Source organism: Actinoallomurus spadix, assembly GCF_024055725.1.
GTDB classification, from domain to species: domain Bacteria; phylum Actinomycetota; class Actinomycetes; order Streptosporangiales; family Streptosporangiaceae; genus Actinoallomurus; species Actinoallomurus spadix.
On the sequence record NZ_JAMXMX010000014.1, the window covers coordinates 111,987 to 169,178 of the forward strand.

The window sequence follows — 57,192 nt, forward strand, 5'->3', positions numbered from 1 at the left end:
TGCGGATGCCGCAGGCCGTCTCACCGGCCGCACTGTTCCGGCGCTGAGACCACCGGCTCCGCGCTACGGTCCTCCGACGGCCGCCGGCCCTTCTGGGCGCCGGCGGCCGTCGGCTCGTCAGCGGGCCCGGTGGCCGCGCTCCGGCCGGGAGGCGCCGACCGGCCGCCGCCGGGAGCCGGACCGCATGACCCGGCGTTCGTCCTCGTCGATTCCGCCCCAGACGCCGTGTCCTTGGCCGGTCTCCAGGGCGTATCGCAGGCAGTCCTGCCGTACCGGGCATCGTCCGCAGACGGCCCGCGCCTCGGCGACCTGGGCCGGCGTCAGGCTCCCGCTCCCGATGGGGAAGAAGACCTCCGGGTCGACCTTCTGGCATTCAGCGCGGTTCATCCACGAAACGTCGAAAAGCATGAGGAATCCCAACGATGTGTTTGGGGCGTATCGGTGTTCAGGGAGGTGATCAGCGGTCGCGGTCGCCGCTCGACTGAGACCGCCCTACTTCCCGCCCGATTCGGGGCCATGCACGGGAGCACGAAGGGTAAGGCATCTGTAGCCGATGGGTAAGCGATTGACGCCGATCCGGCAGGGGGAGGTACGGCCGGAGACGACCCGGCCGGAGGGGGACGGCGGTGGACCGCGATGACCAGGGACGACGTTCGGCACGGTGGCCGGTGCGGCGTCGTCCGCCGACGCGCTGGGCCGAGCAGGAGCCGACCGTCGGGCAGGCCGACGCGGCGGTGATCGGAGCGGCACTGAAACGAGCGCGGGAGCGCCCCTCCGGGAACTGGTTCGCCGTCGCCCCGAGCGGTGACGTACGGGCGGACCGGCCGCTGGGCCTGCGCGTCCTCGGCCGGGAACTGGTCGCCTGGCGCGACCGGGCCGGAACCGCGGTGGCCGGGCCCGGTGCCTGCCCGCACCTCGGCGCGCCGCTGGCGCGCGGCCGGATCGTCTGCGGAGACCTGGTGTGCCGGTGGCACGGCCTGCGGCTCGCGCCGGACGGCGGGGCGGGCTGGCGGCCGCTACCCTGCCACGACGACGGCGTCCTGACGTGGGTCCGGCTCGACCAGGCCGGTGAGGACCCGTCGCCCCGGCCGGTGCTGCCCGCCCGCCCGCGGCCGGCCCGCAGCCTGCACGCGGTGATCCGGGCGGTGGGCGTGTGCGAGCCGGAGGACGTGGTCGCCAACCGGCTCGACCCGTGGCACGGCGCCTGGTTCCACCCGTACTCCTTCGCCCGTCTCCGCGTGGCGCACGCCCCGCCCGCCGGCGCCGAAAACGCCGACGACCGGTTCCTGGTGGAGGTCACGTACCGCCTCGGTCCGCGCCTGGGGGTGCCGGTGCTGGCGGAGTTCACCTCCCCCGAGCCCCGGACGGTCGTGATGCGCATCGTCGAGGGTGAGGGCGCTGGCAGCGTGGTCGAGACGCACGCCACCCCCCTCGGCCCCGGGCGGGACGGCCGCCCGCGCACCGCGGTGATCGAGGCGACGATCGCTACCTCCGAGCGCCCCGGGTTCGCGGTCGCGCGGCTCGCGGCGCCGGTCGTACGGCCGCTGATGCGGCGCGCGGCCGCGCGGTTGTGGCGCGACGACCTCGCCTACGCCGAACGCCGCTACGCCCTGCGCGCCGAGGGTCCCTGACCGTCCGCCGGCACCAGGCCGGCCAGGCGGCGCAGCACGGCCACGCGCCCGCGCAGCGGAACGGTGGTCAGCGGATGGCCCGCCAGGCCCCAGCGGGTCAGCAGCAGGTTCGCGGCGTGCCAGCCCGTGGTGGCCGCCCGTTCCATCAGCGCGACGGGGAGATCGACGCGGACGCCGTCACCGGCCAGGACCAGCCCGGGGACCGGCCCGTCCACGGCCGGCCGCCGCGCGAACGTGCCGGGCGCGAAGAGCGGGCAGTCCCGCCGCCACTCGCTCAGGTCCGCGACGATCCGGGCACCCTCCGTCTCCGGGTAGACCTCGTGCAGGCGGCGCAGCAGGCGCGCCGAGGCCGGGCCGCGCGCGCCCGGCACCGCGTACGCGTGCAGTTCGACGACCGACCCGCCCGTCACGCGGGCCCAGGCCGCGGCCTCCTCGTCGTAACGGTCCAGCACGCTGACGTTGTCCAGCGGCGGGAGGCCACCGGTGGCCAGGAACGCCGGCCGGTCCGCCGCGACGGGCCGGTCGAGCCACAGGCGGCGCACGAGGTACGGCGGCGCGGTCTCCTGGGCTGCGACGCGCCCCCGCCACTCCGGGTCACCCAGCCCGGGAGACGCGGCGACGAGGTCGCGCAGGCCGGGCACGTCCAGGGCCAGCACGACCGCGTCGGCGGGGCGGCCGCCGCGCCGGGTCTGCACGGTGAACCCGTGCGGCCGGGGCCGGACGGCCTCGACCGGCGTGCCGGTGCGCACGTCCGCGCCCAGGTCCGCCAGATGACGGCCGGCCGCCGCCCACAGGTCCCCGAGCGGGCGGCGGGGCACGTCGAACAGCAGGCCCTCGGCCGAGCCGAGGAAGTACAGGTGGAACATGACCGCCAGTTCGGCGGCGGACAGCCGGTCCGGCGGGGCGAAGAAGCTGCGCGAGAACACGTCGAACGCCAGGTGCCGGGCGGCGGCCGGGAAGCGCAACCGGGCCAGGAACGCGGCGGCGTCCAGGTGGTCGAGCCGCCGGTACGTGCCGGGGACGGTGACGTTCATGAGCGGGAGGGCCGCCCGGGCGTTGAGGCGCAGCAGGTCCCGGGCCGTGAAGGTCGGGCTGCGCAGAGCGAAGGCGAGGGCGTTCCAGGGCGGGACGGCGGGCAGGTCGCGGAACGTGTCGGTGCGCCCGGCCGCGTCGACGAGCGGGTAGTCCGGCAGCGCCGTCAGCCCGCCGAGGTCCGGATCGGTCCGGCGCAGCAGGGCGCGGAGGTTGTAGTACTGGCGGAAGAACGCGTGGAAGCCCCGGCTCATGCCCACCCGCTCACCGCCGGGCAGCGTCGCGGTCCAGCCGCCCGCCCGCCCGCCGAGATGGTCCGCACGCTCGTACAGCTCGACGGCGATGCCGCGCTCGGCGAGCGCCGTCGCGGCGGTCAGACCGGCGATCCCGCCGCCGACGACGACGGCGCGCGGCCGCTCGGCGAGCGCACCGGCGTGCAGGCGGCCGGGCGGCGCCGGATGGCGCACCCGCCGGCGATCACGGCTCACGCGCCCTCCTCCGCCGGAGGGGTGACCATCCGCGCACCGCGTGCGCTCACGGGGCCGCCGCGCGGAAGGTGTGGACGATGCCGCGCTGCCAGCCGCCGGCCGTACGGGTCCGGACGCCGGTGAAGCCGGCGGCGCGCAGCCGGCCGGCCAGCGCCCGCGGGGAGTCGAAGTCCAGCGCGCTGCGCCACAGGTAGCGGTACAAACCCGCGTCCCCCGTCAGCAGCCGGCCCGCCGGGATGATCACGCCCCAGCAGACGGCGTGCCACACCAGCCGCGCGACCGGCCCGTCGCGCAGCGCGTAGTCGTGGACGACGAGGACACCGCCGGGGCGCAGCAGCGACCGCAACAACGCCGGCGCCTCGTCGCGGGCGGGGAGGTTGCGGAGGAGGTAGGCGGCGAAGACGCCGTCGAACGGCCCGCCGAGGTCCCCGGCGGACAGATCCTGGACCCGGCCCTCGGTGAACCGTACGGTGGCGGGCCAGGGCTTGGCGCGGGCCCGGGCGAGCATCCCGGCGGACGCGTCGACGCCGGTGATCTCGGCATGGGGGGCGGTGGCGAGCAGCGCGGCGGTGGAGGCGCCGGTGCCGCAGCCCGCGTCGAGCAGCCGGGCCCCCGCGCCGCCCTCGGGCAGGGCGAACGCGCGGGCGGCGCGGCGCAGGGCGGCGTGGTAGCCGGGGTTCGCGCCGACGAGCCGGTCGTACGCCGCAGCGTGCCGGTCGAACGCGGCGGGGACGTCGCCCCGGAGCAGCCGCGCGCCGCTCACCGGCCCGCCGTCCCGTCCGGCCGCTGCCGCTCCCAGGCGAGGAGGGTCGCGGTGACCAGGGCGAACCCGAACAGGAAGTCCTCGACGGGAATGTCGAATGGGAAGCGCAGCCCGGTGATCCCGCCTGGGGCGTAGCCGACGACGGGCGACGGCAGCCGCGTCAGCCTGCCGTCGACGGCGACCTGGAAACCGAAGACGATCAGCATCGTCAGCCAGTACGCCGGGCGGCGGAGCAGCCCGGTCCGCAGCCACCAGCGTTCGAGGGCGACGACGACGGCCACCGACAGCAGGGCCGGCACCGTGTACCCCAGCCCGTTCATGGGACCTCCTACAGTCATCGCCGCCGCTCCGTTCGCGCCCGGGCCGGCACCCGCGGGAGCATGCGCCGTACGGTCTCCAGGGTCAGCACCGCGCACACGGGCACGACGAGGAAGAACAGCGCCTCCTCCAGCGGTACCGACAGCGGCAGGGTGACGCCGACGAGGTAGCGGGGGTCGTACCACCAGACGCCGGCCGCGATCGCGACCGCGTCCCAGGCGAGGAAGACGGCCGCCACGGGCAGCACGGCCCGTGCGAGCCGGGCGGGGCGCCGGTACACCCGGCTGCCGGACAGTTCCAGGGGCAGCGTGACCGCCAGACAGCCGGCCAGTAGGAGCAGATAGCGCAGATGGTCCACCTCACCTCCTCCGGGCGGGCTGTGTGTGCACCGCCCGCGTCCACAGGGTGCGGCCGAACGCCGATCCGGCCAGGGCGAGCCGCCGGCCGGTGCTGACGCTGACCCGGCCGGCGAAGACGTTGTGACCGCGGTCCTCGATCCGGTCGAGGATGCGGGAGTACAGGGCGTACGCGGTGGCGATGCAGGGCCGCGAGGCGGGGTCGAGCAGCGCGATCCCCGGGCGGGCCAGCCGGTAGACGGCCCGGGTGCGGCCGATCTGGTCCGCCAGCGCGTGCCGGACGCGCGGTTCGACGCGTCCGGTCCGCCGGCACCAGGCCAGCAGGTCGCGGTCGACGCCGTAGGCCGCGAGCTCGTCGGCGGGCAGGTACACCCGGCCGCGGTCGAGGTCCTCGCCGACGTCGCGCAGGAAGTTGGTCAGCTGGAACGCCCGTCCGAGGGCCGTGGCGTGCGGTACGGCCCCGGCCGGGTCGCCGACCGTGCCGAGTACGGGCAGCATCTGCAGGCCGATGACCTCGGCGGATCCGTACATGTAGTCGCGCAGGGCGGCCCGGGTCGGGTAGCCGGTGACGGTGAGGTCCATCCGCATGGAGCGCAGGAACGCGGTGAACAGCGCGCCGGCGATGCCGAACCGGCCCGCCGTGTCGACGACGGCGGCCAGGACGGGGTGGTCGCTGCGGCCGGTGCGCAGGCCCGCGGTGAGCGCGGCGGCGACGTCGTCCAGCAGCGCGGCGATCCGGTCGGGTCCGTGTCCGGGACCGGGCTCGTCGACCAGGTCGTCCGTGTGGCGGGCGAACCCGTACAGGGCGTGGACCGCCGGTCGCCGGGACGGTGGGAGCAGCCGTGTCGCGAGGAAGTACGTCCGGCCGTGGCGCGCGTTGAGCGCCCGGCACCGGCGGTACGAGGCGCGCAGCAGCGGGTCGGTGATCCCGGCGGCGTCCAGCTCACGGCGCGCCGCCGCCTCCCCCGCCTCCCGGGGTCCGGCCCGGCCCGTCATCGCGGGCCGCTCGCGGGGGTGAGCCGGCCTGCCGGGTCCGCGATGAGCACGCGCCGGCCCCGGGGCACGCCGGTGATGCGGTCGGCCGCGAGCCGGCCGGACATGAGGGCAGTGGGGATGCCCACGCCGGGCACGGTGCCGCAGCCGGCCAGGACGGCGTTCTCCACCGCGCGCGGGACGTTGGCGGGCCGGAACGGCCCGGTCTGCCGCAGCGTGTGCGACAGGCTGAAGGGCGTGCCCGCGGTGAGGCCCAGGCGTTCCCAGTCGGCGGGGGTGTCCAGGTGGAGCGTCTCCACGGTGCTCGGCGCGAAGCCGAGCCGGCCCGCCGCGGTGTCGAGCATCCGGCGGGCGTAGGCGGGACCGGCGCGATCCCAGTCGTCCGGCCGGTCGGCGAGGTTCGGGACGGGGGCCAGGAGGGACAGCAGTTGCCGTCCGGGCGGGGCGAGGGAGCGGTCGGTCGCGGTCGGCCGGGTCAGCAGGAGCGACGGGTCGCGCATCAGCCGGCCATCGAGGACAAGGTCGTCGAACACGCTCTCCCACGCCTGCCCGAACAGGAGGTTGTGGTGCAGGGTCCCCTCCCACACGGTGGGCGCGGACAGGTGCAGGACGACCGCCGAGGGCGCCAGTTGGAGCGGCACGACGCGGTACGGCGAGCAGCCGAGCAGGCGGTACGCGACCGGCAGCTCGCAGCTGAGGACGACCGCGTCGCACCCGATCCGGTCCCCGTCCTCGGTGTGGACCGCGGCGACGCGGCGGCCCCGGCGCTCCAGCGACGCGACGGTCGCGCCGTAGCGGAACGTGACGCCGGCGTCCGCGGCCGCGGCCGCCAGGGCGTCCGGCAGCGCGCGCATCCCGCCGTACGGAAAGTAGACGCCGCCGATCGTGTCCATGTACGCGATCACGGCGTACAGCGCGAGGGCGGTGCGGGGCGCGACGCCGGCGTACAGCGCCTGGAAGGTGAAGACCCGCCGCAGCCGCTCATCGCGGATGAAGCGGCGGACCGCGCGCTCCCACTGGCCGAACCCGCCCAGGACCGTCAGCCGCGCCAGCTGTGGCCCCAGCAGGCGGAGCGGCGAGTCGAAGTTGGTGCCGATGAAGTGCGCGAACTCCGCCTCGTACAGCCGGAGCAGCCACTGCCGCAGCCGCCGGTAGCCGGCCGCCTCCCCCGGCCCCGCGAAGGCGCGGATCTCCTCGGCCATCGCCTCCGGGTCGGCGCGGACGTCGAGGACGCTCCCGTCCGCGAAGTGGGCGCGGTAGGCGGGGTCCAGCCGCACCATCCGCAGCCGGTCCGCCATCGACTCGCCGACCGCCGCGAAGGTGTCCTCGACGACGCCGGGCATGGTCAGCACCGTCGGCCCGGTGTCCAGGAGGTGGCCGGCGACGTCGCGGCGCCCGGCCCGGCCGCCGGGCCCGGCGAGGCGTTCGACGACGGTGACCTCACGGCCGCGCCCCGCGAGGTGCAGCGCGGCGGACAGACCTGCGAGCCCCGCCCCGATCACGACGATCCGGTCGGTGCTTCCCGCGACGGTGCGCATGCCCCTCGGGTACCCGCACAGCCGCTCCCCAAGCACCTCCGGATCCCTATCACCGCAGGTCAGGGCGGTAATGCGCGGATTGACGCGGAAAATCCCGCGGCCGGTCTCAGGTCGCCTTGGCGAGGGCCTGGTCGAGGTCGGCCCACAGATCGTCGGGGTGCTCGATGCCGACGGCGAGCCGGATCGTGCCGGCGCCGATGCCCGCCGCCCGCAGCTGCTCGTCGCCGAGCATCCGGTGGGAGGTGCTGGCCGGGTGCAGGACGTAGGTCTTCACTCCCCCGAACGAGGGCGTGAGGGCCGCCAGGCGGACCGCTCCGGCGAAGGCCGCCCCGGCCTGGCGCCCACCGGCCAGGTCGAAGGACAGCACGCCGCCCTGGCCGTCGGGCATCAGGCGGACCGCGACCTCGTGGTCCGGGTGGTCCGGCAGGCCGGGGTAGCGGACGGCCGCCACTGCGGGATGACCCGCCAGCCGCCCGGCCAGGTCGAGGGCGTTGTCGCAGTGCCGCCGCATCCGCAGGGCCAGGGTCTGCATCCCCCGTACGGTGAGCCAGGACGCGAACGGGTCGGCGGACGCGCCGAGTTCGGCCGCGTAGTGCCAGACCTTCCGGCGCAGCTCCTCGGTGGCGAACACCGCGACGCCACCGAGCACGTCCGAGTGCCCGCCGAGGTACTTCGTGGCCGAGTGGACGACGACGTCCGCGCCGTGGGCGATCGGGCGGCACAGGATCGGGCTGGCGAAGGTGTTGTCGACCACGCTGAGCACGCCCGCGTCCTTCGCCACCGCGATGAGGGCGGGCAGGTCGACGACCTGGGTGGTCGGGTTGGCGATCGTCTCCAGGTAGAGCACGCGCGTGTTCGGGCGCAGCGCGGCGCGGGCCTCCTCCGGGTCGGTGCCGGAGACGTAGGTCACCTCGACGCCCCACCGTTCGGCGAGGTCGTCGAGCATCCCGATCGTGGCGCCGTAGAGGCAGTCCTGGGCGACGACGTGATCGCCGGTGCGCAGGACCGCGAGCAGTACCGCGTTGATGGCGCCCATCCCGGACGCCGCGGCGAGCCCCGCGACCCCGCCCTCGAGATCGGCCACCGCCTCCTCCAGCGTCCGGACGGTCGGATTGCCGAGCCGGCTGTAGAAGAACGCGCCGTCGGGCCCGCCGAACGCCTCGGCCATCACGTCGGCGTCGTCGAAGGCGAACAGGTGCCCCTGGTAGATCGGCACGCCGACCGGGCGGCTGCCCGCCACCTCGACGACGGGCGGGTGGACGGTCCGGGTCTCGGCGTGCGGTCTGTCCTGCGGTGAGGTCATGCGTCCCATCCTCGACCCGGGACCGCCCGATGGCCAAAACGCCGCTCCGCAGGTTATTTGTCGTCTGTGGACGACAAATATGCTGGGCCTGACCCCCGACCGAGGACGTCCATGGACATCGCGCAGCAGCCTCTGCCCGCCTACTACCGCCTGAAGCGGCGCCTTCTCGCCGACATCGAGAGCGGTCACTACGGCGTGGACGGCAGGCTGCCCACCGAGCACGCCCTGTGCGCGGCGTACGGCCTGAGCCGCACGCCGGTCGCGCGGGCGCTGTCGGAACTGGCGGCCGAGGGGGTCGTCGTGCGGCACCGCCGCCGCGGCACGTTCGTGAACCCGGAGTGGATGCGAGCGCTGCGCGCCGCTCCGGAGGTCTCGGTGATGACCTGCGACCAGGCCTGGGAGGACCAGCTTCGGGAGGCCGCCGGCAACGACCTGCGGCTGTCGATCACGTCGGCGCCGCTGAGCGAGCTGCGGACGCTGTTCCGCCGGGCGATCGCCGAAGGACGCGGCCCGGACCTGGCGCTGGTCGACTCCGTCTGGGTCGCGGAGTTCGCCGAGTCCCACATGCTCACGCCGATCGGCGAGCTCGATCCCGAGTGGGTCGCGGCCGAGCACGACGCCGACTTCCTGCCGCCGTTCGCCGACGCGTACCGCCTGGACGGCGACGGCATCGTGGCCGTCCAGGCCCAGGCGGACGTCACCGGCCTGTGGTACCGCCGGGAGGCCCTGGACGCCGTGGGCGCCTCCCCGCCCGCCACGTGGCGCGAACTGCGCGCCCTGGGCCGTACGCTCGCGGCCGGTCTCCCCCGCGACCGGCACGCCCTGGTGATGCCCGGCGGCCCGGCCGCGACGGAGACGGCGACGTACGCGCTGGTCGGCCTGCTCGCCGCGAACGGCGCGACGATCTTCACCGCCGACGCGGTGACGCTCGACTCTCCCGCCACCGTGGAGACGCTGCGGTTCCTGCGCCGGCTCGTCGACGACGGGGTCCTGCCCGCCGAGGTGGTGACCTACGACCGGCACCGGGCGGCCCGGCTGCTGGCGGCCGGGCGCGCGGACCTGTTCGTGGGCGCGAGCTACCACGCCGAGCTGATCGCCGCCGAGACCGGCACCACGCTGCCCGAGGTCGGCGAGCGGTTCGGGTTCGTCCCGCTGCCGGCGGGCCCGCACGGGCCGCCGTCGATCCTGTGCGGCGGAATGGTCTACTGCATCCCCCGCCAGGCCCGGAACCCGCGGCTGGGGATGCGGCTGCTGCGCTCGGCGACGGCGCCGAAGCGCCTGGCGGACCTGTGCGCGGAGACCGGCCAGCTCCCGCCGCGCCGCAGCGTGCTGGACGCCATGGCGCCGGTCTCGCCGTTCCACGCCCAGACGGCGGCGCTGCTGGAGCACGCGGTCATGCGGCCGTCGGCGCCGGTGTACGCCCTGGTCTCCGCGCAGCTCCAGACGCTGCTGGAGGGGGTGCTGACCCGGCGGTGGAGCCCGGCGGCGGGCGTCGCCCTGGCCGCCGACCGGATCAGCGCGATCACCGGCCTCCCCGTCGTCCGCGCCTGACCGCTCGTTTCGTTCCCGCCCGACCGGCGGACGTAACGCGTTCGTAACCCATTCGCCCGTCCCTCTTGACGTGGAACGCTCCAGCTTCCACATTTGCCACAGCACAGTGGCAAATCCCCCTGGAGGGAGCGCACATGCGTCGGAAATCAGCCCTCGTGATGACGGCGGTCATGGTCGCGGCGACGGCGAGCGCCTGTGGCGGCGGGTCCTCGGACAGCAAAACGATCAAGGTCGCGTACCAGAAGTTCGGCAACTTCATCGGCGCCGACGAGCTGTTCAAGAAGATCAAGCCCGTCTTCGAACAGCAGAATCCCGGTCTCAAGCTCAAGCTCATCCCCATCGAAGCCGACGAGAACTCCTACTACACGAAGCTCAACCTCATGCGACGGTCGCCGAAGACCGCCCCGGACGTCGCCTACGAGGACACGTTCTTCGTGAACTCCGACGCCGAGGCGCGCTTCCTGCGGCCGCTCGACGACGACCTCAAGTCCTGGCCGGACTGGTCGCAGTTCGTCGACGCCGCCAAGGCCGCCGGGCAGGCGGCCGACGGCCACACGTACGGCATTCCCATGGGCACCGACACCCGCGGCCTCTGGTACAACAAGCAGATCTTCGCCAAGGCCGGGCTCCCGCAGAACTGGCAGCCGAAGACCTGGAACGACGTCCTGGCCGCCGCCCGCCAGATCAAGTCCAAGGTCCCCGGCGTGATCCCGCTCAACGTCTACGCGGGCAAGGGCGTCGGCGAGGCGTCCTCCATGCAGGGCTTCGAGATGCTGCTGTACGGCACGGGCGACAAGCTGTACGACGACCAGACGAAGAAGTGGGTCGCGCCGAGCCGGGGCATGGGCGCCGCCTTCGACTTCCTCAAGACCGTCTACTCCTCCGGGCTCGGTCCCACCCAGCAGCAGGCCCTCGACCCGCACTGGAGCGACAACGTCGCCGGGCAGGAACTGCCGAAGGGCAAGCTCGCAATCGCCCTCGACGGCTCGTGGCTGCCGCAGGCGTGGATCCCCGGCGGGGCGAACGCCTGGCCGCAGTGGTCCAGCGTCCTCGGCACCGCGGCCATGCCCACCCAGAACGGCCAGGCCCCCGGCAAGGTGTCGCTGTCCGGCGGCTGGCTGCTGTCGGTCGGCGCCCGTACCAAGAACCCCTCGGCCGCCTGGAAGCTCGTCCAGCTCGCCATGAACAAGGAGAACTCCCTGTTCTTCTACGTCAAGGCGACGCAGGTGTCGGTGCGCAAGGACGTCGTCGCGGACCCGAAGTACCTTGAGGGGAATCCGACCCAGCGGTTCTGGACCGACCTGGTGTCCGTCACCCAGTACCGCCCCGCGTACAACGTCTACCCGCAGATCTCCAACCAGCTCCAGGCCGCCAGCGAGGCGGTCGTGACCGGCCAGTCCTCGCCCCGGTCGGCGATGAACGACTTCGCCGGCCAGGTGAAGCAGATCGCCGGGCCGGACAAGGTGGAGGCGAGGTCCTGATGGCCCGTACGCGCTCCACCCGAGGGGTGACGCCCTGATGGTGGCCGTGGGCCTGCCCGAGCGCACCGTGACCCGCCGCCCGCCCGCCCGGCGCGGGCGGCGGGCCGCCGGGCGGGTGCTGCCGCTGGTGCCCGCCTTCGGCCTGCTCGCGCTGTTCTTCGTCGGGCCGATCCTGTGGTGCGTCTACGCGTCGTTCACCGACATCTCCCTGACCGGCGCGGGCGCCAGCAGCCCCCACCTGGTCGGCCTGCGCAACTACCGGCAGATGTTCTCCGACCCGGCGTTCGCCAAGTCCCTGTGGCTCACGGTCGTGTTCGTCATCGGCTCGGCCGTCATCGGGCAGAACGTCGGCGGCCTCGCCCTCGCCCTGCTCATGAACGGCCGGCACCGGATCGTCCGCGCGGTCGTCGGCGGCATCGTCGTCGGCGCGTGGGTGCTGCCGGAGCTGGTCGCGGGGTTCATGTGGTACGCGTTCCTGTCCGACCACGGCACCTTCAACGCCATCCTGCGCGCGGTCGGCCTGCACGGCGGGAGCTGGTTGTACAGCAGCCCGCTCGCCGCCGTGACGATCGCGAACGTGTGGCGCGGCACGGCGTTCTCGATGCTCGTCTACTCGGCCGCGCTGTCGAACGTCCCGGACGAGCTCCTGGAGGCCGCCTCGGTGGACGGCGCGTCGGGCTGGGCGCGGCTGCGGCACGTCACGCTGCCGCTGATCCGGCGGGCGATGCTGACCAACCTGATGACGATCACGCTGCAGACCCTGGCGGTCTTCACACTGATCTTCGTCATGACGGGCGGCGGTCCCGGCACCAAGAGCCAGACCTTGCCGATCTTCATGTACCAGGAGGCGTTCAAGTTCTACCACCTGGGCTACGGCGCGGCCCTCGCCATCGTCCTGCTGGCCGTGGGCGCGGTGTTCTCGCTCGTGTACCTGCGGGCCATGCGGAAGGAGGTGTGACGTGGCCCTCGCCTCCCCCACCGCCCCGAGGCGGCGTACGGCCGCGGTCGCCGCCTACGCCGAGCTGGCCATCGTGGCGCTGGCCTTCCTCGCGCCGTTCGGCTGGCTGTTCCTCGCGTCGCTCTCCACGAGCCCGACGCTGGACACCTCGATCCCCGACGAGCCGACGCTGCGCAACTTCGCCGACGTCCTCACCGGGGACAACCTGCACTCGCTGGCCAACAGCCTCGTGCTGTCGCTGGGCTCGGCGCTGCTCACGCTGCTGCTCGCCGCGCCGGCGGCGTACCCGCTGTCGCGCTACGGCCGCAGGTTCGGCCGGCCGATCCTGCTCGGCCTGCTGTTCGCCACCGGCCTGCCCGTCACCGCGATCATGGTCCCGGTGTACGGGCTGTTCGTCCAGCTCGACCTGCTCGACTCCGTCCCCGCCACCGTCCTGTTCCTCACCGCCACCGGACTGCCGATGGCGATCTGGATGATGAAGAACTTCATGGACGAGGTGCCGATCTCCCTGGAGGAGGCGGCCTGGGTGGACGGCGCGAACGGCCTGCGGGCCCTGGTGCGGATCGTGCTGCCGCTCATGGTCCCGGGCACGACCGTGGTGTTCACGTTCACCTTCGCCCTCACCTGGGGGAACTTCTTCGTCCCGTTCATCCTGCTGATCGATCCGGGCAAACAGCCGGCCTCGGTCGCGATCTACCAGTACTTCGGCATCAACGGCATGGCCTCCTACGGCCTGCTGGCCGCCTTCTCGATCCTGTACTCGCTGCCCGTCGTCCTGCTCTACGCCGTCGCCCAGCGCACACTGGGCAACGCGTTCGCGATGCAGGGCGCCGTCAAGGGCTGAGCCGGAGGAACGCCTTCATGCGCATCGCCGCCATCGAGCCGACCGACCTGTTCGCCGGCTCGACGTCGCATCCCCGACAGATCGTCCGCGTGACGCTGACCGGGACCGACTTCCCCCTGACCGAGATCCGGGTCTCGCTCACCGGCCCCGCCGTGAGCACCCCCGAACCCACCGTCGTCACCCGCCTGAACCCCGGTGAGACCCTGGTCGCCGAGGTCGGCGTGCGCCTCGCCGAGCCCGTCACCGAGGGCGCCGTCCGCCGCGTCACCGCCGTCGCCGAGACGGCGGGCCAGGACCGCGCGACCCTCGACGGCGAGATCGTCGCCGCCGTCACCGGCTGGACGATGTGGATGGTCTCCCACTTCCACTACGACCCGGTGTGGTGGAACACCCAGGCCGGGTTCACCGAGACCTGGTACGACCTGCCCGCCGCCGAGGAACGCCGGCCGGCGTTCGTCAAGACCGCGCTCGACCTCGTCCGCGCCCACCTGGACGCGGCCCGGCGCGACGAGGACTACAAGTTCGTGCTGGCCGAGGTCGACTACCTCAAGCCGTACTGGGATGTGCATCCGGAGGACCGCGCGGACCTGCGGCGATTCCTGGCCGAGGACCGGATCGAGATCGTCGGCGGGAACTACAACGAGCCGAACACCAACCTCACCCACCCCGAGTCCACCATCCGCAACGCCGTCTACGGCATCGGCCACCAGCGCGACGTCGCCGGCGGCGACCCGCGCTCGGCGTGGATGCTCGACGTGTTCGGCCACGACCCGGCCTATCCGGGGCTGATGGCCGACGCCGGGCTCACCTCCTCCGCCTGGGCGCGCGGCCCCTTCCACATGTGGGGCCCGAACCGCCACGTCGGCGACAACGAGCGCATGCAGTTCCCCGCCGAGTTCGAGTGGATCTCCCCGAGCGGCCGGGGCCTGCTGACCGCGTACATGGCCAACCACTACAGCGCGGGCTGGGTGATGGAGGAGCAGGCCCGCACGCTGGAGGAGGCCACGGAGCTCGCCTACACCCAGTTCGGCGAGCTGCGCCCGGTCGCGGCGACCCGCAACGTCATGCTGCCCGTCGGCGGCGACCACGTGATCCCGTCCCGGTGGAGCACCGAGGTGCAGCGGGACTGGAACAAGCGCTACGTCTGGCCGCGCTTCGTCGTCGGCCTGCCGAAGGAGTTCTTCGCCGCCGTCCGCGCGGAACTCGGCGAACGCCGCGCCGTGCCGATGCCGCAGACCCGCGACATGAACCCGGTCTACACCGGCAAGGACGTCTCTTACATCGACACGAAGCAGGCGCAGCGGGCCGCCGAGGTCGCGGTGCTCGACGCCGAGCGCCTCGCCACGCTCGCCGCGCTCACCGGCGCGGCCTACCCGGCCGAGGCGGTGGACAAGGCGTGGCGGCTGCTGGCGTACGGCGCCCACCACGACGCGATCACCGGCAGCGAGTCCGACCAGGTGTACGTCGACCTGCTCGGCGGCTGGCGCGAGGCGTACGAACTGGGCGACACCGTCCGCGCCGCCGCCCTCGACCACCTCGCCGCGCGGGCCGACACGACGGGCCCGGGCCGTCCGGTGATCGTGGCGAACACGCTGTCCTGGGCGCGCGACGGGATCACCACCGTCCGGCTGACCTTCGACGAGCCGCGCCCCGGGCTGCGCCTCGTCGACGACGCGGGCGAGCCGGTGCCCTGCCTCGCCGAAGGCGTACGGACCGCCGGGAACAGCGGCGTCGCGGAGGTCACGCTCACCTTCCTCGCCCGCGCGGTGCCCTCGCTCGGCTACCGGATCTACCACGTCGCCGACGCCGAAGATCTACCTTCGGGCTGGACGCCCGCCGAGGGCGCCGAGGCGCGGAACGCCGCGTTCGCGGTGACCGCCGACCCTGCCCGGGGCGGCGCCCTGACCTCCATCCGCGACCTGCGGACGGGCGACGAGCTGATCCGGCCGGGCGGTCTGGGCGGCGAGCTGTACCTCCAGGAGGAGCACCCCACGCACCCGACCTGGGGCGAGGGCCCCTGGCACCTGCTGCCCGCCGGCCCCGGCCACGGCACCGGCGCCCGCCCCGCCTCCGTACGGATCGAGGAGTGCCCGATCGGCCGCCGGATCGTCACCGAGACGACCCTGGACGGCCTGACGATCACCGGTGAGGTCCTGCTGTGGGACGGCGTCGACCGGGTGGACTTCCGCACCCACGTCGGCGGCTCGATCGGCCAGGACCACCTGCTGCGCGTGGGCTTCGACCTGGACGTCCCCGGTGGCCGGCCCGTCTCCGAGGTGGGGTTCGCCGCGATCGGCCGCCCGTTCGGATTCCCGGACGCCGACACGGCCGAGAGCCTGTGGACCCTCGACAACCCGGCGCACACCTGGACCGCGCTCAGCGCGACCGTGCGGATCGCGCTGACCGGGGACGACGGCTCCCGGCAGGAACACGCGGTCGGCGTCGCGGAGGTGATCGGCACCGACGAGGGCGAGCCCGCGCGAACGGTCCTGGCCGCGCTGGCCGCGCAGGGTGTCACCGCGACGTTCGGCCGCCCGGACGGCCCCCGCTACGGCGCGCTCGACGTCGACTCCAACCTCCCCGACACCCGCATCGTCCTCGGCGGCCCCGAGGACAACGCCTTCGCCGCGGAGGTCCTCGCCGCCGCCGACCCGGCGTACACGGCGGCGCTGGCCGAGCACGGCCGGGTCTTCGTGCCCGCCGCCCGCCCGCTCGCCGAGGTCTGGGTCCCGGACGCCGACGTGCGCGGCGCCCGCGACCTGCCCGTCCTGATCGTCACCGGGAACGTCGCGGACCTGTGCGCCGACCTCGGCGACGCGACCATCGACGTACGGCGCCCGGCCGGGCTCGCCGGAAGCGACGCGCCGTACACCGGCCGGTCGGTCGCGCTGCTCAACGCCGGCCTGCCCGGCACGGTCACCACCCCGGACGGCCGGGTGTACCTCAACCTGATGCGCGCCTGCAGCACCTGGCCGAGCGGCGTGTGGATCGACGGCCCGCTGCGCACCGCCCCCGACGGGTCGAGCCTGTCGTGGCAGCACTGGAACCACACCTTCGGCTACTCCCTGACGGCCGGCGCGGGCGACTGGCGGGCCGCGGGCTTCGTCCGGGCGGGCCAGGAGTACAACCACGCCGTCCTGACCCGGCCCGCCACCGCGCATCCCGGAGAGCCCGCGCCCCGCGACGGCCTGGTCACGGTCGAGCCGGAGAACGTCCTGCTGTCCGCGCTCAAACCGGCCGGCAACCCCCTCGCCGCCGCCCGGCCGGACCGGACCGACCCCGCCGACGGCGTCACGGTCCGCGTGTACGAGTCGGCCGGCCGCCCCGCGACGGCCCGGATCGGCCTGTTCACCGGCGTCTCCGGCGCCTCCCCCACCGACCTCCTGGAGTCCGGGGACGAGGCGGCCCCGGTGGACGGGACGGCCGAGGTTCCGCTGGGCGCCGCCGACGTCGCCACCGTCCGCCTCCGCCCGGCGTCGGGCGCGGGCGGCCCGTCACCGCTCGGGCCGGGCGCGGAACCGGGCCGGCCGCCGCTGGGGCCTGGCGCGGAGCCGGTCCAGCCGGTGTTCGGCCGCTACTGGCTGCACAACAAGGGCCCCGCTCCCCTGGGCGGCCTCCCCACCGCCGTTCACCTGTCCCCGCAGCGGCTCGCCCTCGCCGGCGCCGAGCGGATCCGCCTCACGGTGGCCGCCTCGGGCCGGGAGGCCACGGGCCGCGTCGAACTCGACGTGCCGGAGGGGCTGACCGTCACCGCCCCGGCCCTGGAGTACCGGCTCGCGCCCGGCGGGTTCGCCGAGTACGAGCTGACCGTCGACGCGCCGGGAGCGGCCGCGGGCACCTACTTCGTGGCCGCCCGCATCCGCGACGACCTCGGACAGGTCATCGAGGACGTCGTCACGGTCCAGGTCGGCGCCGAGACCGCGGAGGACCCCCTGAACGTCGAGCTCGCCTCACCCCCTCTGCGGCTCCAGGCGGGCGACGACGGCGAGATCGTCGTGCGGCTGCGCAACTCCGCCGCCGCGCCCGTCCGCGGTGAGGCCCAGCTGATCAGCCCGTACGGCACCTGGGGCACGGCGCCGGACGTCCTGATCGCCCCGTGGACGGCGGGGTTCGAGGTCGCCCCGGGCGCCGAGACGGTCGTTCCGTTCCGCGTGCATGCGCCCCGGACGGCGAGACCGGGATCGTGGTGGGCCCTCGTCCGCGTGACGTACTTCGGCCGCCTCGCCTACACGGAAACGGTCGCCGTGGAGGTCACCTCCTGATCCACGCCGAGGGTTCTGGTGGTCCCGGCCACCAGAACCCTCGACACTGACGCGGCGACCCGCGCAGTGCCGGCGTGCGCACGGCACTAGAGGTCAGGGCAGGCCGTCCCGGTCCAGGGACAGATCGCCGGGTCGAAGTCCTTGTTCACGAGCTCGTTGACGAACCTCCGGTCGTCGGCGAAGTCCTGCGCCGGGTGTTCTACCTCGCCGCCTTGTCCAGCCTCAAACCCGGTGGCCCCAGCCGGGCCTACTACCAGCGCAAACGATCCGAAGGCCGCAAACACCAGCAAGCCTTGATGGCTCTGGCCCGCCGCCTGGTCAACGTCTTGTGGGCCCTGCTGCGCGACAAACGCTGCTACACCCCCTCCCCACCCGTCACTCAGGCGGCTTGACTCGATCATTGAGACTCCTTTCCGCGCTGCGACGGCGGACGTCGAAGCGCAGGTCGAAGGGGTTGAGCGTGCGCGGCAGCGGCCGGTCGGGCGTGATCGGCCGCCGGGACGCCAGGCGGAGGTCGTCGTCGGTCGCCACGACGCCATGTCCCCGCTGACGCGGCGATAAACCCCCAGGTACGGCGGGGAATGTGATCAGTACCCGAAGATCACCCGATTTGACGAAACCCTTGCGTTCGGCCGGAGTTGCCGTTGTTACAGCGGGCAAATGGCGAAATAGGGCTTGATTAGTCCCGAAAGAAAAGGTGGTGTCACATGTCCACTCGTCCCATGGCCGGCATGGAGGAGCATCCCGACATAGCCGCGCTTCGCGCACGTTATGATCGCGTCGCCGAGACGACGTCCGCCCACACCCTCGACGGCCTGACCTTCCTGAGCGGCCTGTACCTGGCCCTCTCGCCGTGGATCGTCGGCTTCCACCGGCGTACGACGTCGCTGACCATCAACGACCTCATCACCGGCATCGCCATCTCGCTCCTGGCGCTCGCGTTCGCGTCGGCGTACGGGCGTACCCACGGCCTCAGCTGGCTCCTCCCGATCCTCGGCGTCTGGACGATCATCGCGCCGTGGGTGGTCCGCGGAGCCCGTCCCTCGACGGGGAGCATCGTCAGTCACGTGATCATCGGCGCCCTGATCACTCTGTTCGGGCTGGGCGCGGCCGCGATCGGGATGATGACCAAGAAGCACCGGTCGGAGATGCAGGGAGGCATGTCCGGCGGCAGGAACGTCCCGCGTCGTGGGATGACGTGAGCGAGCCCGTCCGTCTCGTACGGAAACACGGGGAGGAGGCCCGGCGATGCCTGAGTCAGGCCACCCGATCGAAGGCGAGCACAAGTACGAACAGCATGTGACCTCGCCCGAGCAACACGAGGAACGGCCCGGGAAGAGCCTGGTGACCACTGACCACGAGGTGATCCGCCAGTGGGCCGAGACGCGGGGTGCCCACCCCGCGACGCCGCCCGGGAGTGAGTACGAGGGCAGGCCGGGACGCCTGCTGCTCGACTTCCCGGGCTACGGAGGACAGGATCTGCAGGAGATCTCCTGGGACGACTGGTTCGAGACGTTCGACGAACGCAGACTGAACTTCATCTACCAGGAGCACAAGGCGGACGGCTCGACGAGCACCTTTTTCCGCCTGGAGAATCCGAACCGCGACGACGACTCCTGACCGCGGCGCGCCGGCGCGCGGGCGCTCCCGGCCCCACCGGGCGCCACGCGCGGCGCGGCAGTGATGATCACCGATCCGGGCCGTCGACGGCGCGGGTGATGGCGGACTCGACGGCGGCGACACGGTCGGCGAGGAGGCCGAGAGCGCCGACCGCCCGCGTCATCGGGTCGTCCTCGGCGCCGCCCAGCGCCTGGGCGCGCCGGTAGGCGGCCTTGACCGCCGTCCAGCGCTCGGCCCGTTCGGGGGTGAGCGTGCCGCGCAGCTCGGCCAGCTTGAGCAGGTTCGCCTCGGCGCCGGAGGCCAGGGTCTGGGCCTCGCCGAGATAGTGGTCGTCGATGACCGCCTCCAACTCGGCCTCGTTCATCACGGGCACGATCCGCTCGGCCAGCTTGTTCATGTCCCGGTACGAGCCCTGGAGCTGGAACCGCGGCTCGGTGCGGGAGGCGTCCGCCTGGGCGGCCGAGGCGATGTAGGCCCGGTTGGCGGCCAGCACGATCTCCCGGGCCCGCAGCAGCCGGCGCAGCACCGCGGTGATCTGCTCGACCTCCGGCCCGGAGTACGGGTGCGCGAGCCGGTCCGGGGACACCGTCGTGTCGCCCTGCGCGAGCCGTACGAACAGCTCGACGTCGGCCCGCTCCCGCGTGGACAGCGGCGCGAGCACGGGGTTGGAGGTCAGGGCGTTCTCCAGGTAGCTCAGCGCGAACAGGTCCTCCCGGCCGGACAGCACGTCGCCGAGGTTCCACACGTCGGCGCGGTTGGCGAGCATGTCGGGGATGCGGAAGCGCTGCCCGGACTCGGTGTACGGGTTGCCGGCCATGCACACCGCGAACCGCTTGCCGCGCAGGTCGTACGTCCGGGTGCGGCCGTCCCAGACGCCCTCGACGCGGCGCTGCGCGTCGCACAGCGAGATGAACTTCTGCAGCAGCTCCGGCGAGGTGTGCTGGATGTCGTCGAGGTACAGCAGCACGTTGTTGCCCATCTCCAGGGCGAAGTTGATCTTTTCGACCTCCTGGCGGGCGGTCGCGTCCGGGGCGTCGGCGGGGTCGAGCGAGGTGACCGACGTGCCGAGGGCCGGGCCGTTGACCTTGACGAACATCAGGCCGAGCCGGCCCGCGACGTACTCCATGAGCGTCGTCTTGCCGTAGCCGGGCGGGGAGATGAGCAGCAGCAGGCCCATCTGGTCGGTGCGCTTGGCGTCGCCGGCCGCGCCGAGCTGCTTGGCGAGGTTGTCGCCGATGAGCGGCAGGTACACCTCGTCCAGCAGCCGGTTGCGCACGAAGGAGCTGAGCACGCGCGGCCGGTACTCCTCCAGCCGCAGCCGGTCGCGTTCGGCCGCGACCAGTTCGCCGCGCAGCCGCTGGTACGCCCGGTAGGCGGGGACGCGTTCGGCGCGGAACCGGCGGATCCGGGCGACGCTCTCGTCGAGCCGCAGCTCCAGACGGCGGCCGGTGATCCGCGGGTGGGCGCCGAGCAGTCCCTCGACGGTCACGGCCAGCGGCGCCGCCGTGTCGTAGCGGTCCAGCGGGCCGCACAGCTCGATCGCGACCGCCTCGGCGAGGTCGTCGGCCGGGCCGCCGGTGGTGGCGAGGTACGAGCCGAGCCACGCCTCGATGAGCTGGTGCCGGGCGGCCAGACCCCCCTCCTCCAGAGCGGCCAGGTCGTCGCGGTACCCCGGTGAGCCGCCGAGTGCGGCGCGGAAGCCGTCGAGCAGCGACCGCGCGCCGGCCCCGGTGACGAAGCCCGCGGGCTCGGCGGCGAGCTCCTCGAAGAGGTACTCCCCGATCAGCTCCCCCGTGTCGTCGGGCGGCAGGATGCGGGTGGCCGCGCCGGGGCCGTGCAGGGCGTTGCCGGTGAGGAAGGCGAGCGCGGCGGCGGTCAGCTCGGCGCGCAGCGCCCCCGCGGCCGGGGACTCGCCGAACGCCGCGCGGGCGCGGGCCAGTGACGCCGCCCGGGTCGTCCAGGCGCGGCGCGCGGCCTCCGCGGCGCCGTGCGCCCAGAACAGCTGCGCGGCGGCGCGGGCGGCCGGCGGGTAGCGCAGCAGGCCGGCCTCCGCGTCCAGCCGCAGCAGCGCCTCCAGGATCAGGGCGGCGTCGTGGTCGTGCACGCCGCGCTCGTACCCCTCGTCGTAGCGGGCCTCGGCGGCCGTACGGGCGAGGGCGGGCAGCCCGCCGTCCTCGGCCGCGCGGCGCAGGACGCCCGCGGGCGTCCCGGCGAGGATCTCCGCCGCGAGGTACTCGGCGCGGTAGACCTCGGGCGTCTCGGAGACGAGCGTCTGCTCCCAGTACGGCCGGGTCGCCGCGAACGCCGGGTCGCGGACCGGCGACCGGTAGTCCGTCGCGGTCACGGCGTACGCCATGCCGCCGTCGTGCGGGACGAGGGTCAGGTCGACCGGCTGGGTGTTGACCGCGAACCGGTGCGCGCCGAGCCGGATGCTCTCGCCGCCGTCCTCGTACAGGTCCTCGCGGTCGCGCAGCGCCCGGCCGGCCTCCTGCCGGGCGGTCTTGAGCAGGCCGTCGAGCTCTTCGGCGCGTACGGCGTCCCCGGCGGCGCGCAGCTGCCCGACGACCGAGCGGACCTTGTCCACCATCGGGTCGGCGGCGAAGTAGGCGTTGATCTCGTCCAGCGAGCCGAGCGCGGCGGCCCGGCGGCGTACGCCGGTCAGGATGCGGGTGGCGGACTCGGCGAGCCGGTCGGCGCGGCGGGCGCGTTCGTCCAGCAGCGTCTGCTTGCGCGCGGAGAACGCCTCGTAGACCTCCTCACGCTTGGCGGTCAGCTCGGCGACGAAGTCGTCGAACTCGGCGAACCGCGACTCGAGGGTCTCCAGCTGCAGCATGACGCGGCCGAGCTGGTCGTCGCAGGCGTCGGGCGTGTCGGCCATCGCGAGCGCGCCGGTCACGGCCTGCCCGAGCAGCGCGAACTCGGCGGCGTACGCCGCGCGGCCCTCGGCGTCCAGGAGCTCGCGGCGGCGGGCGTCGAGCGTCGCCTGCGCCCGGTTGATCCCGGCGAGCACCTCGCCGACCCGTTCAAGGATCGAGGTGCGCACGGTCGCGTCACCGATGTCGAGGGTGCCGACGACGTCGGTGACGACCTCCAGGCCCTCGTACTGCCCGGCGAGCCGCTCGCGGATCGGGGCGGCCTCGGCCGTGGTGGAGATCTCCTCGATGGCGCCGAGCAGCCGGTCGATCTCCTCGTGGTAGGCGGCGAACGCCACGGACTCGCGCAGGAACTCGACGGCGCGGCGGCCGGTCGAGGTGAGTTCGCCGCTCAGCCGCCCGGCCAGCTCGTCGATCTTCGCTAGGTCGGCGTACCGCATGTCGCGGAGCGTGACGAGGCGGCCCTGCGCGCGGCGCAGCTCCGTCAGCCGGGTCACCCAGCCGTCGGCGCTGTCCGGGGAGTCGCCGCGGGTCAGCCGGATCAGCGTGGTGATCTTCTCGTCGGTCTCGGCGAGCGCGGCGGCGGCCTGGGCGGTGAGCCGCTGGACCGTCTCGAACTCCTCCAGGACCTGCCCCGCCGTCGCCCGTACGCCGGCGAGCGGGACGCGCAGGTCACCGAGCTCGGGGTCGGCGAGCCAGTGGTAGGTGTCGAAGGCGCGCTCACACCCGGCGATCAGCGCCTCGAACACCCCGGCCGACGGGGTCGTCTCCTCGACCATGCGGGCCACCGACAGGCAGTCGGAGATGCCCCGGACCAGGTCGGCGTTGCCGACCCGCTCCAGCGGCCCCGTCCCGGCGGGCTGCGCCGCGGCGTACGCGTCCGACAGGTACGGCGTCTGCCACACCTGCATCGCGTGCACCCGCGTCGGCTCGTCGGAGTCGGCGCGGAAGAGGACGAGCGTGCCGTCGTCGAACAGCGAGTAGCCGTGGCAGGAGATCGGGGTGGCGACCTCCTTGCGGATCACGTTGTACGGCAGCAGGAGGTACCGGCCGGCCGCGCGGGCGTGGAAGACGTACAGGACGTCCTCGCCGTTGGTGGAGCGGATCATCCGCTCGTACTCCAGCCCGCCGACGTCCGTGTCGAACGTCTTGGCCGCGCCGGTCACGAGGTAGTAGCCGCCGGGGAAGATGACGCCGTGGTCCTCCGGCAGCCGCCGGCATGCCTGCCCGATGCCGTCGAGGCGCACGACCGTCTTCGTACGGGTGTTGAAGATGAGGTGACGCCGCGTCTCCTCCTTGTACGGGCGGATCCGCAGGAGGATGAGCGCGCCGACGCGGGCGTACTCGACCTCGGCGTCGGCCAGGCTCTGCAGCGGCTCGTCGACCGGCTCGCGGTAGATGCCCTCGCCGGTCTCGGTGTTGTTCTCGATCTTGACGGTGAGGTCGCCGCCGACCGTCTCGACGAAGACCTCGTCCTCGATCGAGATGTGCGGGTGCCGCCCGAGGACGTGGTCGTCCCGGGTGGTCTCCACCCACGTGAAGTCGTACGGCGGCGGGAAGACGTGGTCCGGCTCACCCAGGTTGTCCTCGTACGCGGCGGTGCCGTCGGCGTCGACCGTCCAGCGCAGCACCCGATTGTCGTGCTCGGCCGCCCCGGTCTGGAAGACCGCCAGCAGCTTCGACTCGACGCGCCGCAGCTGCAGCAGCCGCGTGTCCCGGTAGTAGCGGTACAGCTCGCCGAAGTCGCGCGCGAACCGCGGGTCGCGCAGCAGCCCCTCCGGGCCCTCGGTCGCCTCGAACCCGAACGCGTCGCCGTCCCGGGCGAACCGGTACAGGGCGAACACGTCGCCGACCGCCGTCTCCGGCCGCAGCCCGATGAACACGTTGAAGCCGAACAGCATCAGCCCGCCGACCGCGACGATGTCGCGCGGCACGCAGTTGTGCTCCGTCCGGATCCGCTCGGTGCCGACCAGCCGCAGCTCGGTGCCGCCGAACACCTCCAGCCGCCGGGCGTTCAGCGCCTCGGCCCGCCGGACCAGCTCCTTGGCCTGCTCGCCGAGCCGGGCGCGGAGCACCTCGTAGGTGCCCGCGTCCAGGCTCGGCCCGGCAGGCGTCTCCCCGCCCTCGGTCACGTGGTTCCCAGGTTCCTACTGCTCGATCACGGCCATGGTGGAGATCGCGGCGTCGGCCACGCCGAGGCGCTCGGCGTGGTCGAGCAGCTCACGGGCCTTCTCCCCCTCGGAGCCGCCGGTCTTGATCCGCTGCATGAGCAGCGCGGACAGGGTGAGGTTCTTGACGTCGTCGGTCTTGATCGAGCCGATGAGGTGGGCCAGGTCGTCGGGCAGGCTGCGCGAGCCGTTCAGCCACGGCCCGGCGAGCCGCTGGGCCACGTCGGAGTGCTCGACGAACCCGTCGACGCCCTTGCCGAGGCTGATCGCGCCGACGACCTTGTCGAAGAAGGCGCCGTCGCCGCCGACGATGTCGATGTCGGCCTTCTCCAGACCGGCGGCCAGCACCGTCGCCTGAGCCTCGGCGACCTCGCGCTGCGCGTCGAGCCCGGCGAGCCGGATCTCCTTCTCGGCCTCCAGCCGCAGGCGGTACTCCTCGTGCCCGCGGGTGGCGTCGTCCATCGCGGCCATCCCGGCGGCCTTGTCGGTCAGGCCCTCGGCCTCGGCCTTGAGCTTCTCGCGGATCCCGGTCGCGTCGGCGAGGGCCTTCTCGCGGTTCGCGACGGCCGCCGCGCGGCCGGCCTTCTCGATCGCCTCCGCCTCGGCCAGGGCCTTCTCCCGGCTGACGGCGGCCTCGGCGCGGCCGACCTTCTCGATCGCCTCGGCGTCGCGCTCGCGGACCTGCACCTCGGCCAGGCCCTCCGCGGCGGCCTCCGCCTGGATGCCCTCGGCGAGCCGGATCTTGGCCTGGGCGTCGAGCTCGGAGGTCTTCTGCCGGGCCTCGGCCAGCAGCAGTTCCTCGCGGGCCTTGAACTTTGCGGCCTCCTCGGCGGCCTCGGCGGCCTTGATGCCCTTGACCAGGTTCTCCTGCGCCTCGGCCTCGGCCTGGATGACCAAAGCCTGGCGGGTCCGCTCGGCCTCCTCGACCATCCGGAGCCGCTTGATGCCCTCTTCCTGCTCGGCGACGGTCTTCTCGACCGCGATCCGCTCGCGCACGACCTCGGCGATCTCCCGCTTCTCCGCCTCGACCTCCTTGTCCTTGGCGATGCGGGTCAGCTCGGTCTCCCGTTCGCGGGCGATCACCTCGAGCATGCGGTCCTTCTCGATCCGCTCGTTCTCGACGGCGATGACGCGTTCCTTGTTCTTCTCCGCGACGGCGATCTCGCGGTTGCGGTTCTCCTCCTGGACGCCCAGCTGCTCGTCGGTGCGCAGGCGGGCCATCTGCGAGGTCAGGCGCTCCTCGGCCTGGACCTTGGCGATCTCGGCCTCCTCGCGCGCCCGTACGGTCTCGATCTCCCGCTTCTTCTTGACCTCCGCCTCGGCCTGGCGGCGTTCGAGCTCGAGGATGGCCTCCCGCGCGTCGACGTTCTGGCGGGTGATCTCCTTCTCCTCGTTGCGCTGGTACTCATTGGTGCGCACGTGCTCGATGGCGGTCAGCTCGGTGATCTTCCGGATGCCCTGGGCGTCGAGGATGTTGGTGGGGCTGAGGCTCTCCAGCGGCGTCTGCTCGAGGTGGTCGATGGCCGCGTCCTCGAGGTGGTAGCCGTTCAGGTCGGTGCCGATGAGCGCCACGATCTGGTCGCGGAACTCGTGCCGGTGGGTGTACAGGTCCACGAAGTCGAGCTGCTTGCCGACGGTCTTCAGCGCCTCGGAGAACTTCGCGTTGAACAGCGTCTGCAGCGTCTCCTCGTGGCTGGCCCGCTGCGTGCCGATCGCCTGCGCGACCTGGATGACGTCCTCGACGGTCTTGTTGACCCGGACGAAGAAAGTGATCTTGATGTCGGCGCGGATGTTGTCACGGCAGATCAGGCCGTCCCGGCCGCTGCGCTCGATCTCGATCGTCTTGACCGAGATGTCCATCACCTCGGCCTTGTGCAGGACGGGCAGCACGATCGCCCCGGTGAACGTGACGTCCACCTTCTTGATCTTGGAGATGATGAGCACGCGGCCCTGCTCGACCTTCCGGAACAGCCGGCTGAACAGGTACCAGGTGCCCAGGGCGACGATCAGGATCGCGCCGACGAGCACGGCGATCGCGATGCCGATGGAGTCCATCAATGGTCCTTCTCGCGGGGGAATTCAGTTGATTCGACGATGCGGATCGAGCTCGGCGTCATACGGCATCACCCAGAAGAACTCGCCGTCGGCGTCGTAGTCGAAGATCAAAGCGGTACTGCCTGCTTTGAGGATCTCCTCGCCCGGCTGGTTCCCTTGCCGGCGAACCTGAATTACGGCGGCCGAGCCATCGGCGGCGCGCACCTCCGCCTGGCCGAACGTCAGGTCGACCCGGCTGGTGCGGATCACGCACATCCGGCCCACGAAGTCCCGCCGCGACGGCAGGACCTCCTCAGGGATCATGTACCGCAGGGGCCGCATCAGCAGTCTCGTGACCGGGAACGACGCGACGAGCGCGGCGGCCAGCACCCCGATCGCCGGGGCCGGCCCGGTCAGGTCGTCGCGGCGCAGCAGCACGGTCCCGGCCACGCCGGCGAACCACGCGAGCGCCGCGAACAGCGACAGCGCCACCGCCATGACCATGGTCGCCGCCGCGTCCAGCAGTCCGAGGACGACGAGCAGCCAGTAGGCGAGGACGACGACAAGGAGGGCACCGAGAACGACGGCCGGAAAGGCAAGCGCCGCGTGCACGAATTCGGCCACCGCGCCTCCCCGTGGGCATAGCCCTATCGACGTTGCCGACCAGGCTTCCCGGCGCACCATAAGCGGTCGAATGCCGCTTATGCGGCGAAATCTATTCGTCGCAAAAAGCACCGTACCGTATCCCCCTGCCGGTGGCGCGTGACGTAGGACACACAGGCCCGACCCGGCCATCACGATGACTGGCTGGCTGTACAGTCAACACTCTTCCTACGAGAGGAGCCGCGCATGGCCGCGCGTGACTGGGCCGTCAAGAAGGCCGCGTCGAAGATCCTTGGCCCCGATGAGAGGCTCGTCGCCAGCTGCATGGCGAACCTGCCGGGCACCCTGAAACGGGAGGGCTACTACGCCGCCCTGCAGAACGTCGTCGGCATCCGCTTCGTCGATGTCGCCGCCGACGGCGGGCTGCCGCCGAAGATGAACGTCGCGGTGACCGACCGGAGGCTGCTGCTGTTCGAGCAGTCGATGCTCGGCCGGGCGAAGGACCTCGTCGCCGAGATCCCCATCGCGCAGATCGCCGGCGCCCGGGTCACCGAGAGCGGACGGGCCCAGGTGACGGTCAAGGTCCACAACTTCGTGATCACCTTCGCCGGCGGCACGGATCTCGCGCTCGAGTCGGCCGACAAGGGCGGCGTCACGAACCTGGTCGGCGCGATCAACGGACGGGTACGGCACTGACCTGCGCACCGTGGGGCGGCAGGCGGGACAATGGTGCGTCCGTCACCGATACCCGGGGGTCCGCTTGTCGCCACGTTCGGCCCGCGCCAACCAGGAGCTGCGCGAGCAGTCCCGCCGCCGGATCCTGGAGGCGGCCTTGACGTTGTTCGCCGAACGCGGGTTCGAAGGCACCACGATCTCCCAGATCGCCGAGCGGGCCGGGGTCGCCCGGGGGCTCGTCTCCTACTACTTCCCGGCCAAGGAGGAGCTGCTCCACGAGCTGCTGGGCCAGGCCCTCGACGGGCTCATCGCGGGGACCGACCCGGCCGACGGGGAGGTCACCGCGGACCAGCGGCTCGCCGGCGTGATCGACCGCACTCTGACGATGGCCCGGAACACGCTGGGAGTCCAGCGGCTCGTGCTCTGCCTGATGCTCCAGCCCGCGACCCGCGAGATCTTCATCAAGGTGGAGTCGACGAAGGCCGGGGTCATCGAGCGGTTCGAGGACCGCATCCGGCAGATCTTCGCCGACCGCGGGGCCGAGGACCCGGCCCTCGAAGAGGTCATGTTCCGCAGCGTCCTGGAAGGCGTGATCTTCAAGATGGCGGTCTATCCAGGGACCTACCCGTTCGCGGCGGTCCGCCACCGGCTGTTCACGATGTACGGGCTGCCGGCCGGCGACCCACCGGCCGAACCGGTCGGGCGCCTCCGCGCGCACTGACCCCACGGAACACCGATGAGTTCCGCGCGGCCGGGCGGTCGGAACAGGGTGACCCATCACGTCTCGAGGAAAGGACCGCCGACGTGGCGACCTTCGTTCTGATTCCCGGCGCCGGGTGCGATTCCTGGTACTGGCAACCGCTCACGGCCGAGTTGCGCGAGCGCGGCCATGACGCCGTGAGCGTAGACCTGCCCGCCGAGGACGACACGGCCGGGCTCGCCGAATACGCCGACGCCGTGGTCGAGCAGATCGGCGACCGCACCGGCCTGATCGTGGTGGCACACTCGTTCGGTGGCTTCACCGGACCACTGGTCTGTGAGCGCCTGCCGGTCGATGTCCTGGTGATGCTCACGGCGATGGTCCCCTCCCCCGGCGAAGCACCCGGCGAGTGGTCAGCCGCCACCGGGCACGACCAGGCGATACGCGAGGCGGCCGGACGTGACGGCACTCCGGAAGAGGATCACGGCTTCGACCCGACCTACTACCACGACGTTCCAGCGCATCTGGCCGCCGAGATGCAGAAGCACCCACGCGGACAGTCGGAGACCCCGGGAAAAGAGCCATGGCCACTACCTTCGTGGCCGCGGGTACCGACGGAATTCCTGCTGTGCCGCCGCGACCGTCTCTTCCCCGCCACTTTCATGCGCCGGGTCGTACGAGAGCGCCTGGGAATCGTCCCCGACGAGATCGACGGCGGCCACATGGTCATGCTCAGCCGCCCCGCCGAGCTCGCGGACCGCCTGGTCGCCTACCAGCGGCGCCACCAGCCGGCGACCGGAAATGGTAGTGCAATGTAATGACAGAATACTTTTATTGAATACCATTTTGTGGTATGCTTAAGAAAACCGTGTATATGGTGCCGTCTTGTGAATGATGACGGACGACCCAGCCAGACCGCACTCACCGCCGCGGCGGCACGCGCGGCACATCTCATCGTCGACGACGAGCCCCGGATATTCGCCGACACCCTCGCGTACACGCTCCTCGGAGACGAGGCCGAGAACCTCGTCCGCTACCACCGTCTCCACGGCGACCACCCCATCCTCGCCGGGGCCCGGGCGGCGGCGACCGTACGGAGCAGGTACACCGAGGACCGCCTCGCCGAGGCCGTGGCCCGCGGCGTCACGCAGTACGTCATCCTCGGCGCCGGCCTCGACTCGTTCGCGTACCGCGCCGGCCCGGCGAGCGGCACCCGGGTCTTCGAGGTCGACCACCCCGGGACCCAGGAGTGGAAGCGCGACCGGCTGAAGAAGGCGGGCGTCGCCCTCCCCGGCACGGTCACGTTCGTCCCCGTGGACTTCGAGGCCGCGGTCCTGTCCGAGGCCCTCACCGAGGCCGGATTCGACCCGTCCCGGCCCGCCTTCGTCAGCTGGCTCGGCGTGACGATGTACCTGACCAGGGAGGCCATCGCCGGCACGCTGACCGAGATCGGCCGCTGCGCCCCGGGCACGGAGATCGTGATCGAATCCATGCTTCCTCCCGAACTACAGGACGCCGCGGGTCGGGCGTACGCCGAAGGGGTCTCCTCGGTGGCCGCCGAACACGGTGAGCCGTGGCTGAGCCACTTCGGCCCGGAGGACCTGTCCGCGCTGCTGGAGCGGCACGGCTTCGGGCTGATCCGGCACGCGCGCACGTCCGACGCGGTCGACCCCGGACTCTGGGAGCGGACCGACGCCGTACGCCCCGTCGGCCTGAGCCTCCTGACCCACGCGACCGTCCTCGTACGGACACGCTGATCGTTCGCCGACGGCGGCTGGGAGGATGGCGGAGTGCGCGTACGGCCCATCTCACCGCCCCTCCTGGTCGAGGAGCTCGCCGACCGGATCGCGGCCCTCTCCGGCACCTCCTGGGTACGGGTCGTGATCGACGGCGCCCCGCCCACCCGGCCGGAGAACCTCGCGGACGCGCTGGTGGATCCCCTCCGGCTGCGCGGCCGTGACGTCCTGCGCGTCGCGGCCGGCGACTTCCTGCGCCCCGCGTCGCTGCGCTTCGAGTACGGCCGGGAGGACCCGGACGCGTTCTACACGGACTGGCTCGACGAGGGCGGCCTGGTCCGCGAGGTGCTCGGCCCGCTGGAGCCGGGCGGCTCCGGCCGGGTGCTGCCCGCCCTCTGGGACAGCGCCGTCGACCGTGCCACCCGCGCCTCGTACGTGACGCTGGCGCCGGGCGGCGTGCTGCTCCTCGACGGCGCGCTCCTCCTCGGCCGGGGCCTGCCGCTCGACCACGCGGTCCACCTGTCGATGTCCTCCGCGGCGCTGGCCCGCCGCGTCGAACCGGACCAGAAGTGGACCCTGCCCGCGTACGAGCGGTACGAGGACGAGGCCCGGCCGGCGCTGACCGCGGACGTCGTCGTTCGCGTCGACGACCCTCGCCACCCGGCCCTCGTAGAGCGGTCGTAGACCGGGGGCGTGGCCGTCACGCCGAGGTGAGGCCGGCCACGATCACCGCGGTCAGCCGGGTCAGGTAGGCGTCGTCGACCGGTCCGCCGGTCAGCAGCAGGCGCCCCAGCAACGGCGAGATCAGCAGGTCGAGGCCGAGTTCGCGGTCCGTGTCGGCGGGCAGCTCCCCGCGTTCGATCCCCCGGCGCAGCACGGCGTCGGCGGCGGCGCGGCGGGGTCCGCCCACCGCCTCGCGGAGCGCGGCGCCGAGCTCGGGACTGCGCTCGGTCTCGGCCGCCATGTCCAACGCGATCCGTTTGATCCGCGGCTCGGCGACCTGCGCGACGATCACATCCAGGAAGCCGCGCACATCACCGGCCAGCGACCCCGAATCCGGCACCTCCGGCACGTTCCGGCGCACCGCCGCCCCGAGCAGGTCGAGCAGCATGGCCTGCTTGGACGGCCAGCGACGGTAGACGGCGGCCTTGCCGACACCGGCCCGCCGGGCCACCGCGTCAACGGACATGCGGGCGTATCCGGTCTCGGCCAGCTCGTCGAACATCGCGGCGGCGATCGCGCTGGTGACGGACTCCTGGAGCACGGCGGCCCCGGCCGGCTCACGCTTGCGTGGCATGCCGCCCAGTCTAGCCAAGACGGAACGGTTGCGTTCCATCGTCACCACGCCTACGCTCGATTGCGGATCGCCGGAACGGAACCGTTCCGACGTTACGGAGGGAGCCGGTCATGAACATCCAGCCGCTACGCATCGGTCGCACCAAGGTCCCGTTCGGCCAGTTCTACGGGGGCCTGCACGGGTTCTCCCTCAGCGAGTTCACCGCCGACAAGGACCACTTCATCTGGGTGCCGATCCACGCCTACCTGCTCGAGCACCCGACCGCCGGCCCGATCCTGGTGGACACCGGAATCAGCCCGGCGCAGGCCGCGCACACCGACTACTACCGCGGCTCGATCATGGAGCACGTGATGGACGCCGACGAGTACGACCTGCCGGCCGAGGAGACCATGCCGGTCCAGCTCGCGCGGCTCGGCCACCGCCCAGAGGACATCCGCGCCGTGTTCATCACGCACTTCCACGAGGACCACGTCGGCGCGCTCAACCTGTTCGCCCACGCTCCGGTGTACCTGGGCGCGGACGAGTACGCGGCGCGCGACGACAAGGCGCTCGGCCTGGTGCCACTGGCCTACCCGCCGTCGATCGCGGCGATCACCGACTGGCGCCCACTCGAGTTCACCGGCCCGGCCATCGGCGGCTTCACCGGTTCGGCGGACGTCTTCGGCGACGGCAGTGTCATCGCCCTGCCCACCCCGGGGCACAGCCCTGGCAGCACCAGCGTGCTGGTCGACCACCGCTTTCTCCTGACCGGCGACGCGATGTACACCATCCGGCATCTCGCGGTCGACCAGGTGCGCGCCTTCCAGCCCGGCGACGAGTCTCGCTATGTCGACTCGATCCGCCGCATCCAGTGGCTGCGCCGGGAACTCCCGGACCTGCTCATCCTGACCTCGCACGACCACACCGAATACGGCGAGCGGCTGATCGCCGGCCTGGCCACCGGCCGGCTGTCCGACGCGGACCTCGCCTGGGCCAAGTCCTACGAACGGGCGACCTTCGACGAACTCGCCAACCTCAACCCGGCCCGGTCGCCCCGCTTCGTGCCCGCGGCGGACGGCGGCCCGGTCGGCCACGCCGAGTGACCCGGCGCTGGTGGAGCACATAGCGCGCGAGTTGGACCGTCGGGGGAGGTGTGGTCGTTCAGGCGGTGGTTCGTCAGACGGGAATTCTCCCGTCTGACGAACCACCGCCGAAGAAGCAGACCCGCCCCCGCACGCCCATTATGTCCGAAGTTAACGGACGCTCGATCGGGGATGATACTCAACCCGGATTGCGAGTTAATGGGGGACATACAAAATACCATGAGTAAGGATCATTCGCGGCGCGCGAGTTGTCGTTGCTCGTCCTCTGTAGGGCTGGATGCGCGACTGGCTCGCCGAAGAGCGCCGCTCGTCGGCGCTCCGGGCGTTCGAGCTGGCCGTCGTCCCCGGTCTGCTCCAAACCCCCGACTACGCACGTACGGTCCTCGACGGCGACGAGGCCGCCGTCACCGCCCGCCTCGACCGCCAGGCCATTCTCAAGAACGAAAATCCACCTACACTCAGGTGTGTGCTGGACGAAACGGTCCTCACTCGCGGCTTCGGCGATGCGGCGGTGATGCGCGATCAACTAGAGCACCTGGTCAATTCCGTAGCCCCTCGGCTCGCAGTCCAGATCGTCCCCTCCGGCGTCCGCTACGAAGGCCTGGCGGGCGCATTCACGATCGCCACCGTCAACGGCAGCGACGTGGCCTACATCGACACCGCCGTTCGCGGTCTGGTCACGAGCAACCCGGAAGACATCGCCTGCATCATCGACGTCTGGGAGTCGATCCGGACGTTCGCCCTGTCCCAACGCGAATCAATCGAGCTCATCAAGAAGGTGGCCGAGGAACGATGGACCTGAACAACGTCGACTGGCGCAAGTCACTGCACAGCAGCACCAACGGCGGGAACTGCGTCGAGGTCTGCGTCGTGGACGACGCTAGACACTGAGGCCGGCTCCGCCGCCGACGGTGATGTTCTCGCCGGTCACGTAGCCGGCCGCGTCGGAGGCGAGGAAGGTCACCACTTCGGCGACCTCTTCGCCGGTGCCGAGCCGGCCCAGGGGGACCCGGGCCGCCGTGGCCTCGAGAGTCTCCTCCAGCGCTTCGGGCGGGAGTCCGTGCTTGGCCCAGATCGGGGTCTCGATCGGGCCGGGGCTGACGGCGTTGACCCGGATTCGCCGGGGCGCCAGCTCAACGGCGAGGGAGGGGACGAGGGCCAGGAGAGCTCCCCTGGTGGCGGCGGTGACGGACCCGCCGGCGATGCCTCGTGTCACGCCGATCCCGATGGTGAAGATGATGGAACCCCCGTCATTGAGCAGCGGGAGAGCCTTCTGCAAGGTGAAGAACTGGCCCTTGAAGTTGACGTCGACCATGTCGTCGAACGTGGCCTCGTCGAACGCCTCGATCGGGCCGCCCCGTACGATCCCGGCATTGAGGAACAGGACGTCGAGGGCGCCGAAGCGCTCCCGGATCTGTTCCACGACACGATCGGTGTCGGCGAGTGACCGGGCGTCGGCGCGCAGCACGACGATCCCTTCGGGAAGTGACTTCTCGGCCGCGGCGATGCTGTCGGGGTTCTGCCCGGTGACCACCACCTGGTAGCCGCGCGAATGCAGCAGTTCGGCGGTGGCCTTGCCGATTCCGCTGGTTCCGCCGGTGATCAGAGCTGTAGGCGCGGACATGGCGCACTCCATTTCGGAAGAGGATTGAGGAGCGGCCCGGTGCCCGGCCGCGGACTCCACCTTGGGGTCACGGAGGACGCCGGGTCCAATGAATGTTCCGCATCCGGCAATACGTTCCGCGTAACACCGCACGTCAACGGCATATGGATCTAAGATCCACGTATGCCCGACTCGCCGCCGTCTCCAGTGCATCTCGATCTGCGGCTGGTGCAGTGCTTCACCGTCCTGGCCGAGCACCGGCACTTCGGTCGCGCCGCCGCGGTCCTCCACACCACCCAGCCGTCCCTAAGCCGGCAGATCAGCCGTCTCGAACAGCAACTCGGCGTCCGGCTGCTCGATCGCACACCGCGGGGCAGCCGGCTGACCGAGGCCGGGGAGACCTTCCTCCCGCTCGCCAGGACGCTGCTGCGGTCCGCGACCCAGGTCATCGCGCGCACCCAGGCCGCCGCCCGATCCTTACCTCCTGCCCGGTGCACATGCGATGACCTGCGGGTATGGGGAGGCGGGCGGGCGAAGCAGGAGAGCGTCATGGCCGAAGAGAAGAAGAAGTTGCACAAGGGTGACAAGGTGTCCTGGCGGAGTCACGGCGGGGAGGCCCGCGGCGAGGTCGAAGAGGAGATCACCGAACGGACCGAGGCGGCCGGCCGTACGGTCGCCGCGTCGCCGGACGAGCCGCAGTACCAGGTCCGCAGTGAGAAGTCCGGCGGCAGGGCCGTGCACAAGCCCGACGCGCTGAAGAAGGAAAAGGACTGAGTCCGTGTCGGGCGAGGACGACGAGGAGATCCGGAGCCTGTTCAGCGAACTGGTCAACCTCAAACCCGCCGAGCTGGAACGCTGGCTCGGCACCGAGGAGTCCAAGTCGGCCGGGCAGCATCCGGGCGGTGGCGAGTCCACCGGCCACGAGTCGGGCCGCCGGATCGTCGCACTGCTACGTGCCAAGAAGGGCGACCTGTCCGAGGACGACTACGCACACATGCGCAAGGTCGTCGGCTACATCCGGCGCCATCTGGCACAACGCCCCGACGGCGACATCCGCGACACCCGCTGGCGGTACTCCCTGATGAACTGGGGCCACGACCCGCTCAAGAGCTGAGGAGCACAGTCGCTATCTGAGCGCGTTGTGCAGCTGGACACGGGAGGTGGCGCCCAGTTTGGCGTAGATCCTCGCCAGGTGGGCGCCCACCGTACGGTGCGAGATGTAGAGGCGCTTGCCGATCTCCCTGTTGGTCAGGCCTTCGGCGGCCATCTGCGCGATCTGGAGCTCCTGGGCGGTGAGGATGTCGCTCGTGGCGGCCTGGCGTTCGCCGCTCCGCTCACCGGCTGCGCGCAGCTCCCGGCGGGCCCGCTCGCCCCACGGTGACGTGCCGAGCGCGTCGAAGGTGTCCCGGGCCGCGCGGAGGTGCTGTCTGGACTCCACGGCGCGGCGCTGCCTGCGGAGCCATTCGCCGTAGGCCAGCTCCGTGCGCGCCCGGATGAAGGGCCGCCGCGTCAGGTCCGCGGCGAGCGCCGTCTGGAAGAGGTCCCCCGCCTCGTCCTGGTCTGCCAGCACCGCCCTGGCCAGCCGCAGGCCGGCGTGCAGGGACGGCGATGTGGTGACCCTCGCCGCCGCCTCCATCTGGGCGAGCACGCCGGCCGCGTCGCCGGGACGCTCGCTGCGGAGCGCCGCGTCGGCGACATCGGCGACCGTGTGGCAGCTCAGGGCGAGCTGGTGCGAAGAGTCGGTGATGTCGTGCATGCGGAGGAGCCGGGTGAGCGCCTGCGGGTAGTCGCCCGCGCCCAGCGCGGCGAGGGCGCGCGCGTGCTGGGCGGTGGCGAGCACGTTCCGTGCGCCGACCGGCGTGGCGAGCCGCTCCGCCTCGGCCGCCAGTTCATCGGCTTGGTCGAAGTGGCCGCGCAGCGCCGCGATCTTCGCCTGCGTGGCGAGGATGAGGCCGAGTAGGAACGGCTGACCGGTCTCCCTGGCGAGCCTGCCCGCCTCTTCGGCGGCGGGCAGGGCCACCGCGAGGTCGGCGAGCTGCGCCGCCGCCCACGCCTGCGCCGCGAGCGCGCGGGCCAGGAGCTGCAGGCGGCCATGCTCGCGCAGGCCGGCCAGTGACGCGGCGGACTGCGTGATCGCCACGTCGAACGTGCCGACGAGCACCGCGACGCTGCCCACCAGCCTCATGGTCGGCGAATCGAGGCCTGACCGCGCGAGCAGCCGCTCCGAGCGTTCGATGACGACCGTGCCCCGGGCGATGGGGGCCGCGTAGCCGAGGATGGCGAGTAGCCGGGCGTCCAGCGGATCGAGCGGCAGCCGCTCGGCCACATCGACGATCCGGTCCCTGGCCGCCATGCCCGGCTCGCTCCAGAAGCATCGCAGCGCGGCACTCCAGAGAATCCGGACCGCGAGGTCGACGTCCCCGTCGGCGACGACGGACTCGGCGAGGTGGGCGAGCGCGGAGGCGTCCATGCTCCCGCCCCGGAGGCCGTCGTCGAACGCGGCCCTGATCCAGGTCAGGCGGGCACGTCGCTGCCTCGACAGGTCGAGCCTGCCGGCCTCGGAGAGGAGCCGGTCGACGATCTCCGGGCGGCCGAGCTCGACCGCACCGTCCGCGGCGCGCAGGTACCGGTCGGCTCGCCGGTCCGGATCCGGGCTCAGCCGCGCGGCCCGCTCCAGGGCGGCGACGACCGCGGCGCCGCTGCCCCGGCGCTGCGCCCGTACCGCGACCGTCTCGAGGGCGGCCGCGATGTCCTCGTCCGGCCGGTCGCTCGCGGCCGCCAGGTGCCACGTTCTCCGGTCGGGCTGGTCGGCCAGTACTCCGGCCAGCGCCCGGTGCACGTCGCGGCGCCGGGCGGCACCGGCCGCCTGGTGAACGGCCGAGCGGATCAGCGGGTGGAAGAACGCCAGGCGGCTCTCGTCCGGAGTGAGGAGGCGGGCGTCGACGGCCGGTCTGAGGTCGGCGGCCGTGACCGGCCGGCCCGTGAGCGCGCGGGTGGCCGTCAGCGTCTCGTTCGGATTCGCGCTGTCGTTGAGCGCGGCGACCTCCAGGACGGCCCTCGTGACCGCCGGGAGCGCGGCGAACCGCCGGGTGAAGGTGCTCTCCAGCCTGGTCGTGAGCGGCAGCCACGGACTCGCGAGGAGGGCGGCGCCGTCGACGCCGCCCACCGCGGCGGGCAGCTCGATCAGTGCCAGCGGGTTCCCGGCGGCCTCGGCGAGCAGCCGCCGGCGCACCGCGTCAGGCAGATCCGCCGCGCCGGCGTCGAGCAGCGCGGCGGCGTCCTCGACGGACAGCGGCGGGATGAGCAGGCTCGGCAGCCCCGCCTCGTCCAACCGGGTCGTCATGCCGGGACGGGTCGCGGCGAGCAGCAGGATCGGTTCCGACTCCAGCCGCCGTCCGAGGAACGCGAGCACGTCGGCGGTGGACGTGTCGAGCCAGTGCGCGTCCTCCGCGACGATCAGGACCGGGCCGGCCTCCGCTATCTCGGCGAGCAGGTTCAGCACGGCGAGGGCGACGAGATAGCCCTCCGGCCCGATCGTCTCGGTCATTCCGAGCGCCGCCCGCAGCGCCTCCCGCTGGCTGGGCGGCAGCACCGCGAAGCGGTCCCGTACCGGCCACATGAGCTGGTGCAGCCCGGCGTAGGGCAGATGGGCCTCGGACTCCACACCGGTCGTGCTCAGGACCCGCAGGCCGGACGCCCGCGCGAACGCCGCGGCCTCTTCGAGCAGAGCCGACTTGCCGATGCCGGGCTCCCCCCGGAGCAGCAGCGACGCTCCGCCCCGGCCTACCGCGCCGATCAGGTCGTGCAGCCGGCTGATCTCCTCGCCTCGTCCGATGAGTCCCACGCACCACAGGCTAACGACCGGCCCCGGTCCACCCTTCCCCGCCCTGACCTGCTCCGATACCGGCCGACACCGGTCGAAGCCGCCGTACGGAACGGCGCTCCGATGGTCACATGACCGATGCCTCCCCGGCACCGCCGCCCGTACGGTCGGTGCCATGGCCGGCGCATATGAGTCATCGCGACAAGGAGGGAGGAACGTGTCGCTCCTGGATGCCTCCCGGTTGCCCGCGCGTCCGATGACGGCGGCGGACACCGGCCCGCCTTCCGTCACGGGATTCCCGGCGCACCTGGGCCGTTCCGTCCTGGACGAGGTTCCGCGTTCGCACGGTCCGGGGCCGCAGGGGCGGGGATCCGGGACGCTGTACGGACGCGACGCCGAGCTCCGGCTGCTGGCGGACCTGACGTCTCGCGGCCTGGCCGGCGCGGGAGGCGCCCTGCTGCTGCGCGGAGAGGCCGGCATCGGGAAGACCGCCCTGCTCGGCGCGGCACGCGATGCCGCCGTCGGGCGGGGCGGCCGCGCCCTGTCGGCGGTCGGCGTCCAGTCGGAGGCCTCGATTCCCTTCGCCGGTCTGCATCAGCTGCTCAGGCCGATCCTCGACCGTGCCCCGGCTCTGATCCCCCGGCAGCGGCAGGCGCTGTCGGCGGCGTTCGGGATGATCGAGGGCGTCGCCCCGGAGACGTTCTCCGTCGGACTGGCCTCGCTGGAGCTGATCAGCGGTCTGGCCGACGACTCACCCGTCATCCTGGTGATCGACGACGCCCAGTGGGTCGACCGACCGAGCAGTGAGATCCTGGCCTTCATCGCCAACCGCCTGGACGCCGAGCGGATCGTCATGGTGCTCGCCGTCCGTGAGGGGCATGACACCGTCCTGAACGACGCGGGCCTGCCCGAACTGCCGCTGACGAGGCTCGATGACGACGCCGCGGCGGCGCTTCTCACCGCGCGTGCCCCGGAACTCGGCGGAGCCGTCCGCGACCGCGTCCTGACCGAGGCGGCCGGCAACCCGTTGGCACTGATCGAGCTCCCGGCGGCACTGAGCGGGGATCGAGTCCGGCAGTCACTGACGCCGTGGCTGCCGACCACCCGCCGCCTGGAGCGAGCCTTCCTCTCCCGCGTCTCGGAACTGCCGGACCCGACCCGGACCATCCTGCTGATCACCGCCGCCGACGACGAGGGCGACCTCACCGAGATCCTCAGGGCCGCGGAGCTCCTCGACGGCATGACCTCCTCGGTCGGCACCCTGGAACCCGCCGTCAACGCCGGGCTCATCGACTTCGACGGACGTGACGTGCGCTTCCGTCACCCCCTCATCCGCTCCGCCGTCTACCAGGCGGCCGGCCCGTCGAGACGCCTGGCCGCGCACGCCGCGCTGGCGACGACCCTGAAGGACCATCAGGAACGCCGGGCATGGCACAGGGCGGCCGCCAGCCCCGGGCCGGACGACGACGCGGCGCTCGACCTGGAGGCGGCCGCCCTCAAGGCACTCGACCGGGGGGCTCCGCGCGCCGCGGCCGAAGCCCTGCGACGAGCGGCGCTGCTGAGCGCCCCGGACCGGAACCGGGGTCGCCTCCTGCTGCGCGCGGCGGAGATCGACTTCGAGCTGGGTGACGCCGTCGCCGCACGCCGGCACCTGGCCGAGGCGAGGTTCTCGAAGCTCGAAGAAGGAGAACGGCTCCGCGTGGCCCTGTGGACGGAGGCCCTCAACGAGGAGAGCTGGTACAGCCCGGAACGGGTACGGGCCTTCGCCGACGTGACGGACCGGCTGGTCGGCGCCGAGAGCGACGGCGCCGCGCTCGCGCTGAGAGCCCTGTGGCCGCTGTCCATCGGCTGCTGGTACGGCGATCCGGCACAGGAGACCCGTGACCTCGTCGTCAGGACGGCGCGACGCCTCCAGAGAAGCGACGGCGACCCCATGGTGCTGTCCATCGCCGCCTGCGCGGACCCGGTGGAAGAGGCGGCGTGGGTGATCGGCAGGACGTCCCGGGTCTCACCGGAGTCCATCGACGACCCCGCCGAGCAGCACGCGCTGGGAGCCTCATTGACCGCCGTCTGGGCCTTCGACCTCTCCTGGCCGTTCCTGTGCGCGTCCGTCGACGGCCTCCGGCGACAGGGCCGCCTCGGACTGCTCGGCGAAGCCCTCGCCTCCCAGGCGTGGGCGGCGATACACCTCGGCAAGCATCGGCTGGCGGCGGCCGCGGCGGACGAGGCCGGCCGGTTGGCGCGCGACACCGGCCGGCCTCGCTGGGCGCTGGTGGCCGATCTGGCCACGGCCACGCTGGCCAGTGAGCGCGGTGACCACGAGGCCGCCGGCGAACTCATCCGGAGGACGGAGGCGGAACTGCTCTCGGTCGGTGCCCAGTCCATCCTCGGCTTCGCCCAGTTCGCCCGCGGCCGGTACGCCCTGGTCAACAACCAGCACGGCGACGCGTTCGAGCAGTTGGCCCGGGTACTGGACCCGTCCGACATCGCCTACCACCCGTTCGTGGGCTACCTGGGGATCGCGGATCTGATCGAGGCGGCGATCCTCACCGGCCGCCGCGACGAAGCGGAACACCACCTCACGCGGCTCGACGCCCTCGCCGAGAAGACGGCCTCCCCGTACCTGCGGGCCATGGCCGCCTACGCCCACCCCCTGGTCGCCCCCGACGACACGGCCGAGCCCCTCTACCAGCGGGCCTTCCGCACGCGGCTGAAGAATTGGCCGTTCCACCGGGCACGGCTCCTCCTGGCCTACGGCCGGTGGCTGAGACGCCGGCGCCGCCTCGTGGAGTCCCGTGCCCCGCTGCGGGCGGCCATGGAGAGCTTCGACGCCCTCGGCATCAGCGCGTTCGGTGAGGACGCGCGCGCCGAGCTGCGGGCCGCGGGAGAGGCCGTCGCCCGGCCGGCGCCTGACACCCTGGACAGACTCACCCCACAGGAACTGCAGATAGCCAGACTGGCCGCGAGCGGGCTGACCAACCGCGAGATCGGGGCACGGCTCTTCCTCTCTCACCGGACCGTCGGCTTCCACCTGTACCGGATCTTCCCGAAGCTCGGCATCACCTCCCGGAGTCAGCTGTGCATCTCCGATCTCGGCGGTGACTAGTGGCCGGGGCGCTGATCCGCGTCATCGCCGCCAGCCGCCAGCCACCAGCCGCCAGCCGTCAGCCGTCAGCCGTCAGCCGTCAGCCGTCAGCCGTCAGCCGTCAGCCGTCAATGCTGCTCATGTCGCCGTAGCGGTCGCCGACGGGCGGCCGGATGGCGGCGAGTCGTTCCAGCCGGGCGGAGTCGAGGGTCAGCGCGTCGGCGGCGGCGTTCTCCTCCAGCCGCGACACCTTCTTGGTGCCGGGGATGGGGGCGATGTCGTCGCCCTGCGCCAGCAACCAGGCCAGCGCGACCTGAGCCGGCGTCGCCTGGACCTCGGCGGCCACGGCCTTCACCTCATCGACGATCCGCAGGTTCCGGTCGAGGTTCCCTGGGGCGAAACGTGGCGTGGTGAGACGGAAGTCGGTGCTGCTCAGGTCGCTGTGACTGGAGATCGTGCCGGTGAGGAAACCGCGGCCCAGGGGTGAGTACGGCACGAACCCGATGCCGAGTTCCCGCGTGGTCGGCAGGATCTCGGCCTCGGGGTCGCGGCTCCACAGCGAGTACTCCGTCTGCAGGGCGGTGATGGGGTGTACCGCGTGCGCCCGGCGGATCGTGCTCGGCGAGGCCTCGGAGAGGCCGATGTAGCGGATCTTTCCAGCGTCCACGAGGTCCTTGAGCGCGCCGATGGTGTCCTCGATCGGCGTGCCGGGATCCACCCGGTGCTGGTAGTACAGATCGATGTGGTCGGTGTTCAGCCGGCGCAGCGACCCCTCGACGGCGACGCGGATGTTCTCGGGACTGCTGTCCAGGATGTGCCGCGCGTCGCCGCCTCGGTGGGTGAGCATCCCGAACTTCGTCGCCAGGACCACCTGGTCGCGGCGGCCGCGGATCGCCTTCGCGACCAGCTCCTCGTTGACGTACGGCCCGTAGACCTCGGCCGTGTCGAGGAAGGTGACGCCCATGTCGATCGCACGGTGGATGGTGCGGATCGACTCGGCGTCGTCGGCGCCGGCGCCGTCGTAGTAGGCCGACATGCCCATGCAGCCGAGCCCGATCCGGGACACTTCGAGCCGTCCGAGCGAGACCTTCTTCATCTCTCATTCCCTTCATGTGTGAGGTGTCGCCGGGTCGCCGCCCAATGCAGGAACCCGAAGAACGACGCGGCGGCACCGGCGATGACGACGGCGGGCCAGCCTCCGGCGGACCAGAGGGCGGACGCGAGGACGGATCCGACCGCGCCGCCGATGAAGTTGCCGGTGATGTAGGCGGTGTTGAGGCGGCTGCGCGCCTCGGGCGCGATCGTGAAGATCTGTGCCTGGTTGAGGATGTTGCGGGCCTGGGTCGCGACGTCGAGCGCGACGATGCCGGCGATGAGCCAGGGCAACGAATGCGAGCCCAGTCCCGCGATTCCCCAGGAGGCGATGGCCAGCGGCCAGGACAGCCCGGCCGTCGTCCTGGATCGGCCGCTGTCGTGCAGACGGCCGGCGCTCTGCGCGGCGACCGAGCCGAGCAGCCCCGCGATGCCGAACGATCCGATCACGGTCGGTGAGTAGTCGTACGGGGCGCTGCTGAGCAGGAAGGTCAGCGCGGTCCAGAACATCGTGAAGGTGCCGAAACCGAGTGCCCCGGAGACCATGATGACCCGTACGGCCGGTTCACGGCGCACCAGCGAGCCGACCGACCGCAGCAACGCGCGGTAGGTCGTAGTAGTACGCGGTGGTACGGCAGGAGTCATCCGATACAGTGCCGCGGCCAGCAGCACGATCGACCCGGCGGCCAGCGCGAACACGGCCCGCCAGCCCGCGACCCCGGCCACCAGACCGCTGAGGATGCGGGCGGCCAGGATGCCGGTGATCAGACCGCTGACGACCGTGCCGACGACACGGCCACGGCGGGCCGGTGCGGCCAGATCACCGGCGAAGGGCACGAGGATCTGGCCGGACACGGTGGTCACGCCGACGGCGGCCATGGCCAGGGTGAGGGCGAGGATGTTCGGCGCCAGCGCGCACAAGGTCAGGGCGACGGCGCACAGCAGCATCATCACCGGGATGAGCCTGCGCCGATCGCGCAGGTCACCGAGCGGGACGATGAACACGATGCCCGCCGCGTACCCCACCTGCGCCGCCGTCACCAGAGAGCCCGCCGTTCCCTCGCCGACACGCAGGTCGTGCGCGATCAGGTCCAGCAGCGGCTGGGCGTAGTACAGGTCGCCCACGGCGGCGCCGCCCGAGACGGCGAACAGGAACGTCAGCGGCACCGTCATCCGGTCCCGGGTGCCGAGGCCCGTGGTCCCGCCTTCGGCCCTGTCAACCGTCACTTCTCTTCCTTCTCTGTTCCCAGCGTCAATCGGAACGACCCGCCGTCCGCGAGTGCTCTCGCCCGGCCGCGGCCGTTCGCCGCGTCCGCGGCGGATTCAGGCTAGGAGCCGGGCACTCCGCGCGCCTGGGTGCACTGCACCCACCCTCAGGGACCGGCATGGGACGGTCAGACCGGGATGACGTAGGGAAAAGTGCTACCGCGCCGTCCCGCCGCAACGGCCGGCGTGAGGCCCGTGGGCACGGCGGTCCCGGTGACGAGGGACAACATGACCTCAGGCGCGTTGTCGGACAGTGTCCGCCCGTTACGGACCGCGAAGCCGAACGTCGCCGGTGTGCCCACCGCATAGGGCAGGACGTCGGGGAACAGCTCGCGGGCCACGGTCGCGCCATAGCCACCGGGATCACCGGAGACACCGGCGGCTCCGACGACCCCGGCGACCAGGCCGGCGATGTGCTCAGCGGCGGCGGCGTGGTCCTGCGACGGGTGCCTCGTGTTCGCGGGATTGGAGAAGTCGGTGTCATCAGGCCAGAAGATCGGCCACATCATCGGGTATCCGGCCCGGTTGACCTGCCGCCAGCCGCCGGCGTCGGTGGCGAGCCTGGTGGCGCCCCACACGCCGGTCCTCGCGCCGGGGCGCAGCCGCGGATGGGAGTGCGGAACCTCCAGCACGATCGACTCCACGGTCGTACCGGAGAAGCTGTTCTGCGCGTCCGACGGGTCCCACGCGGCCAGATCGGGCGCCGTGCCCTTCGCGACGGCGGCGTTGACGATGGCGAGCAGCGACAGGTCGATGTAGAAGGGGTCGGCGGCCCGCCCGGCCCAGACCCGTACACCGCCCCCGGCGGCCGGCTGCCCGGTCCGGCCCTCCAGCACCAGGTTCCCGGCCGCCGTGTCCTCCCGCGCGTCGGCACCGGTCAGCTCGTGCACCCGCAGGGCCTGCCGTCCGTCCGGGCCGGGCTCGCCGAACGAGATCCGGTAGGTCAGGTCCTCGAAGGCGGCGCCGTCGAAGTGCACCTTGAACTCGTACCGCGCCTCCGGGTGGAAGCCCGGTCGCGCGTAGACGCCGGTGATGTCGGAGTTGACGTCCATGACGAACACCGTGCTTTCCTGCCCGGGAAACACGTACAGGTCGTCGATGAACAGTTGGCCGTTCTGCGCCGCCAGCGGCGTGTCGATATGATGGGACATGAGGTGGTCCTCCTCGGTGCGTGGCTTGCCTTGGCTGTGATGCGGTGAGGTGAGAGCGACACGGATGGGTGGCGGCCGGGGGTGGCGCACGCCTCCGGCGCGGTCAGTCGGCGGGCAGCGCCGGTCCGAGCAGGTCCTCCAGCTCGACCCGCCGGTAGAACTCCCGCCGGATCAGGTCGCCGACCCGGTTGACGGTCTCGGCTCCGTCGTCGGCCGGGTCGATGTGCACCCGGAACGGCCGCCGGCCCTTGGGGGTGTCGACCACCCGGACGATGGACCGGGCCACCTCCGCCGGGTCGGCGTCGGCGGGGGCGAGGTCGGCGAGCTTCCTGGCGATCTGGTCCATCAGGCCGCCGTAGCGGCCCTCGTACGCTTCCGCCACCTCCGGGCTGGCCGGATGCCCCGCGTTGGCGAAGTGGTTCGTGCCGGTGGTGAACGAGCCGGGAACGATGATGACGGTGTCGATACCGAATCGAGCGAGTTCGGCCGCGTACGAGACGGCGAGGGCGTCCTCGGCCGCCTTGGCCGCGAAGTACGGCCCGAGGTACGGCGGAGTGCCGCCCCTGGTGCTGCTGGAACCGACCCACACCACCAGCCCGTCCCCTTGGCCGCGCAGATGGGGCAGCACCGCCCGGTTGAGCCGCTGCGTGGAGACGGCGTTCGTGTCGTAGACGCCGACCAGCTGCTCGGGCGTGAACGCCTCGAGCGGGCCGAGGACCATGTGCCCGGCGTTGTGCACGACGACGTCGACCCGGCCGTGCTCGGCGACGACGGCCTCGACGGCGGCGTCGACGGAGTCCTGGCTGGACACGTCCATCTCGATGGGACGCAGGTCCACCGACCGGGTCTGGGCGTACTCAGAGGCGTCGCGGGCCGCGGCGGTGTTGCGGCCGGTGATGTCGCGCATACCGGCGTAGACGACGTGACCGGCGTCGGCGAGGCCCCGGACGGTCATGGCGCCGAAGCCGCTCGACGCCCCGCTGACAATGATGATCTTTTGGGACGGCATGTTGCCTGCTTCCTCGGGTGTGGGATACGGGTGTTGCTGTGTTCGCCGGAATCGCGACCGCGTCGCGGCGGTCGGCTCAGATGACGCCGCCGTTGGCGTAGACGACCTGGCCGTTGACCCAGCGGGCCGGGCCGGCCAGGAACGCGACGACCTCGGCGATGTCCGCGGGGACGCCCAGACGCTCTAGAGGCGCCATCCGGGCGAGACGATCGATCGACTCCTGGTCCTTTCCGTCGAGGAACAACGGAGTCGCGGTCGGTCCCGGGGCCACCGCGTTGACGGTGATGTCCCGGCCGCGCAGTTCCTTGGCCAGGATCAGCGTCAGCGCGTCCACCGCGCCCTTGCTGGCGGCGTAGGCCGCGTAGGTCGGCAGGGCGATCTTGACCACTGACGAGGACAGATTGATGATCGCGCCGCCGGACCGGACCCTTCGGGACGCCTCCCGTGCGACGACGAAGGTGCCCCGGATGTTGATGCGGTGCATGCGGTCCAGCACCGCCAGGTCGAGCTCGGCCAGCGGTGAGAGCTCCATGACGCCGGCCGTGTTGATCACGACGTCGACCCCGCCGAAGGCCGACTCGGCCGCCTCGAACAGCGCGGCGACGTCACCCTCGTCCGCGACGTCGGCGCGCACGGCGACGGCCCGACCGCCACGATCGGTGATCGTCGCGGCCAGTCGCTCCGCCTCGGCCGGCCGGCCGGCGTAATTGATCACGACGGCGCACCCGTCGTCGGCGAGGCGCCGGCAGATCGCCTGGCCGATGCCGCCGGAACCTCCCGTCACCACCGCCACCCGGTCACGCGCCGGGTCTCGTCTCTGCTGCTCGACCATCGGGCCGCCTTCCTCTTTCGCGCTCGCATCGGAACGCGCTCATCGTGTTCCCGGCGGCTCCGTGCCTTCTTCCGTCAGGTGACTGGGCCGGTCACCGGTGCGGGGTGCGAGGCGATGACGTGACGGTGAGCAGGTCATGTGACGGAAGAGGGCACAGCGACGGCCCGGCCACGATGGCCGACGTCTCAAGCGACACGAACGAAAGGACGGATCCGGTGCCCGACAGTGCTTTGAGCGGAAAGACAGTTCTGGTCACGGGGGGAGCGAAGAACCTCGGTGGCGCGATCTCACGTGACCTCGCCGCCGCCGGGGCGAGAATCGCCGTCCACTACCACAGTCCCTCCGACAAGGGCCTCGCCGACGAAACGGTGGCCGCGTGCGTCGCGGCGGGTGGGGACGCCTTCGCGGTCGAAGCCGAGCTGACCTCGGTGACGGAGATCCGCCGGGTCCTCGACTCGGTGACCGGACGCTATGGCGCCCTCTACGCAACGGTGAACACGGCGGGCCTCGCGAGGGGCAACCCGATGACCGAGGTCACCGAGGACGAATACGACGCCCACTTCGCCATCAACTCCAAGGCCGCGTTCTTCGTCATGGCCGAGACCGCCAAGCGGATCGACGACGGCGGCGCGATCCTCAACCTCGTGTCATCGTTGCTGGCCGCCTACACCGGCCGCTACTCCGTGTACGCCGGCAGCAAGGCGCCGGTGGAGCACTTCACCCGGGCACTGTCCAAGGAGCTGGCGGGCCGCCGCGTCTCGGTCAACAACCTGGCTCCCGGCCCCATGGACACGTCGTTCTTCTGGAACGCGGCCGCACCCGGTGAGGAGGAGTTCTCCCGCGCTCAGACGCCGTACGGCGAGCTCACGAAGGTCGAGCACATCGTTCCGTGGGTACGTTTCCTGCTCACCGACGGATGGTGGCTCAACGGCCAGACCGTCTTCCTCAACGGCGGCTTCGCCACTCGCTAGCCGCTCGCCCGCTGGCGACGCGGGGCCGCCTCGGGGGCCCGCCCCGCTTCGCCTGCGGCCGGCAGCCGGGGACGGAACGAGAGAACCGCCCGTGAGTCAACAGCCAAAGGAGCGCGGCGAGCTGGAACAGGCTTGACCTGTGTCGACTTGCGATCTTTCGAACGTCAGTTCGAAAATGGTCGCATGCGCGACGCCCGGCCGCTCGACCACTACCCGTCCGGATCCCATCGGATCGAGGCGCGCGACGCCTGGGTCTGGATCCGCCACAAGGGCGCCTGGCGTAAGGGGGCGATCCACTGCTGGTACGTCCACGGCGACACCTGGATGGCGTGGATGCAGCACGAGGATCCCACCCCCGACGTTCCGTGGTCGGCATGGGGGCTTTACGTGTACGACGGGGTCACGATCCGCCGGCGCCACACACCCGCCGCTGTCGCCCACGTCGAGCTCTCACCGGACTCCGACGGCATGGACCGCATAACCGCAAGGCTCCGCGACACCGGCTACCGCGTCGCCCGGCACCGCCTCGCGGGCGACGACCGGACCCTGCTCATCGGATAGGACCGCTCCATGCGGCCTCGCCGATGACTCAGTCGAAAAGCTCGTCGGCCGAACCCGCCACGGCAGCCAGCCGGACCCACTTTTGCAACTGTGAGAGGTCGAGGCACTCCTCGATCCGGGCGCGCTGCTCGCCGGTGAGCGCGACCCCCCGCACGTCCAGGACGGCGAGGATCGCCTTGGCCTCACCCCGGGCCTCGCCCCGGGCCTCACCTTCGGCGAAGTATCTCTTGGCGAAGCTGCTCTGGTACTCATACTTTTCAGCGATCAACAAGGCCTCCAGGTAACTGCGGGCGTACTCGGTCTGTAGCGCCGCGAGTACAACATCAGCGTACAGCTGGGCACGTTCATCGTCGACGTCGCACAGGACACCCTTGTGAAGGGCATCAAGGACCTCGAACCTCTGTGAACCATGCACCATCGCCGACAATACGGCCAATTCAGGCAGATTTTCGGCTTCGTCGGCATCCGTCACCACGGGGATCGAATCGGGCCCGAGCACCAACGGCCTCAAGGCCCACCCCGGATGGCCGATAGGGATCGACTTCGCACACCAGGACGCGACCGCGGCGTCCACACAGACCACCAGCAACACCGTCGGACACTCGATGCGCGCCCGCAGGCTGGTTACATAGAGCGGCCAGCTCCACCGCTTCTGCGGATCGCGGCCGCGCTGCACCTCGACCACAACCCCGAGGACCGGCCGATCGGTCCGCAGCACTACGACGACATCCGCCCGAAATTCGCTGGGAACAACCTCGGTCAAATCGCCTGACTCGGACTGAACCTCATCGAATTCGGGAACGGCAACATCCAGGACGTTACCGAGCAGATCAGCCGCCAGTTGAGGGCGGTTCCGAAACAGGAGAGCCACTGCTTCGTGTTCTGTTGTCGGCATGCGTAAAACATTATCGGCGATCGACCAGGCGCGCACGATAATCGACGCTTTACCAGCAGATATAGCGGTCATCTCCGACTAATATCACGTTCTCTTGTACCATCCGGACAGCGACGCATCCGGCCCGTTTAGGCGGCGAGAGGAGGGTACGACCCACGGCATGCCGAACGATCCGGCGAGGAGGGGGGACCGCACGCGGTCGTGGTGGGGGCCGGGATGCCGCTGCTGATAGGCACGTCCGGGTGGCAGTACAAGCACTGGCGGGACGTCCTCTACCCGACCGGGCTGCCGCAGCGCGTCTGGCTGGAGCGGTACGCCGAGTGCTTCGACACGGTGGAGAACAACAACGCCTTCTACCGCCTGCCCGGCCGTGAGGTGTTCGAAGGGTGGCGGGAGCGCACGCCGCCCGGGTTCGTGATGGCCGTGAAGGCCAGCCGTTACCTGACCCACATCAAGCGTCTCAAGGACCCGGAAGAGCCGGTGGACCGGCTGATGAACGCCGCGAGCGGCCTGGGCGACAAGCTCGGCCCGGTCCTCGTCCAGCTCCCGCCGACCCTGCAGATCGAGGTCGAGCGCCTCGAACGCTGCCTGCGCCGCTTCCCTGCGGGAGTCCGGGTCGCGGTCGAGCCCCGGCACCCGTCCTGGTGGACCGGTGAGGTGCGTGAGCTGCTCGTCCGGTACGGGGCGGCGCTGTGCTGGGCGGACCGGCTCGGCCGGCCGCTCACGCCGCTGTGGCGGACCGCCGACTGGGGCTACCTGCGGCTCCACGAGGGCGCGGCCACGCCCTGGCCGGAGTACGGCGACCGGGCGCTGCGCTCCTGGGTGCGGCGGCTCGCCGAGACCTGGGACGACGGCCAGGACGTCTACGTCTACTTCAACAACGATCCGGGCGGCGCGGCCGTACGGGACGCCGGGCGGTTCGCCGAGTTCGCCCGGGCGGCCGGTCGCGGCGTGACCCGTACGCCCGCGCTGTCCGTGCGCTGACGGGCGTGTCTCACCACGTGACCGGCAGCGCCGAGACGCCGCCGGTCAGGCGGTCGGCGCGACGCGGCAGCCGGTCGATCGGCACCGCGAGGCGCAGGCCGGGGAACCGCTGGAACAGCGAGCCGAACACGGCTCGCAGCTCGACGCGGGCGAGGTTCGCGCCCAGGCAGTACCGGATGGCGTAGCCGAACCCGAGGTGCGGCTGCGGGTCGCGGCCGATGTCGAAGCGTTCCGGGTCGGTGAAGACGGTCTCATCCCGGTTGGCGGCCGCGGTCGAGATCACGCACAGCTCCCCCGCCCTGATCCGTACGCCGTCGACCTCGACGTCCTCGCGGGCGTACCGGGCGAGGCCGTGATCGTTCGGGACGGCGGCGCGCATGATCTCCTCGACCGCCGCCGGTGCGAGCGCGGGGTCGCGCCGCAGCGCCGCGAGCTGGTCCGGGTTGGCCAGCAGGATGAGGACGCCGTGGTCGATGCGGTTGACCGTCGTCTCGTGCCCGGCGAACAGCAGCCCGCCCGCGATGGTCGCGACCTCCTCGGCGGGCAGGTCGGCCTGTGCGAGGTCGGAGTAGACGTCCTCCCCCGGGTCGTCCCGCTTGGCCTTGACGATGCCGTGGGAGTACTCCTCCATGGCCGTACGGGCGGCGGCGGACCGGTCCGGGTCGGTGAGGTCGGTCATCTCGTCCGCGATCGCCCGGAAGTGGTCGCGGTCGGCAAGGGGGACGCCGAGGAGCTCGCAGATCACCTGGATGGGCAGCGGGACCGACAGCGCCGCGTGCAGGTCGAGTGGTGGGCCGTGCTCCTCCATCCGGTCGAGCAGGTCGTCGACCAGCTCCTGGACGCGCCCGGCCAGCGCCCGCATCCGGCGTGCGGAGAACGCCGGGGCGAGCAGCCGGCGCATGCGGTCGTGCACGTCCTTCTCGGTGGCGAACTCCCCCGTCGGGCCGCCGGTGATGGCGGAGTTGGAGAGCCGGGGGGCGTGGTCGGGATCGGGGTGGGAACGGCCGAAGCGCTGGTCGGCGAGGATCGCCCTGGCCTGGTCGTACCCGGTCACGAGCCATCCCTCGTCACCGGTCCGCGTGCGGACCCGTGTGATCGGTTCCCTGGCGCGCAGGGCGGCGTACGCCCCGGAGATCCCCAGCAGGTCGGTGCGCTCGAACGGCAGTCGCGGCAGGTCGGCCATGAGGCGACGTCCCCTCCCCGAGGTAGCGGTCAACCTTTACGGTTTCACCCGTCATGTCGGCCGTCAATGCCCTCAAGTGGGATAAGCCGGCTTTGTCGGCCCCGACCGCGTGTCGGCCTGTCAGGGCGTCCAGGCCGGGTCGCGGCCGGCGAGGCCGAGAGCCCGGTCGAGCGGCGGAGCCATGTCCGGAACCGGCACCTCCGGGCCGAACGCGCCGTACCGCCGGGCCATCTCCGCCATCGCGGACACCTGGTCGAGCAGCGCGCGGGTCAGCTCGTCGCCGAGGGGGACCTTCTGGCCGGTCGCCACGGCGAGGTCCCACGCGTGCAGCAGGAGCTCCCCGAACATCATCCCGCCGACCACCGGAGCGGGCATCGCCCCCGCCGCGGAGATCCCCGTCTCGCCCTCCCAGGCGGCCGGCTCGGCCCAGGCCGCGGCGGACGCCCGGACGCTCGCGGCGTACCGGCCCGCCCAGCCGGGCTCGGCGGTGACGTCGTGGTCCTCCGCCGGGGACCCGGCCGGCGATTCCTTGCGGGCGGCGGCCTCGAACCGGGATCCCGTCCAGAAGGCCAGATGGTTCAGCAGGGCACGGACGTCGAATCCGGGACACGGCGTCGGCAGGTCCAGCCGGTCGGGGCCGATCCCCTGGACCACCGTGATCGGCACTTCCGCAGCGCGCGTCATGAGCGGGCGCAGTTCCATCGATGTCTCCGTGAGTCGTCAGATGACAGCGGCCCAGAGCGTAAGGCGGGCCGGGCCGCCGGTCTTGAACAAATGCGACACTGAGCCGTATGGCCGACGCCGTTCCCGACAGCCTCCGGGCCGTCCTGAACCGCGCGGCGGCGCTGGAGCGCTTCCAGGTCGCCCACCGGGCGCCGGCGGCGGATCTCGCCTGGCTCGCCGACTACCACTGGATCCTGCGCTGGGACCTCGGCGAGGGCGGCACCCACCGGCAGCGGGTCCTCACCCACCCCTCGGTGCACCTGACCTTCATCAGCGACGGGCGGGCCCGCGTGGACGGCGTCGTGCGCGGCGTTTTCACCGAGACCATCGAGGGCCGCGGCCGGGTGATCGGCGTGCGCTTCCGGCCCGGCGGCCTCCGGCCCATCCTCGGCGCTCCGGTGTCCACGATCACCGACCGGCGCGTCCCGGTCGAGGGAATCTTCGGCCGGGAGGCGCGCGCCGTCGCCGACGCGATCATCGCCACGCCGGAGCCCGGGGACGCGATCCTCCTGGCGGAGGACCTCCTCCGCTCCGCCGCACCGGACAGGCCCGACCCGCTCGTCCTCGAGGCGTCCGCCGTCGTGGACCGGATCGCCGCCGACCCGGCGCTGACCCGGGTGGACCGGCTGGCCGCGGCGGCCGGGGTCTCGACGCGCCGGCTGCAGCGCCTGTTCGCCGACTACGTCGGCGTGGGCCCCAAGTGGGTGATCCGCCGGTACCGGATGCAGGACGCGGCGGACCGGGCGGCCCACGGCACGGACGTCGACTGGGCGGACGTGGCCGCCGATCTCGGCTATGCCGATCAGGCGCACTTCACCCGTGACTTCACCGCGACGATCGGCATGTCCCCGGCCAGGTACGCGCGCTCATGCGCGCGGTGACCCGTGAGCGCCGCCGGCCTGACCGTGAGCGGCGGGTGCGGCGGGCCCGTACGGGCGGGCGACCGTCTCAGCGCGTGGACGCCCGTGACCGGCTTGTAACCGTTTCACATAGCATTCAAGGAACGACGACGCCCGGCAGAAGGACTGTTCCCACGTGAGCTCCGCTACCGAACCACTGCGCGCGCTGCTGTTGGAAAGCATTCACTCCGACGCTGTCGCCTCGCTGGAGAAGAACGGCTACGCCGTCGAGTTGCTGGATCGCGCCCTCGACGAGGACGAGCTGATCGCCCGCATCCCCGGCGTCCACCTGCTCGGCATCCGGTCGAAGACGACGATCACCGACGCGGTGCTCGCCGCCGCGCCGGACCTGCTCGCGGTCGGCGCGTTCTGCATCGGGACCAACCAGATCGACCTGTCCGCCGCCGCGCAGCGCGGGGTCGCGGTCTTCAACGCGCCGTTCTCCAATACGCGCAGCGTCGTCGAGCTGGTGGTCGCCGAGATCATCGCGCTCACCCGGCGCCTCACGGAGAAGAACTCGGCCCTGCACGCCGGCGTCTGGGACAAGTCCGCCGAGGGCGCCCACGAGGTCCGGGGACGGCGGCTCGGCATCGTGGGGTACGGCAACATCGGCAGTCAGCTGTCGGTGCTGGCCGAGAACCTCGGCATGAGCGTGTTCTTCTACGACACCGCCGACAAGCTCGCGCTCGGCAACGCCCGCCGGTGCGCCAGCATGGAGGAGCTGCTGTCCGTCTCCGACGTCGTGACCCTGCACGTCGACGGCCGGCCCGGCAACAGCGGCCTGTTCGGGGAGGCGGAGTTCAACCGGATGCGCCCCGGCAGCCTGTTCCTGAACCTCTCCCGCGGGTTCGTCGTCGATCACGGCGCGCTGCGGCGTCACATCGAGTCGGGTCACCTGGCCGGCGCGGCGATCGACGTCTTCCCGCAGGAGCCGAAGGGCCGCGGCGACGAGTTCGTCTCGGAGCTGCGGGGACTGCCCAACGTCATCATCACGCCGCACATCGGCGGGTCGACGGAGGAGGCGCAGCAGGACATCGGCCAGTTCGTCTCCGGCAAGATGCAGGACTTCGTGGCCACGGGCAACACCGCGCTCAGCGTGAACCTCCCGGCCGTGTCGCTGCCCGCCCCGGTCACCGGGCACCGGCTGACGCACCTGCACCGCAACACCCCGGGGGTGCTGGCCACGATCAACGGCATCCTCGCCGAGCACGACGTGAACATCGAGGGTCAGCTCCTCGGCACGCGCGGCGAGATCGGCTACGTGATCACCGACATCGGCACCCAGTACACCACCGACGTGCTGGAGCAGCTTCGCGCGCTGCCGAACACCGTCCGGCTGCGCCTGCTGTCCTGACCGGTCCCGACCGCGCCCGCGCCGTTCGTACGCCCGCCCGGCCGGTGAGCGTGCGAGCGGCGCGCGGTCACGCGATGTGGAGCTCCGGCTCGGCCGCGATCTCCGCCTCCTCGGCCGCGACGGCCGCGGCGACCTCGCCGCTGGAGACGGCGATCCGCACGGCGAAGAAGTAGACGGCCAGGGAGAACACCGTGACCGTCAGGACGTCGACCCAGTCGGGCAGCAGCCTGCTGCCGCCGTAGCGGCCCAGGAACCCGATGAGGACCATGCCGCCCAGCCACGGCCAGACCCACGTGGCCGCGGACCAGTTCAGCGGAGATCGCTCGGCCCGCGGCGTCCTCGCCCGGGTCACCGCGAAGATCACCAGACCGAACAGGATGGCGATTCCGAGTTTCCACTCCGCCTGGAAACTCGACCAGTAGATGATCAGGTTCGCGCAGACGAAGGCCAGGGGCGCCAGCACGCGGTGCGCCGGGAGACGGTAGGGGCGGGCCCGGTCCGGATCGCGCACCCGCAGAGCGCGCAAGGCGATCGGCCCGTACGCGTACATGATCGCGGTCGCCGAGGTGACGAGGCCGACCAGGGAGTGCCAGCTGGGGAACGGCAGGAACGCGATCTCCCCGACGGCGAAGGCGATGACGACCGAGACGATCGGCACGCCCTTCGGGCTCACCGCGGCCACCGCGGCCGGCACCGACCGCTCCCGGCCCAGCGCGTACGAGAGCCGGGACGACGCGGCGACGTAGACGAGGCCGGTCCCGGCCGGTGAGATCACCGCGTCGGCGTAGAGCAGCCCGGCCAGCCAGGCGGCGCCGGCCCCGACGGCGAGCGTGGCGTACGGGCCGAAGTCGCCCTTGCCGACCGGGTTCGCCCAGCCGTGCGCGATGTGGGCGGGGTCGAGCGCGCCGATGAACGCGATCTCCAGCAGGATGTAGACGAGCGTGCCGATCGCGGTGGCCGTGATCACCGCGCGCGAGACGTCCTGCTGCGGCTTCCTGGCCTCGCCGGCCAGCTGGATCGCCTGCTCGAACCCCTGCAGGGCGAACACGACGCCGGCCGGCAGCGCGGCGAACACGCCGTGCGCCCCGAACGGCATGAATCCGCCGCCCGCCGTGAAGTTGGACGCGCGGAAGGTCAGCAGCAGGAGGACCACCACGGTGAGCAGCGGGATCGCCGTCTTCCAGATCACGGCGATCCCGTTCGAGTGGGCGAGGACCTTCACGCCGACGATGTTGATGACCGTGAAGAGCAGCATGAAGACCGTCGCCACGAGCAGGCCGACGCCGGTCAGCGTCCCGTCGGCGTGCAGCATCGTGATGTGGTTACGTACCCATCCGATGTGGTCGCAGTAGGACAGCGTCGCCTCGACCTCGATCGGGGCGATCGTGACCGCCTGCACCCAGGCCATCCAGCCGGCGGTGAAGCCGACCAGCGGGCCGAAGGCGAAACTCGGGAACCGCGCGGTGCCGCCGGCGATGGGATAGGCCGCGCCGAGCTCGGCGTGCACCAGGGCGAGGATGACCAGCATCACGGCGGCGAGGACCCAGGACACCAGGGAGGCGGGCCCGGCGATCGTCGCGGCCGTGAGCGCGCCGAGCAGCCAGCCGGAGCCGATGATGGATCCGAGCGACACGAACATCAGTCCCCAGAAACCGACGTCCCGCCGTAGGCGTCGTCCCGAATCGACGGATCCGGTGGTGCCGGGCGCCATGGAACCCCCTCTTCGGGTGGTAGCGGACGAACCAGCGCCTATCTGGCGCTAATCGACGTTATGGACAGGCCGCAATACGCGTCAACGCCGGAGGGAGGCTATTTCGACGCGGCCTCGAATGCAATGAGCGACCAGAACATCCGCGTGCCCGAAGAGTCTCACGAGTGAGGTGTTACCCCAGGTAACGGCGTTCCCTGGAGGACTGAAATCATCCTTGATCACACGGTTTTTCACACAATCGACGCCGCCGGAAAATGACGTGGAGGTGGGGGGGGGGGCCCCCCCCCCCCCCCCCCCCCACCTCCACACCGCGCCGTTTCGTCAGCGGATCTTCTTCGGGCGGTAGGCGTGGTACTGGCTGCCCTTGCTCAGCCCGTATTTGAGGACCCGATGGTCGGTCCCGTAGCCGCCCCGCTGTTCGTACGCCCAGTACGACTTCTTCGTCTTGCTGTTGACCCAGCGCTCGAAGATGACGACGTGGCGGGTGTGATTGTTCCCGCTCGCGTCGATCACCAGGTCGCCCTTCTGCAGCGACGCCATGCCGATGCGCGTCGAGTACGTCTTCGACGCGAGACCGACGGTGTTCGGTCCCGGCTTCGACAGCGCGAGCGCCATCGAGACGTACCCCGAGCAGTCGGTGCGGTATCCGCCGTGGGTCTTGTTCTGGCTGTACGGAACGCGCTTCGACGTGTGGGGGTGCCAGGTCTTGGCCCGCGCGATGACCTGGGCCCGGGTGATGGTGGCGGTGGCGGAGACGTCCTGCGCGACCGGGCGGGCGACCGGCCTGGCGGCCGGGCCGGCGGACGACGCGACCGCGCTGGGAACTCCGATCGCGGCGACGGCTCCCACCGCGGCGACACCGAGGGTGATGCGGAGCCTGCGAGACGAGGGCATGAACACTCCTTCGGGGGGATGATCGGGACGTTCGCCGATGCGCGGACCGCCGTTGCCGACCCGCGGTCATCGGTTCGGCGGTCACGTTAGGGAGCGCGGCGCCCGGCTCGCCATGGGTCCGGCGCTCGCGGGACAGAGCCACCCCCGGAATCGCTCTGACCTGCTGAGACCTCCCCTCCCGGGACGACTCCGAGACAATGGGACAGCCGATCCGGGCGCCGGTGCGGCAGGCCCCTCCCCTTCTCTCCCCTTGGATCGTCCGGTCACGGCGGCTACCGTCGGCGTCCGGATTCGGCGAAAACCGTGAATCGCCCGGCGCGGCCGTACGTCACCGGCACAATCGACTCTCGGCCGGAAAGCCGAGGGGGCACATGGAACCGACGACCGAAACACGGGCGAACGGGGGATCCGAGACGTGAGCCCGACCCGACGACTGCGCCCGTTGCCCGAGGACCTTCCCGCGACGACCCGGAGCCTGCTGCGGGAGTTGCGCGCCCTGAAGGACCAGTCCGGGTACGACCTGCGCGCCCTGGAGAAGAAGACCTACGCGAGCCGCTCGTCCTGGGGACGCTGGCTCAGTGGAGAGACGTGGATCCCCTGCGAGGCCGTCGAGACGATGGCCGACATCTGCGGCGGCGACAGGCAACGGCTGCGTGCCCTGTGGCACCGCGCGGACGACGAGCGCCGGGCCGTTCTCGCGGCCGAATCCGTGGACGGCGACCTTCCGGCCGCCGCCGAGGAGCCGGCGGACCCGCGCGGCGCGGCGGTGTCCCGGCCGTCCGAGCCGTCCGGACCATCCGAGCCCTCCGGACCGTCCGAGCCGTCCGGACCGTCCGGGTCGTCGAGGCGG

General features: G+C 71.9%; 51 protein-coding genes and 1 pseudogene (2 of these 52 running past the window's edge). 27 read left to right on the forward strand and 25 right to left on the reverse strand.

All coding sequences use genetic code 11. The features are described 5' to 3' along the window. On the forward strand, positions 1-47 hold the 3' end of the coding sequence (locus NE235_RS21885) for a DoxX family protein (protein ID WP_252805914.1). Its footprint begins 409 nt before the window's first position; 47 of the gene's 456 nt are visible here — the last part of the coding sequence; its start codon lies off the left edge, out of view; its stop codon occupies positions 45-47. 70 nt (positions 48-117) lie between these two features. On the opposite strand, the gene NE235_RS21890 is transcribed toward NE235_RS21885, so the two are convergent. After that, positions 118-387: a WhiB family transcriptional regulator gene (locus NE235_RS21890; RefSeq protein ID WP_289849007.1), complete on the reverse strand. Its 270-nt coding sequence runs from the start codon at positions 385-387 to the stop codon at positions 118-120. A gap of 281 nt (positions 388-668) precedes the next feature. Between NE235_RS21890 and NE235_RS21895 the strand changes: the two genes are divergently transcribed. Continuing rightward, positions 669-1,631 (forward strand): DUF5914 domain-containing protein, encoded by a 963-nt coding sequence (locus tag NE235_RS21895; RefSeq protein ID WP_252805918.1) that lies wholly within the window; start codon positions 669-671, stop codon positions 1,629-1,631. On the opposite strand, the gene NE235_RS21900 is transcribed toward NE235_RS21895, so the two are convergent. The 7 genes from NE235_RS21900 to NE235_RS21930 form a co-directional block, all read right to left on the reverse strand. Beyond that, on the reverse strand, positions 1,604-3,151 hold the full coding sequence (locus NE235_RS21900) for an FAD-dependent oxidoreductase (protein WP_406567621.1): 1,548 nt from the start codon (positions 3,149-3,151) through the stop codon (positions 1,604-1,606). The genes NE235_RS21895 and NE235_RS21900 overlap by 28 nt on opposite strands. 46 nt (positions 3,152-3,197) lie before the next feature. Next, a complete protein-coding gene (locus NE235_RS21905; RefSeq protein WP_252805920.1) occupies positions 3,198-3,914 on the reverse strand; it encodes a class I SAM-dependent methyltransferase in 717 nt (238 codons plus the stop codon). Then, entirely contained in the window at positions 3,911-4,234 is a 324-nt protein-coding gene (locus NE235_RS21910) for a lycopene cyclase domain-containing protein (RefSeq protein WP_252805921.1), read from the reverse strand. The genes NE235_RS21905 and NE235_RS21910 overlap by 4 nt, the downstream gene beginning before the upstream one ends. 14 nt (positions 4,235-4,248) lie before the next feature. Continuing rightward, the gene (locus NE235_RS21915; protein ID WP_252805923.1) at positions 4,249-4,590 is read right to left on the reverse strand and encodes a lycopene cyclase domain-containing protein; all 342 of its coding nucleotides are present in this window, start codon (positions 4,588-4,590) and stop codon (positions 4,249-4,251) included. Position 4,591: 1 nt separating this feature from the next. Continuing rightward, the gene (locus tag NE235_RS21920) at positions 4,592-5,584 is read right to left on the reverse strand and encodes a phytoene/squalene synthase family protein (RefSeq protein WP_252805926.1); all 993 of its coding nucleotides are present in this window, start codon (positions 5,582-5,584) and stop codon (positions 4,592-4,594) included. After that, a complete protein-coding gene (gene crtI, locus NE235_RS21925) occupies positions 5,581-7,119 on the reverse strand; it encodes a phytoene desaturase family protein (protein ID WP_252805928.1) in 1,539 nt (512 codons plus the stop codon). The genes NE235_RS21920 and crtI overlap by 4 nt, the downstream gene beginning before the upstream one ends. A gap of 106 nt (positions 7,120-7,225) precedes the next feature. Beyond that, positions 7,226-8,422, reverse strand: a complete 1,197-nt coding sequence (locus NE235_RS21930; RefSeq protein ID WP_252805930.1) for a trans-sulfuration enzyme family protein — start codon at positions 8,420-8,422, stop codon at positions 7,226-7,228. A 111-nt stretch (positions 8,423-8,533) separates the two neighbouring features. Between NE235_RS21930 and NE235_RS21935 the strand changes: the two genes are divergently transcribed. The 6 genes and pseudogenes from NE235_RS21935 to NE235_RS21965 all read left to right on the forward strand — a co-directional run. Then, on the forward strand, positions 8,534-9,973 hold the full coding sequence (locus NE235_RS21935; protein ID WP_252805932.1) for an extracellular solute-binding protein: 1,440 nt from the start codon (positions 8,534-8,536) through the stop codon (positions 9,971-9,973). Positions 9,974-10,107: 134 nt separating this feature from the next. After that, positions 10,108-11,454, forward strand: a complete 1,347-nt coding sequence (locus tag NE235_RS21940) for an extracellular solute-binding protein (RefSeq protein ID WP_252805934.1) — start codon at positions 10,108-10,110, stop codon at positions 11,452-11,454. Between the two features lie 37 nt (positions 11,455-11,491). Then, a complete protein-coding gene (locus NE235_RS21945) occupies positions 11,492-12,412 on the forward strand; it encodes a carbohydrate ABC transporter permease (RefSeq protein WP_252805937.1) in 921 nt (306 codons plus the stop codon). Position 12,413: 1 nt separating this feature from the next. Further along, on the forward strand, positions 12,414-13,256 hold the full coding sequence (locus NE235_RS21950; RefSeq protein ID WP_252805939.1) for a carbohydrate ABC transporter permease: 843 nt from the start codon (positions 12,414-12,416) through the stop codon (positions 13,254-13,256). Between the two features lie 17 nt (positions 13,257-13,273). Beyond that, positions 13,274-17,518: a glycoside hydrolase family 38 N-terminal domain-containing protein gene (locus tag NE235_RS37575; RefSeq protein ID WP_289849008.1), complete on the forward strand. Its 4,245-nt coding sequence runs from the start codon at positions 13,274-13,276 to the stop codon at positions 17,516-17,518. 185 nt (positions 17,519-17,703) lie between these two features. Further along, positions 17,704-17,910, forward strand: a pseudogene (locus NE235_RS21965) (hypothetical protein); the annotation flags it as partial. Here the strand turns inward: NE235_RS21965 and NE235_RS21970 are convergent. After that, a complete protein-coding gene (locus NE235_RS21970; protein WP_252805940.1) occupies positions 17,894-18,049 on the reverse strand; it encodes a hypothetical protein in 156 nt (51 codons plus the stop codon). The pseudogene NE235_RS21965 and the gene NE235_RS21970 sit on opposite strands and share 17 nt — an antisense overlap. 176 nt (positions 18,050-18,225) lie before the next feature. On the opposite strand from NE235_RS21970, the gene NE235_RS21975 reads away from it, so the two are divergent. After that, positions 18,226-18,720, forward strand: coding sequence for an SPW repeat protein (locus NE235_RS21975; protein WP_252805942.1), 495 nt, complete (start codon positions 18,226-18,228; stop codon positions 18,718-18,720). Between the two features lie 46 nt (positions 18,721-18,766). After that, a complete protein-coding gene (locus tag NE235_RS21980; protein ID WP_252805944.1) occupies positions 18,767-19,138 on the forward strand; it encodes a hypothetical protein in 372 nt (123 codons plus the stop codon). Between the two features lie 67 nt (positions 19,139-19,205). On the opposite strand, the gene NE235_RS21985 is transcribed toward NE235_RS21980, so the two are convergent. The 3 genes from NE235_RS21985 to NE235_RS21995 are packed head-to-tail and all read right to left on the reverse strand — an operon-like array spanning position 19,206 to position 26,837. Further along, positions 19,206-24,143 (reverse strand): DNA repair ATPase, encoded by a 4,938-nt coding sequence (locus tag NE235_RS21985; RefSeq protein WP_252805945.1) that lies wholly within the window; start codon positions 24,141-24,143, stop codon positions 19,206-19,208. Between the two features lie 15 nt (positions 24,144-24,158). Further along, positions 24,159-26,234: a flotillin family protein gene (locus NE235_RS21990; protein WP_252805947.1), complete on the reverse strand. Its 2,076-nt coding sequence runs from the start codon at positions 26,232-26,234 to the stop codon at positions 24,159-24,161. A gap of 24 nt (positions 26,235-26,258) precedes the next feature. Beyond that, positions 26,259-26,837, reverse strand: a complete 579-nt coding sequence (locus tag NE235_RS21995; protein ID WP_252805948.1) for a hypothetical protein — start codon at positions 26,835-26,837, stop codon at positions 26,259-26,261. Between the two features lie 225 nt (positions 26,838-27,062). On the opposite strand from NE235_RS21995, the gene NE235_RS22000 reads away from it, so the two are divergent. From NE235_RS22000 to NE235_RS22020, 5 genes are all read left to right on the forward strand, one after another. Next, positions 27,063-27,512, forward strand: a complete 450-nt coding sequence (locus NE235_RS22000) for a hypothetical protein (RefSeq protein ID WP_252805951.1) — start codon at positions 27,063-27,065, stop codon at positions 27,510-27,512. 64 nt (positions 27,513-27,576) lie between these two features. Next, on the forward strand, positions 27,577-28,212 hold the full coding sequence (locus tag NE235_RS22005) for a TetR/AcrR family transcriptional regulator (RefSeq protein ID WP_252805952.1): 636 nt from the start codon (positions 27,577-27,579) through the stop codon (positions 28,210-28,212). An 83-nt stretch (positions 28,213-28,295) separates the two neighbouring features. Continuing rightward, on the forward strand, positions 28,296-29,009 hold the full coding sequence (locus tag NE235_RS22010) for an alpha/beta hydrolase (protein WP_252805955.1): 714 nt from the start codon (positions 28,296-28,298) through the stop codon (positions 29,007-29,009). Positions 29,010-29,078: 69 nt separating this feature from the next. Continuing rightward, positions 29,079-29,948 (forward strand): class I SAM-dependent methyltransferase, encoded by an 870-nt coding sequence (locus NE235_RS22015; RefSeq protein ID WP_252805957.1) that lies wholly within the window; start codon positions 29,079-29,081, stop codon positions 29,946-29,948. A gap of 33 nt (positions 29,949-29,981) precedes the next feature. Beyond that, positions 29,982-30,611 (forward strand): nucleoside/nucleotide kinase family protein, encoded by a 630-nt coding sequence (locus NE235_RS22020; protein ID WP_252805959.1) that lies wholly within the window; start codon positions 29,982-29,984, stop codon positions 30,609-30,611. Between the two features lie 16 nt (positions 30,612-30,627). Here the strand turns inward: NE235_RS22020 and NE235_RS22025 are convergent, their stop codons facing one another. Continuing rightward, positions 30,628-31,224 (reverse strand): TetR/AcrR family transcriptional regulator, encoded by a 597-nt coding sequence (locus NE235_RS22025; protein ID WP_252805961.1) that lies wholly within the window; start codon positions 31,222-31,224, stop codon positions 30,628-30,630. Positions 31,225-31,334: 110 nt separating this feature from the next. Here NE235_RS22025 and NE235_RS22030 point away from each other — a divergent pair, with 110 nt between their 5' ends. The 3 genes from NE235_RS22030 to NE235_RS22040 all read left to right on the forward strand — a co-directional run bounded on the left by NE235_RS22030 (position 31,335) and on the right by NE235_RS22040 (position 33,197). Continuing rightward, positions 31,335-32,306 (forward strand): N-acyl homoserine lactonase family protein, encoded by a 972-nt coding sequence (locus tag NE235_RS22030; protein ID WP_252805962.1) that lies wholly within the window; start codon positions 31,335-31,337, stop codon positions 32,304-32,306. A 277-nt stretch (positions 32,307-32,583) separates the two neighbouring features. Then, positions 32,584-33,108, forward strand: coding sequence for a DUF5753 domain-containing protein (locus tag NE235_RS22035; RefSeq protein ID WP_252805963.1), 525 nt, complete (start codon positions 32,584-32,586; stop codon positions 33,106-33,108). Further along, on the forward strand, positions 33,099-33,197 hold the full coding sequence (locus NE235_RS22040; RefSeq protein ID WP_252805964.1) for a DUF397 domain-containing protein: 99 nt from the start codon (positions 33,099-33,101) through the stop codon (positions 33,195-33,197). Before NE235_RS22035 ends, NE235_RS22040 begins: the two co-directional genes overlap by 10 nt. Here NE235_RS22040 and NE235_RS22045 read toward each other — a convergent pair. Beyond that, entirely contained in the window at positions 33,187-33,930 is a 744-nt protein-coding gene (locus NE235_RS22045) for an SDR family oxidoreductase (RefSeq protein WP_252805965.1), read from the reverse strand. The genes NE235_RS22040 and NE235_RS22045 overlap by 11 nt on opposite strands. Positions 33,931-34,092: 162 nt before the next feature. Between NE235_RS22045 and NE235_RS22050 the strand changes: the two genes are divergently transcribed. Continuing rightward, positions 34,093-34,683 carry an HVA1 family protein gene (locus tag NE235_RS22050; protein ID WP_252805966.1) on the forward strand — a complete coding sequence of 197 codons (591 nt, stop codon included), beginning with the start codon at positions 34,093-34,095 and terminating at the stop codon, positions 34,681-34,683. A gap of 4 nt (positions 34,684-34,687) precedes the next feature. Then, positions 34,688-35,023 carry a DUF3140 domain-containing protein gene (locus tag NE235_RS22055; RefSeq protein WP_252805967.1) on the forward strand — a complete coding sequence of 112 codons (336 nt, stop codon included), beginning with the start codon at positions 34,688-34,690 and terminating at the stop codon, positions 35,021-35,023. 12 nt (positions 35,024-35,035) lie between these two features. Here the strand turns inward: NE235_RS22055 and NE235_RS22060 are convergent, their stop codons facing one another. Beyond that, on the reverse strand, positions 35,036-37,753 hold the full coding sequence (locus tag NE235_RS22060; RefSeq protein WP_252805968.1) for an AAA family ATPase: 2,718 nt from the start codon (positions 37,751-37,753) through the stop codon (positions 35,036-35,038). A 196-nt stretch (positions 37,754-37,949) separates the two neighbouring features. On the opposite strand from NE235_RS22060, the gene NE235_RS22065 reads away from it, so the two are divergent. Beyond that, positions 37,950-40,838, forward strand: a complete 2,889-nt coding sequence (locus tag NE235_RS22065) for a helix-turn-helix transcriptional regulator (RefSeq protein ID WP_252805969.1) — start codon at positions 37,950-37,952, stop codon at positions 40,836-40,838. A gap of 100 nt (positions 40,839-40,938) precedes the next feature. Here NE235_RS22065 and NE235_RS22070 read toward each other — a convergent pair whose 3' ends face one another. The 5 genes from NE235_RS22070 to NE235_RS22090 form a co-directional block, all read right to left on the reverse strand. Beyond that, entirely contained in the window at positions 40,939-41,913 is a 975-nt protein-coding gene (locus tag NE235_RS22070; protein ID WP_252805970.1) for an aldo/keto reductase, read from the reverse strand. After that, positions 41,910-43,136: an MFS transporter gene (locus NE235_RS22075; protein ID WP_252805971.1), complete on the reverse strand. Its 1,227-nt coding sequence runs from the start codon at positions 43,134-43,136 to the stop codon at positions 41,910-41,912. The genes NE235_RS22070 and NE235_RS22075 overlap by 4 nt, the downstream gene beginning before the upstream one ends. A gap of 167 nt (positions 43,137-43,303) precedes the next feature. Next, on the reverse strand, positions 43,304-44,326 hold the full coding sequence (locus NE235_RS22080) for a DUF4331 family protein (protein WP_252805972.1): 1,023 nt from the start codon (positions 44,324-44,326) through the stop codon (positions 43,304-43,306). 103 nt (positions 44,327-44,429) lie between these two features. After that, the gene (locus NE235_RS22085) at positions 44,430-45,335 is read right to left on the reverse strand and encodes an SDR family NAD(P)-dependent oxidoreductase (RefSeq protein WP_252805973.1); all 906 of its coding nucleotides are present in this window, start codon (positions 45,333-45,335) and stop codon (positions 44,430-44,432) included. A 76-nt stretch (positions 45,336-45,411) separates the two neighbouring features. Next, a complete protein-coding gene (locus NE235_RS22090) occupies positions 45,412-46,167 on the reverse strand; it encodes an SDR family oxidoreductase (RefSeq protein WP_252805974.1) in 756 nt (251 codons plus the stop codon). A gap of 230 nt (positions 46,168-46,397) precedes the next feature. On the opposite strand from NE235_RS22090, the gene NE235_RS22095 reads away from it, so the two are divergent. Both NE235_RS22095 and NE235_RS22100 read left to right on the forward strand, forming a co-directional pair. Next, complete coding sequence (locus tag NE235_RS22095) at positions 46,398-47,138, forward strand: SDR family oxidoreductase (RefSeq protein WP_252805975.1); 741 nt, start codon at positions 46,398-46,400, stop codon at positions 47,136-47,138. 183 nt (positions 47,139-47,321) lie between these two features. Beyond that, positions 47,322-47,699 (forward strand): hypothetical protein, encoded by a 378-nt coding sequence (locus NE235_RS22100; protein ID WP_252805976.1) that lies wholly within the window; start codon positions 47,322-47,324, stop codon positions 47,697-47,699. A 28-nt stretch (positions 47,700-47,727) separates the two neighbouring features. On the opposite strand, the gene NE235_RS22105 is transcribed toward NE235_RS22100, so the two are convergent. Then, complete coding sequence (locus tag NE235_RS22105; protein WP_252805977.1) at positions 47,728-48,666, reverse strand: hypothetical protein; 939 nt, start codon at positions 48,664-48,666, stop codon at positions 47,728-47,730. A 144-nt stretch (positions 48,667-48,810) separates the two neighbouring features. On the opposite strand from NE235_RS22105, the gene NE235_RS22110 reads away from it, so the two are divergent. Then, positions 48,811-49,578 carry a DUF72 domain-containing protein gene (locus tag NE235_RS22110; RefSeq protein WP_252805978.1) on the forward strand — a complete coding sequence of 256 codons (768 nt, stop codon included), beginning with the start codon at positions 48,811-48,813 and terminating at the stop codon, positions 49,576-49,578. Between the two features lie 10 nt (positions 49,579-49,588). Here the strand turns inward: NE235_RS22110 and NE235_RS22115 are convergent, their stop codons facing one another. Further along, positions 49,589-50,761 carry a cytochrome P450 gene (locus NE235_RS22115; protein ID WP_252805979.1) on the reverse strand — a complete coding sequence of 391 codons (1,173 nt, stop codon included), beginning with the start codon at positions 50,759-50,761 and terminating at the stop codon, positions 49,589-49,591. A gap of 120 nt (positions 50,762-50,881) precedes the next feature. Further along, positions 50,882-51,463 carry a TIGR03086 family metal-binding protein gene (locus tag NE235_RS22120; RefSeq protein WP_252805980.1) on the reverse strand — a complete coding sequence of 194 codons (582 nt, stop codon included), beginning with the start codon at positions 51,461-51,463 and terminating at the stop codon, positions 50,882-50,884. Between the two features lie 89 nt (positions 51,464-51,552). Between NE235_RS22120 and NE235_RS22125 the strand changes: the two genes are divergently transcribed. Together NE235_RS22125 and serA are read left to right on the forward strand one after the other, a co-directional pair. Then, a complete protein-coding gene (locus NE235_RS22125) occupies positions 51,553-52,365 on the forward strand; it encodes a helix-turn-helix domain-containing protein (RefSeq protein ID WP_252805981.1) in 813 nt (270 codons plus the stop codon). A 154-nt stretch (positions 52,366-52,519) separates the two neighbouring features. Continuing rightward, positions 52,520-53,737 (forward strand): phosphoglycerate dehydrogenase, encoded by a 1,218-nt coding sequence (gene serA, locus NE235_RS22130; RefSeq protein ID WP_252805982.1) that lies wholly within the window; start codon positions 52,520-52,522, stop codon positions 53,735-53,737. A gap of 67 nt (positions 53,738-53,804) precedes the next feature. On the opposite strand, the gene NE235_RS22135 is transcribed toward serA, so the two are convergent. Then, on the reverse strand, positions 53,805-55,448 hold the full coding sequence (locus NE235_RS22135) for an APC family permease (RefSeq protein ID WP_252805983.1): 1,644 nt from the start codon (positions 55,446-55,448) through the stop codon (positions 53,805-53,807). A 321-nt stretch (positions 55,449-55,769) separates the two neighbouring features. Beyond that, positions 55,770-56,342, reverse strand: coding sequence for an NlpC/P60 family protein (locus NE235_RS22140; RefSeq protein WP_252805985.1), 573 nt, complete (start codon positions 56,340-56,342; stop codon positions 55,770-55,772). A gap of 415 nt (positions 56,343-56,757) precedes the next feature. Between NE235_RS22140 and NE235_RS22145 the strand changes: the two genes are divergently transcribed. After that, positions 56,758-57,192: the beginning of a helix-turn-helix domain-containing protein gene (locus NE235_RS22145; protein WP_252805987.1), read on the forward strand. Its footprint extends 573 nt past the window's final position; the window shows 435 of its 1,008 coding nt (coding positions 1-435); its start codon is at positions 56,758-56,760; its stop codon lies beyond the right edge, outside the window.

Excerpts from the sequence above, each read along its gene's own strand:
- NE235_RS21890 (WP_289849007.1), bottom strand. The coding sequence starts at position 387 with ATGAACCGCGCTGAATGCCAGAAGGTCGACCCGGAGGTCTTCTTCCCC.
- NE235_RS21910 (WP_252805921.1), bottom strand. The coding sequence starts at position 4,234 with ATGAACGGGCTGGGGTACACGGTGCCGGCCCTGCTGTCGGTGGCCGTC.
- NE235_RS21920 (WP_252805926.1), bottom strand. The coding sequence starts at position 5,584 with ATGACGGGCCGGGCCGGACCCCGGGAGGCGGGGGAGGCGGCGGCGCGC.
- crtI (WP_252805928.1), bottom strand. The coding sequence starts at position 7,119 with ATGCGCACCGTCGCGGGAAGCACCGACCGGATCGTCGTGATCGGGGCG.
- NE235_RS21930 (WP_252805930.1), bottom strand. The coding sequence starts at position 8,422 with ATGACCTCACCGCAGGACAGACCGCACGCCGAGACCCGGACCGTCCAC.
- NE235_RS21935 (WP_252805932.1), top strand. The coding sequence starts at position 8,534 with ATGGACATCGCGCAGCAGCCTCTGCCCGCCTACTACCGCCTGAAGCGG.
- NE235_RS21940 (WP_252805934.1), top strand. The coding sequence starts at position 10,108 with ATGCGTCGGAAATCAGCCCTCGTGATGACGGCGGTCATGGTCGCGGCG.
- NE235_RS21945 (WP_252805937.1), top strand. The coding sequence starts at position 11,492 with ATGGTGGCCGTGGGCCTGCCCGAGCGCACCGTGACCCGCCGCCCGCCC.
- NE235_RS37575 (WP_289849008.1), top strand. The coding sequence starts at position 13,274 with ATGCGCATCGCCGCCATCGAGCCGACCGACCTGTTCGCCGGCTCGACG.
- NE235_RS21975 (WP_252805942.1), top strand. The coding sequence starts at position 18,226 with ATGTCCACTCGTCCCATGGCCGGCATGGAGGAGCATCCCGACATAGCC.
- NE235_RS21980 (WP_252805944.1), top strand. The coding sequence starts at position 18,767 with ATGCCTGAGTCAGGCCACCCGATCGAAGGCGAGCACAAGTACGAACAG.
- NE235_RS21990 (WP_252805947.1), bottom strand. The coding sequence starts at position 26,234 with ATGGACTCCATCGGCATCGCGATCGCCGTGCTCGTCGGCGCGATCCTG.
- NE235_RS22000 (WP_252805951.1), top strand. The coding sequence starts at position 27,063 with ATGGCCGCGCGTGACTGGGCCGTCAAGAAGGCCGCGTCGAAGATCCTT.
- NE235_RS22025 (WP_252805961.1), bottom strand. The coding sequence starts at position 31,224 with ATGCCACGCAAGCGTGAGCCGGCCGGGGCCGCCGTGCTCCAGGAGTCC.
- NE235_RS22030 (WP_252805962.1), top strand. The coding sequence starts at position 31,335 with ATGAACATCCAGCCGCTACGCATCGGTCGCACCAAGGTCCCGTTCGGC.
- NE235_RS22035 (WP_252805963.1), top strand. The coding sequence starts at position 32,584 with ATGCGCGACTGGCTCGCCGAAGAGCGCCGCTCGTCGGCGCTCCGGGCG.
- NE235_RS22040 (WP_252805964.1), top strand. The coding sequence starts at position 33,099 with ATGGACCTGAACAACGTCGACTGGCGCAAGTCACTGCACAGCAGCACC.
- NE235_RS22045 (WP_252805965.1), bottom strand. The coding sequence starts at position 33,930 with ATGTCCGCGCCTACAGCTCTGATCACCGGCGGAACCAGCGGAATCGGC.
- NE235_RS22050 (WP_252805966.1), top strand. The coding sequence starts at position 34,093 with ATGCCCGACTCGCCGCCGTCTCCAGTGCATCTCGATCTGCGGCTGGTG.
- NE235_RS22070 (WP_252805970.1), bottom strand. The coding sequence starts at position 41,913 with ATGAAGAAGGTCTCGCTCGGACGGCTCGAAGTGTCCCGGATCGGGCTC.
- NE235_RS22080 (WP_252805972.1), bottom strand. The coding sequence starts at position 44,326 with ATGTCCCATCATATCGACACGCCGCTGGCGGCGCAGAACGGCCAACTG.
- NE235_RS22085 (WP_252805973.1), bottom strand. The coding sequence starts at position 45,335 with ATGCCGTCCCAAAAGATCATCATTGTCAGCGGGGCGTCGAGCGGCTTC.
- NE235_RS22090 (WP_252805974.1), bottom strand. The coding sequence starts at position 46,167 with ATGGTCGAGCAGCAGAGACGAGACCCGGCGCGTGACCGGGTGGCGGTG.
- NE235_RS22100 (WP_252805976.1), top strand. The coding sequence starts at position 47,322 with ATGCGCGACGCCCGGCCGCTCGACCACTACCCGTCCGGATCCCATCGG.
- NE235_RS22105 (WP_252805977.1), bottom strand. The coding sequence starts at position 48,666 with ATGACCGCTATATCTGCTGGTAAAGCGTCGATTATCGTGCGCGCCTGG.
- NE235_RS22110 (WP_252805978.1), top strand. The coding sequence starts at position 48,811 with ATGCCGCTGCTGATAGGCACGTCCGGGTGGCAGTACAAGCACTGGCGG.
- NE235_RS22115 (WP_252805979.1), bottom strand. The coding sequence starts at position 50,761 with ATGGCCGACCTGCCGCGACTGCCGTTCGAGCGCACCGACCTGCTGGGG.
- NE235_RS22120 (WP_252805980.1), bottom strand. The coding sequence starts at position 51,463 with ATGGAACTGCGCCCGCTCATGACGCGCGCTGCGGAAGTGCCGATCACG.
- NE235_RS22125 (WP_252805981.1), top strand. The coding sequence starts at position 51,553 with ATGGCCGACGCCGTTCCCGACAGCCTCCGGGCCGTCCTGAACCGCGCG.
- NE235_RS22135 (WP_252805983.1), bottom strand. The coding sequence starts at position 55,448 with ATGGCGCCCGGCACCACCGGATCCGTCGATTCGGGACGACGCCTACGG.
- NE235_RS22140 (WP_252805985.1), bottom strand. The coding sequence starts at position 56,342 with ATGCCCTCGTCTCGCAGGCTCCGCATCACCCTCGGTGTCGCCGCGGTG.